This is a genomic window from Ruegeria sp. BE10 (assembly GCF_056538905.1).
In genome coordinates this window covers 1-56,525 of the sequence record NZ_JBQFTX010000011.1, presented here as the reverse complement: position 1 = coordinate 56,525, position 56,525 = coordinate 1, and the positions used below count along the sequence as shown (strand labels likewise).

56 protein-coding genes (1 of these 56 running past the window's edge) are annotated in these 56,525 nt (G+C 57.9%); 28 read left to right on the top strand and 28 right to left on the bottom strand.

Annotation, left to right across the window (positions count from 1 at the left end):
* Positions 1–45, top strand: the 3' end of a protein-coding gene (locus ACR0M2_RS19495; RefSeq protein WP_170351377.1) for a DnaJ family domain-containing protein. It extends 288 nt beyond the left edge of the window; 45 of the gene's 333 nt are visible here — the last part of the coding sequence; its start codon lies off the left edge, out of view; it ends in the stop codon at positions 43–45.
* Here ACR0M2_RS19495 and ACR0M2_RS19490 read toward each other — a convergent pair whose 3' ends face one another.
* Positions 46–828, bottom strand: coding sequence for a crotonase/enoyl-CoA hydratase family protein (locus ACR0M2_RS19490; RefSeq protein ID WP_480706714.1), 783 nt, complete (start codon positions 826–828; stop codon positions 46–48).
* Between the two features lie 130 nt (positions 829–958).
* On the opposite strand from ACR0M2_RS19490, the gene ACR0M2_RS19485 reads away from it, so the two are divergent.
* On the top strand, positions 959–2,065 hold the full coding sequence (locus ACR0M2_RS19485) for a pyridoxal phosphate-dependent aminotransferase (protein ID WP_480706713.1): 1,107 nt from the start codon (positions 959–961) through the stop codon (positions 2,063–2,065).
* On the opposite strand, the gene ACR0M2_RS19480 is transcribed toward ACR0M2_RS19485, so the two are convergent.
* The 6 genes from ACR0M2_RS19480 to ACR0M2_RS19455 all read right to left on the bottom strand — a co-directional run bounded on the left by ACR0M2_RS19480 (position 1,998) and on the right by ACR0M2_RS19455 (position 10,882).
* Positions 1,998–3,272: a pyridoxal-phosphate-dependent aminotransferase family protein gene (locus ACR0M2_RS19480; RefSeq protein ID WP_480706711.1), complete on the bottom strand. Its 1,275-nt coding sequence runs from the start codon at positions 3,270–3,272 to the stop codon at positions 1,998–2,000. The genes ACR0M2_RS19485 and ACR0M2_RS19480 overlap by 68 nt on opposite strands.
* 51 nt (positions 3,273–3,323) lie before the next feature.
* Positions 3,324–3,956, bottom strand: a complete 633-nt coding sequence (gene eda, locus ACR0M2_RS19475) for a bifunctional 4-hydroxy-2-oxoglutarate aldolase/2-dehydro-3-deoxy-phosphogluconate aldolase (protein WP_480706709.1) — start codon at positions 3,954–3,956, stop codon at positions 3,324–3,326.
* Positions 3,957–3,961: 5 nt separating this feature from the next.
* Entirely contained in the window at positions 3,962–5,767 is a 1,806-nt protein-coding gene (gene edd / locus ACR0M2_RS19470; protein ID WP_480706708.1) for a phosphogluconate dehydratase, read from the bottom strand.
* A 2-nt stretch (positions 5,768–5,769) separates the two neighbouring features.
* Positions 5,770–7,215, bottom strand: a complete 1,446-nt coding sequence (gene zwf / locus ACR0M2_RS19465; RefSeq protein WP_480706707.1) for a glucose-6-phosphate dehydrogenase — start codon at positions 7,213–7,215, stop codon at positions 5,770–5,772.
* A gap of 138 nt (positions 7,216–7,353) precedes the next feature.
* Positions 7,354–9,597, bottom strand: a complete 2,244-nt coding sequence (gene ptsP / locus ACR0M2_RS19460) for a phosphoenolpyruvate--protein phosphotransferase (protein ID WP_480706705.1) — start codon at positions 9,595–9,597, stop codon at positions 7,354–7,356.
* A gap of 46 nt (positions 9,598–9,643) precedes the next feature.
* Positions 9,644–10,882 carry an aspartate kinase gene (locus ACR0M2_RS19455; protein ID WP_170351389.1) on the bottom strand — a complete coding sequence of 413 codons (1,239 nt, stop codon included), beginning with the start codon at positions 10,880–10,882 and terminating at the stop codon, positions 9,644–9,646.
* Between the two features lie 163 nt (positions 10,883–11,045).
* On the opposite strand from ACR0M2_RS19455, the gene ACR0M2_RS19450 reads away from it, so the two are divergent.
* Positions 11,046–11,399 (top strand): hypothetical protein, encoded by a 354-nt coding sequence (locus tag ACR0M2_RS19450; protein WP_480664363.1) that lies wholly within the window; start codon positions 11,046–11,048, stop codon positions 11,397–11,399.
* Here the strand turns inward: ACR0M2_RS19450 and ACR0M2_RS19445 are convergent.
* The 5 genes from ACR0M2_RS19445 to ACR0M2_RS19425 all read right to left on the bottom strand — a co-directional run bounded on the left by ACR0M2_RS19445 (position 11,393) and on the right by ACR0M2_RS19425 (position 14,436).
* Positions 11,393–12,031, bottom strand: coding sequence for an SDR family oxidoreductase (locus ACR0M2_RS19445; protein ID WP_480706703.1), 639 nt, complete (start codon positions 12,029–12,031; stop codon positions 11,393–11,395). The genes ACR0M2_RS19450 and ACR0M2_RS19445 overlap by 7 nt on opposite strands.
* A 3-nt stretch (positions 12,032–12,034) precedes the next feature.
* Complete coding sequence (locus tag ACR0M2_RS19440) at positions 12,035–12,490, bottom strand: DUF1178 family protein (protein WP_170351392.1); 456 nt, start codon at positions 12,488–12,490, stop codon at positions 12,035–12,037.
* A gap of 71 nt (positions 12,491–12,561) precedes the next feature.
* On the bottom strand, positions 12,562–13,026 hold the full coding sequence (locus ACR0M2_RS19435) for an NUDIX hydrolase (RefSeq protein ID WP_170351393.1): 465 nt from the start codon (positions 13,024–13,026) through the stop codon (positions 12,562–12,564).
* 119 nt (positions 13,027–13,145) lie between these two features.
* Positions 13,146–13,889: an EcsC family protein gene (locus ACR0M2_RS19430; RefSeq protein WP_480706701.1), complete on the bottom strand. Its 744-nt coding sequence runs from the start codon at positions 13,887–13,889 to the stop codon at positions 13,146–13,148.
* Between the two features lie 52 nt (positions 13,890–13,941).
* Complete coding sequence (locus tag ACR0M2_RS19425) at positions 13,942–14,436, bottom strand: GNAT family N-acetyltransferase (RefSeq protein ID WP_170379119.1); 495 nt, start codon at positions 14,434–14,436, stop codon at positions 13,942–13,944.
* Positions 14,437–14,508: 72 nt separating this feature from the next.
* Between ACR0M2_RS19425 and ACR0M2_RS19420 the strand changes: the two genes are divergently transcribed.
* Complete coding sequence (locus ACR0M2_RS19420; protein WP_480706699.1) at positions 14,509–15,114, top strand: flavin reductase family protein; 606 nt, start codon at positions 14,509–14,511, stop codon at positions 15,112–15,114.
* A gap of 135 nt (positions 15,115–15,249) precedes the next feature.
* Here ACR0M2_RS19420 and ACR0M2_RS19415 read toward each other — a convergent pair whose 3' ends face one another.
* Positions 15,250–16,884, bottom strand: a complete 1,635-nt coding sequence (locus ACR0M2_RS19415; RefSeq protein WP_480706697.1) for a SulP family inorganic anion transporter — start codon at positions 16,882–16,884, stop codon at positions 15,250–15,252.
* Positions 16,885–17,090: 206 nt separating this feature from the next.
* Between ACR0M2_RS19415 and ACR0M2_RS19410 the strand changes: the two genes are divergently transcribed.
* Complete coding sequence (locus ACR0M2_RS19410; protein ID WP_170398917.1) at positions 17,091–17,963, top strand: S-methyl-5'-thioadenosine phosphorylase; 873 nt, start codon at positions 17,091–17,093, stop codon at positions 17,961–17,963.
* 6 nt (positions 17,964–17,969) lie between these two features.
* Here the strand turns inward: ACR0M2_RS19410 and ACR0M2_RS19405 are convergent, their stop codons facing one another.
* Complete coding sequence (locus ACR0M2_RS19405; protein ID WP_480706696.1) at positions 17,970–18,833, bottom strand: alpha/beta hydrolase; 864 nt, start codon at positions 18,831–18,833, stop codon at positions 17,970–17,972.
* A 227-nt stretch (positions 18,834–19,060) separates the two neighbouring features.
* Between ACR0M2_RS19405 and ACR0M2_RS19400 the strand changes: the two genes are divergently transcribed.
* Positions 19,061–20,077, top strand: coding sequence for a DUF418 domain-containing protein (locus ACR0M2_RS19400; RefSeq protein ID WP_480706694.1), 1,017 nt, complete (start codon positions 19,061–19,063; stop codon positions 20,075–20,077).
* A gap of 51 nt (positions 20,078–20,128) precedes the next feature.
* Positions 20,129–20,758 carry a LysE family translocator gene (locus ACR0M2_RS19395; protein ID WP_170351407.1) on the top strand — a complete coding sequence of 210 codons (630 nt, stop codon included), beginning with the start codon at positions 20,129–20,131 and terminating at the stop codon, positions 20,756–20,758.
* Between the two features lie 4 nt (positions 20,759–20,762).
* On the opposite strand, the gene ACR0M2_RS19390 is transcribed toward ACR0M2_RS19395, so the two are convergent.
* Positions 20,763–20,927: a hypothetical protein gene (locus ACR0M2_RS19390; protein WP_170351409.1), complete on the bottom strand. Its 165-nt coding sequence runs from the start codon at positions 20,925–20,927 to the stop codon at positions 20,763–20,765.
* Positions 20,928–21,235: 308 nt separating this feature from the next.
* Between ACR0M2_RS19390 and ACR0M2_RS19385 the strand changes: the two genes are divergently transcribed.
* Positions 21,236–21,775 (top strand): adenine phosphoribosyltransferase, encoded by a 540-nt coding sequence (locus ACR0M2_RS19385; RefSeq protein WP_170351410.1) that lies wholly within the window; start codon positions 21,236–21,238, stop codon positions 21,773–21,775.
* A gap of 48 nt (positions 21,776–21,823) precedes the next feature.
* On the opposite strand, the gene ACR0M2_RS19380 is transcribed toward ACR0M2_RS19385, so the two are convergent.
* From ACR0M2_RS19380 to coxB, 11 genes are all read right to left on the bottom strand, one after another.
* On the bottom strand, positions 21,824–23,242 hold the full coding sequence (locus tag ACR0M2_RS19380; RefSeq protein WP_480706692.1) for an FAD-binding oxidoreductase: 1,419 nt from the start codon (positions 23,240–23,242) through the stop codon (positions 21,824–21,826).
* Positions 23,243–23,280: 38 nt separating this feature from the next.
* Positions 23,281–24,099 carry an MBL fold metallo-hydrolase gene (locus ACR0M2_RS19375; RefSeq protein WP_480706690.1) on the bottom strand — a complete coding sequence of 273 codons (819 nt, stop codon included), beginning with the start codon at positions 24,097–24,099 and terminating at the stop codon, positions 23,281–23,283.
* A 101-nt stretch (positions 24,100–24,200) separates the two neighbouring features.
* A complete protein-coding gene (locus ACR0M2_RS19370; protein ID WP_170351416.1) occupies positions 24,201–24,785 on the bottom strand; it encodes a GNAT family N-acetyltransferase in 585 nt (194 codons plus the stop codon).
* Positions 24,785–26,047: a M16 family metallopeptidase gene (locus ACR0M2_RS19365; protein WP_170379107.1), complete on the bottom strand. Its 1,263-nt coding sequence runs from the start codon at positions 26,045–26,047 to the stop codon at positions 24,785–24,787. Before ACR0M2_RS19365 ends, ACR0M2_RS19370 begins: the two co-directional genes overlap by 1 nt.
* Entirely contained in the window at positions 26,044–27,432 is a 1,389-nt protein-coding gene (thrC, locus tag ACR0M2_RS19360; RefSeq protein WP_480706689.1) for a threonine synthase, read from the bottom strand. The genes ACR0M2_RS19365 and thrC overlap by 4 nt, the downstream gene beginning before the upstream one ends.
* Positions 27,429–28,106, bottom strand: coding sequence for an SURF1 family protein (locus tag ACR0M2_RS19355; protein WP_170414291.1), 678 nt, complete (start codon positions 28,104–28,106; stop codon positions 27,429–27,431). Before ACR0M2_RS19355 ends, thrC begins: the two co-directional genes overlap by 4 nt.
* Positions 28,107–28,275: 169 nt before the next feature.
* Entirely contained in the window at positions 28,276–29,091 is an 816-nt protein-coding gene (locus tag ACR0M2_RS19350) for a cytochrome c oxidase subunit 3 (RefSeq protein ID WP_480706687.1), read from the bottom strand.
* Between the two features lie 22 nt (positions 29,092–29,113).
* A complete protein-coding gene (locus ACR0M2_RS19345; protein WP_170351425.1) occupies positions 29,114–29,689 on the bottom strand; it encodes a cytochrome c oxidase assembly protein in 576 nt (191 codons plus the stop codon).
* Positions 29,689–29,850 (bottom strand): hypothetical protein, encoded by a 162-nt coding sequence (locus ACR0M2_RS19340; protein WP_170351427.1) that lies wholly within the window; start codon positions 29,848–29,850, stop codon positions 29,689–29,691. Before ACR0M2_RS19340 ends, ACR0M2_RS19345 begins: the two co-directional genes overlap by 1 nt.
* On the bottom strand, positions 29,847–30,803 hold the full coding sequence (gene cyoE, locus ACR0M2_RS19335) for a heme o synthase (RefSeq protein ID WP_170516924.1): 957 nt from the start codon (positions 30,801–30,803) through the stop codon (positions 29,847–29,849). Before cyoE ends, ACR0M2_RS19340 begins: the two co-directional genes overlap by 4 nt.
* A gap of 76 nt (positions 30,804–30,879) precedes the next feature.
* Complete coding sequence (coxB, locus tag ACR0M2_RS19330; protein ID WP_170351431.1) at positions 30,880–31,791, bottom strand: cytochrome c oxidase subunit II; 912 nt, start codon at positions 31,789–31,791, stop codon at positions 30,880–30,882.
* A 176-nt stretch (positions 31,792–31,967) separates the two neighbouring features.
* Between coxB and tldD the strand changes: the two genes are divergently transcribed.
* The 5 genes from tldD to ACR0M2_RS19305 all read left to right on the top strand — a co-directional run bounded on the left by tldD (position 31,968) and on the right by ACR0M2_RS19305 (position 38,957).
* Positions 31,968–33,389 (top strand): metalloprotease TldD, encoded by a 1,422-nt coding sequence (gene tldD, locus ACR0M2_RS19325; RefSeq protein WP_480706685.1) that lies wholly within the window; start codon positions 31,968–31,970, stop codon positions 33,387–33,389.
* A 228-nt stretch (positions 33,390–33,617) separates the two neighbouring features.
* Positions 33,618–34,745, top strand: coding sequence for a DNA-processing protein DprA (gene dprA / locus ACR0M2_RS19320; protein ID WP_480706683.1), 1,128 nt, complete (start codon positions 33,618–33,620; stop codon positions 34,743–34,745).
* A gap of 161 nt (positions 34,746–34,906) precedes the next feature.
* Positions 34,907–37,525, top strand: coding sequence for a type I DNA topoisomerase (gene topA / locus ACR0M2_RS19315; RefSeq protein WP_480706681.1), 2,619 nt, complete (start codon positions 34,907–34,909; stop codon positions 37,523–37,525).
* Between the two features lie 101 nt (positions 37,526–37,626).
* Entirely contained in the window at positions 37,627–38,331 is a 705-nt protein-coding gene (locus tag ACR0M2_RS19310) for a CoA transferase subunit A (protein ID WP_170362511.1), read from the top strand.
* Positions 38,331–38,957: a CoA transferase subunit B gene (locus ACR0M2_RS19305; protein WP_480706679.1), complete on the top strand. Its 627-nt coding sequence runs from the start codon at positions 38,331–38,333 to the stop codon at positions 38,955–38,957. The genes ACR0M2_RS19310 and ACR0M2_RS19305 overlap by 1 nt, the downstream gene beginning before the upstream one ends.
* Before the next feature lie 41 nt (positions 38,958–38,998).
* Here the strand turns inward: ACR0M2_RS19305 and ACR0M2_RS19300 are convergent, their stop codons facing one another.
* Positions 38,999–39,865: a lytic transglycosylase domain-containing protein gene (locus ACR0M2_RS19300; RefSeq protein ID WP_480706677.1), complete on the bottom strand. Its 867-nt coding sequence runs from the start codon at positions 39,863–39,865 to the stop codon at positions 38,999–39,001.
* Positions 39,866–40,217: 352 nt separating this feature from the next.
* Here ACR0M2_RS19300 and ACR0M2_RS19295 point away from each other — a divergent pair, with 352 nt between their 5' ends.
* The 15 genes from ACR0M2_RS19295 (at position 40,218) to pdeM (ending at position 55,471) form a co-directional block, all read left to right on the top strand.
* Positions 40,218–40,436, top strand: coding sequence for a Flp family type IVb pilin (locus ACR0M2_RS19295; RefSeq protein ID WP_170362508.1), 219 nt, complete (start codon positions 40,218–40,220; stop codon positions 40,434–40,436).
* Between the two features lie 90 nt (positions 40,437–40,526).
* Positions 40,527–40,739, top strand: a complete 213-nt coding sequence (locus ACR0M2_RS19290; protein WP_170362507.1) for a hypothetical protein — start codon at positions 40,527–40,529, stop codon at positions 40,737–40,739.
* A 152-nt stretch (positions 40,740–40,891) separates the two neighbouring features.
* The gene (cpaB, locus tag ACR0M2_RS19285; RefSeq protein ID WP_170362506.1) at positions 40,892–41,767 is read left to right on the top strand and encodes a Flp pilus assembly protein CpaB; all 876 of its coding nucleotides are present in this window, start codon (positions 40,892–40,894) and stop codon (positions 41,765–41,767) included.
* A 192-nt stretch (positions 41,768–41,959) separates the two neighbouring features.
* A complete protein-coding gene (locus ACR0M2_RS19280) occupies positions 41,960–43,366 on the top strand; it encodes a type II and III secretion system protein family protein (RefSeq protein ID WP_170351452.1) in 1,407 nt (468 codons plus the stop codon).
* A 16-nt stretch (positions 43,367–43,382) separates the two neighbouring features.
* Positions 43,383–44,012, top strand: a complete 630-nt coding sequence (locus ACR0M2_RS19275) for an OmpA family protein (protein WP_170351453.1) — start codon at positions 43,383–43,385, stop codon at positions 44,010–44,012.
* Between the two features lie 195 nt (positions 44,013–44,207).
* Positions 44,208–45,440 (top strand): CpaE/TadZ family protein, encoded by a 1,233-nt coding sequence (locus ACR0M2_RS19270; RefSeq protein WP_170351455.1) that lies wholly within the window; start codon positions 44,208–44,210, stop codon positions 45,438–45,440.
* 25 nt (positions 45,441–45,465) lie between these two features.
* Entirely contained in the window at positions 45,466–46,899 is a 1,434-nt protein-coding gene (locus ACR0M2_RS19265; RefSeq protein ID WP_170351457.1) for a TadA family conjugal transfer-associated ATPase, read from the top strand.
* Between the two features lie 11 nt (positions 46,900–46,910).
* Positions 46,911–47,879 (top strand): type II secretion system F family protein, encoded by a 969-nt coding sequence (locus ACR0M2_RS19260; protein WP_170362505.1) that lies wholly within the window; start codon positions 46,911–46,913, stop codon positions 47,877–47,879.
* Positions 47,880–47,889: 10 nt separating this feature from the next.
* Positions 47,890–48,870, top strand: a complete 981-nt coding sequence (locus ACR0M2_RS19255; RefSeq protein WP_170351461.1) for a type II secretion system F family protein — start codon at positions 47,890–47,892, stop codon at positions 48,868–48,870.
* 49 nt (positions 48,871–48,919) lie between these two features.
* Positions 48,920–49,459: a tetratricopeptide repeat protein gene (locus tag ACR0M2_RS19250; RefSeq protein ID WP_480706675.1), complete on the top strand. Its 540-nt coding sequence runs from the start codon at positions 48,920–48,922 to the stop codon at positions 49,457–49,459.
* A gap of 30 nt (positions 49,460–49,489) precedes the next feature.
* The gene (locus ACR0M2_RS19245; protein ID WP_170553807.1) at positions 49,490–50,341 is read left to right on the top strand and encodes a tetratricopeptide repeat protein; all 852 of its coding nucleotides are present in this window, start codon (positions 49,490–49,492) and stop codon (positions 50,339–50,341) included.
* Between the two features lie 3 nt (positions 50,342–50,344).
* Positions 50,345–50,890 (top strand): prepilin peptidase, encoded by a 546-nt coding sequence (locus tag ACR0M2_RS19240; protein ID WP_170379086.1) that lies wholly within the window; start codon positions 50,345–50,347, stop codon positions 50,888–50,890.
* A gap of 117 nt (positions 50,891–51,007) precedes the next feature.
* Positions 51,008–52,315 carry a P-loop NTPase family protein gene (locus ACR0M2_RS19235; RefSeq protein ID WP_170351466.1) on the top strand — a complete coding sequence of 436 codons (1,308 nt, stop codon included), beginning with the start codon at positions 51,008–51,010 and terminating at the stop codon, positions 52,313–52,315.
* Positions 52,316–52,355: 40 nt separating this feature from the next.
* The gene (locus ACR0M2_RS19230) at positions 52,356–54,767 is read left to right on the top strand and encodes a ligase-associated DNA damage response DEXH box helicase (protein ID WP_480706673.1); all 2,412 of its coding nucleotides are present in this window, start codon (positions 52,356–52,358) and stop codon (positions 54,765–54,767) included.
* A gap of 41 nt (positions 54,768–54,808) precedes the next feature.
* On the top strand, positions 54,809–55,471 hold the full coding sequence (gene pdeM, locus ACR0M2_RS19225) for a ligase-associated DNA damage response endonuclease PdeM (RefSeq protein WP_480706671.1): 663 nt from the start codon (positions 54,809–54,811) through the stop codon (positions 55,469–55,471).
* Between the two features lie 6 nt (positions 55,472–55,477).
* On the opposite strand, the gene ACR0M2_RS19220 is transcribed toward pdeM, so the two are convergent.
* Positions 55,478–56,227: a LytTR family DNA-binding domain-containing protein gene (locus ACR0M2_RS19220; RefSeq protein WP_480706669.1), complete on the bottom strand. Its 750-nt coding sequence runs from the start codon at positions 56,225–56,227 to the stop codon at positions 55,478–55,480.
* Between the last annotated feature and the right edge of the window lie 298 nt (positions 56,228–56,525).

Sequence of the window (56,525 nt, the reverse complement as noted above, 5' to 3'; positions counted from 1 at the left end):
CGGTACAACATGGCCCGAGATGCGCGACGGGCCTTTATGCGCTAGCTACTTGAATTCAGGTTTTCGCCCCTGCATCTGCGCCATCACAACCTCCATCTGATCAGGTTTTCCGATCAGTTCGACCTGTTCGGCGGATTCTTCCAACAGAACCTCGGCGCGGGTCTTGGTTTCGGCCACTTCGATCAGGCGCTTGGCGGCGCGAATGGCCGAGGGACTTTTGCCCGCGATGTCTTCGGCCAGCGCCAATGCCTCGGTCAGTGGATCGTCTGACAGTTTCGTCACCAACCCCCAGTCCGCCGCCTGCTGCGCGCCGATGGGACGCGCGGTGTAGGTCAGCAGGCGCAGTACGTCCGAGCGCACCAGATGTGGCAGTAAAACCATCCCACCCATGTCGGGAATAATGCCCCACTTCATCTCCATCACCGCCAGCTTGGCGTCGGGGTGTGCGATGCGAATATCCGCGCCCAGCGCGATTTGCAGCCCGCCACCATAAGCAACGCCCTGAATGGCGCAGATCACCGGAACTGGCACACGCCGCCAGATCAGGGCAAGTTCTTGCATTTCATTCGCATCCCTGTGGCTGCGGGACATCAGCCACTCAGTCGGGTCCATATGCGCCATCTTGGCAAAGCTGGCCATATCAAGCCCGGCGCAAAAACTCTTGCCCTCGCCCGACAGGACCACGGCGCGTGCGTCCGAGGCTGCGACCTCTTGCCCTGCAGACAGCAACGCCTTGATCATCGCGTCGTCCAGCGCGTTCATCTTGTCGCCGCGCGTCAGCGTGACATGGGCGATGTGGTCTTTGTACTCGACGGATACGCGGGTCATGCGGGCCTCCTGATCTTGTTGACCCAACCATGCCCGGAAGGTCTGCCAAGTTCCACCTCAACGTTGGGGCACTTCTGGCTGCGCGTCGCAGATGGTTGCCTGACGGGGGGGCATGGGGTTATCTCGCACCATGACTGACCCACGCTATACTCCGCTTGCCCTGTCACTGCCTGCAACCGTGCCCTTTGTCGGGCCGGAAACGCAGGAACGTCAGCGCGGCGCGCCCTTTGTCGCCCGGCTGGGGGCGAATGAAAGCATCTTTGGCCCCTCCCCCCGCGCTATCGAGGCGATGGCAGCAACGAACATCTGGAAATATGGTGACCCCGAAAGTCACGAACTGCGACATGCACTGGCCGATCATCACGGTGTAAAGCCGGAAAACATCGTGGTCGGAGAAGGCATTGATGGCCTGCTGGGTTACCTTGTGCGGTTGCTGGTTGGCCCCGGCGATACAGTTGTGACCTCGGACGGGGCGTATCCGACCTTCAACTACCACGTGGCCGGGTTTGGCGGCGCGTTGCACAAGGTGCCCTATCGTGACGATCACGAGGACCCCGAGGCGCTGTTTGCCAAAGCCATCGAGGTGGACGCAAAACTGGTCTATCTGGCGAACCCCGACAACCCAATGGGCAGTTGGCATAAAGGCGCGGATATCCTGGCCGCGATGGAGGCCCTGCCTGCGGGATGCCTGCTGGTGCTGGACGAAGCCTATGTGGAATGCGCGCCAGAAGGCACCGCAGCCCCGGTTTCAGCCGATGATCCGCGTGTGATCCGAATGCGCACATTTTCCAAGGTGTATGGCATGGCCGGGGCGCGGGTTGGCTATGCGATCGGCGCGCCGGGATTGATCGAAGCTTTCAACAAGGTCCGCAACCATTTCGGAATGAACCGGGCTGCACAAGCGGGGGCCTTGGCGGCCTTGCAGGATGCCAACTGGCTGTCGCAAGTTCAGGCACAGATCGCTACGGCACGCGACCGGATCGGCCAGATCGCACGAGAAAACGGGTCGGTACCCTTGCCCTCGGCCACCAATTTCGTGGCGATTGATTGCGGTGGCGATGGAGCGTTTGCCAAAGCGGTGCTTGAGGGGTTAGTGGCGCAAGGGATATTTGTGCGCATGCCCTTTGCCGCCCCACAGAACCGTTGTATTCGCGTCAGCTGTGGTACGGTTACGGATCTGGATGCCTTTGCTGCAGCTCTGCCAAAGGCGCTGGCCACTGCGAAGGCCACGATTTGACCCGGGCTTTGGAGGGTTCAGCGGCCAACGCGGCAGCTGCGGCCTCAAGCGCACCCGAGCCGCGCGGGATGTTCAGGGCGGCCATGGCGGTTTCCACCCCTCCCAGCATCGCCATGACCATCTGGCCGTTCACGTGGCCCATATGCCCCAGACGGAAACAGCTGTTCTGATCCTCCATGCCCAGCCCAATGCCAAGGGTCAGGCCCAGCTGGCGCTCGGTATACTGGCGCAGTGGTGTTCCCCGCCCATCGGTCAGACGCAAGGCGGTAACCGCGTGGCTGCGATGGCCGGGGTTGGATACGTTTATCTCAAGTGCGCCACCTTCTGCCCAGACCTCGCATGCCGCCCAGATGGCCTTGGCGAGGTGATCATGGCGAGCCCAGACATTCTCGGTCCCTTCAGCATGGATCATGTCGAGCGCTGCCCGCAGACCATACAGATGATGCGTCGGCGCGGTGCCGTTGAAGTATTGGTAAAACACCTGCGGGTTCACACGCGGCTGCCAGTCCCAGTATTGCGAGACGCGCGGCATCGTTGCCCGTTTGGCTTGTGCCTTGTCATTGAAGAACACAAAACCCACGCCCGCCGGGGTCATCAACCCCTTTTGGCAGGCCGACACCATGACATCGACGCCCCAGGCATCCATCTCGAACCGATCACAGCCCAGCGAGGCGATACAGTCCGCCATCAACAACGCCGGGTGGTTCAGATCGTCCAGCAACGCCCGCAACGCCGGGATATCGTTGCGGATCGAACTGGACGTGTCCACATGCACCGCCAGCACGGCCTTGATTTGATGAGCCGTGTCAGCACGCAGGCTATCGGCGATGCGATCCATATCCCAAGGCGAGGATGCACCGAAATCGATCAGCTCGACCTCGGCGCCAACTCCGCGCGCCATCTCGGCCCATCCGTGGGTGAACAGGCCCGAGGCCGGGGCAAGCACCGTTTCCCCCGCTGCAATGACGTTGGAAAGGGCGGCTTCCCAAGTGCCATGGCCGTTGGCAATATAGATGGCGACGTTGTGATCCGTGCCCGCCACGCGTTTCAGATCGCGTGTCAGGGTCGGCACCATCTCGATCAGCTCGCCGTCATAGATGTTAGGTGACGGGCGGTGCATGGCCTGAAGCACAGCGTCAGGCATGACCGAGGGTCCGGGAATCGCCAGATATTCGCGCCCCTGCGCAAGAGAAAGATGGTTTGTCATGGGATCAACCTGTTTGAATTGACGCCCAACCTAGCGCAGCAAAAAGCCGCGTCAATCCATCAGCTTTAAGGCGTCACGCGCAAGGGCTTCGATCCCGGCCCAATCACCGCCCTGCACCATCTGTTTGGGCGCAACCCAGCTGCCGCCAGCGCAGGCGACATTCGTCAACGACAGGTAATCGCTGGCATTGGCTGGCGAAACACCACCCGTCGGACAGAACGTGATCTGCGGCAGCGGTGCGCCGATGGCTTTCAACGCGGGCGCGCCGCCAGACGCCTCGGCGGGGAAGAACTTCAGCATGTCATAGCCTTTTTCCAGCAGGCGCATCGCCTCGCTGGCCGTGGCCGCGCCGGGCAGCAGAGGCAGGCCTTCGGCCTCACACGCTGCAATCAATACGTCTGTTGCGCCGGGCGAAACACCGAACTGCGCGCCCGCCTCTTTTGCGGCGCGTACGTCTTCGGGGGTGACCAGCGTGCCTGCGCCCACCACCCCACCGGGCACCTGCGCCATAGCCCGGATGGCATCCAGTGCCGCCGGAGTGCGCAAGGTCACCTCCAGGGCGGGCAAGCCACCTGCCACCAACGCCTCGGCCAAAGGCCGGGCTTGCGTGGCATCATCGACGACCAGAACCGGAACGATAGGTGCCAGCCCGCAGATTTCGCGGGTTCGTTGGGTTTTTTTCATGAAGATTACACTCCGAAAATGCTAGCACCCGCGTCGGCAGAACCGACGTTGTTGCGAAATACGGCGAACAGATCCCGTCCGACCCCGTGCTGATTGGCGGACAGATCCACAGTGACCGGGGCGCGGTCCAGCACACCCGGAGTGAGGATTTCCAATTCGCCTTTCACTGCGTCAACGCGCAGCACATCACCATCCTGGAGATAGGCAATTGCACCACCCTCCAGCGCCTCGGGGCAGACATGGATCGCGGCGGGAACCTTGCCCGAGGCACCTGACATACGGCCATCCGTGACCAACGCCACCTTTTGGCCCCTGCCCTGGAGGATCGCCAGGATTGGCGTCAGTGAATGCAATTCGGGCATGCCATTGGCCTTTGGTCCCTGGAAGCGGACCACAACGATCACGTCCCCGGTGAAGTCGCCCGCCTTGAAGGCCGCCTTGACCTCGGCCTGATCATGGAAAACACGCACGGGTGCTTCGACGATCTGATGTTCGGGCGCGACTGCGGAAACCTTCATGACGGCGGTGCCCAGATTGCCAGTCAGGCGTGACAGTCCACCTGTAGGCTGGAACGGGTCCTTGGCGGGGCGGACGATCTTGTCATTCAGACTGTGGCCCGCGCCCTCTTCCCAAACCAGATCGCCGTCTTTCAGCTTGGGTTCCTTAGTGTAATTGTGCAGGCCCTGCCCTGCGACTGTCAGGGTGTCCGGGTGCAAAAGCCCATCGTCGAGCAGCGTGCCGATGCAATACCCCAAACCACCAGCCGCGTGGAAATGGTTCACATCCGCCAAACCGTTGGGATAGACCCGCGCGACCAGTGGGACAACGGCGGAAATATCGGAAAAATCCTGCCAATCCAAAACGATACCACCCGCCCGTGCCATTGCGATTAGGTGGATCAGCAAGTTGGTCGAGCCACCGGTAGCCATCAGCCCGACGATGCCATTCACGAAGGCTCGCTCATCCAACACCTGATAAACCGGCGTGTAGTTATTGCCCAACGCACTGAGTGACAGGGCACGGCGCGCACCCTCTTCGGTCAAGGCATCCCGCAGCGGCGTGTTCGGATTGATGAAGCTAGAGCCCGGCAGATGCAGCCCCATGAACTCCATCAGCATCTGGTTGGTGTTGGCGGTACCGTAGAAGGTACAGGTGCCGGGGCCGTGATAAGCAGCCATTTCGGCGGCCATAAGTTCATCGCGGCCAATTTCTCCGGCAGCGAATTTCTGGCGCACCTTGGCCTTTTCATCATTGGGCAGGCCGCTGGTCATCGGGCCTGCGGGCAGGAACACGGCGGGCAAATGGCCGAAGGCCTGCGCCCCAATTATCAGACCGGGAACAATCTTGTCGCAAACGCCAAGGAAAACAGCTGCGTCGTAGGTATTGTGGCTCAGTGCGACGCCCGTGGCCAACGCAATCACATCGCGCGAAAACAGCGACAGCTCCATCCCGGCCTCGCCTTGGGTGACGCCGTCGCACATGGCAGGTACACCACCTGCAACTTGCGCAGTGCCACCGGCAGTGCGGATCGCATCGCGGATCAGGCCAGGGTAGCGTTCAAACGGCTGGTGAGCTGAAAGCATGTCGTTATAAGCGGTAACAATACCAAGGTTTCCGGCGGCGCCGGTCGCCATCGCCTGTTGATCTGTCCCCGCCCCAGCATAAGCATGGGCCTGACCGCTGCAGGACAGATGCGCGCGAGCCGGGCCTTTGGATTTGGCCTGTTCCATCCGTTCCAGATGCGGGCCACGCAGGTCGGCGCTGCGGTCGATGATCCGCTGGGTGACGTCAGTGATAACAGAATGAACCATGGTTAACCTCCGATCTGACGCCAGCGACGTCCGTCGCGGTGCATCAGCATCAATGCTTCTTCGGGGCCCGAACTGCCCTGATCATAGCGTGCCGGGCGATTGCCGTGATCTTCCCAGCCTTGAATGATGGGATCGACCCAGGCCCAGGCGGCTTCGGCCTCGTCACCGCGCATGAACAGGGTCTGGTCGCCACGTATGACGTCCATAATCAGCCGCTCATAGGCATCCGGCGCGCTGGCCTCGACGCCCAAAGCGTCGGCAAAACTCATGTCCAGCGCCACATCAGACAGGCGGAACCCGCCTGGGCCTGGATCTTTAATGGTGGTGCGCAGGGTGATGCCCTCGTCGGGTTGCAGGCGGATCACCAGCACGTTCCCGTGCAGCGGGCCAACATTCGGAAAGATCGTATGCGGCGGGTCACGAAAGAACACGGCAATCTCGGATTCCCGCGCCCGCAGCCGCTTGCCGGTGCGCAGATAGAACGGAACACCCGCCCACCGCCAGTTGCCCAGATGTACCTTCAGCGCGATGAAGCTTTCCGTACGACTGCCGGGGTTGCCAACGTGATCGACATAACCACCCTGCCCGTGTTCGGCGCGGTATTGGCCGCGCGCGATATCTTTCTGCTCAACAGGCTCCAACGCTTCGATCACTTTGACCTTTTCATCGCGCACAGCGTTGGGCGCAAATTTCGACGGCGGCTCCATCGCCGTCAGACACAAAAGCTGTACCAAGTGGTTCTGAATCATGTCCCGCATGGCACCGGACTGGTCATAATAAGCGCCGCGTCCTTCAACGCCCACAGTTTCAGCAACCGTGATCTGCACGTGGTCAATATGGGTCGAGTTCCATAGCGGTTCGAACAGAGAATTGGCAAAACGCAGGGCCATCAGGTTCTGAACCGTCTCTTTACCCAGATAGTGGTCGATCCGGTAAATCTGGTGTTCTTCGAAGCAGGTACGCAGCCCCTCGTTCAACGCTTTGGCGGATGCCAGATCATGACCAAAGGGTTTTTCCACCACGATGCGGCTGTCTGATGTGGCCAACCCGTGTTGGTTCAGCCGGTGCGCAATGCCCGAAAACAAGCCAGGCCCCACCGACAAATAGAACGCACGCACGACGTCAGGGCGCAATGCTTTGGCCAAATTCGACCAGCCGGCATCGCCGGACGCATCAACAGGGACATACGAGACCCGGCTTAGAAAGCGATCCAGAACGTCCTTTTTGAATTCCGGCGCAAACTCCGCCATCGAGGCGCGTATCTGATCGCGGAATGCATCACTGTCCATGTCCGATCGCGCCGAACCGATGATGCAGGCGTCCTCGGGCATCTGCCCGACCTCAAAGCGGTGATATAGGCCCGGTAGAATCTTGCGTTGAGCCAGATCGCCGGTCGCACCGAACAGCACCAGATCGAACGGGTTAACCGGAATTACGCGTGAAACCATCAAAGGGCTCCTTCAGTTCTACCTCTGCCAACATAGCACCAGAAAGTCGCAGCACTTGTGGTCTGAGTGATGTTATCGCTAACATTTGCAAATTGCATAGGCAATGCAGATGCAGAAAGCAAGCCCGGATTTGGGATGTCAGCCCTGATTGCGCAGCCACTCCATGACAGCGGGGCGCACCGATTGCTCACCCCGGTGCCGAGCATCCGCGATGATCTTGCGCAAAGATTGCAGATCGGCCCGCAGCAACACGCTTTTGACCGGACCGATCGAGGCCGGACGCATGGACAGTGTCCGAATACCCATCGCGGCCAGGCACAGCGCCTCAACCGGGCGACCGGCATCCTCGCCGCAGAACGAAAGCGGCGTATTGGAGGAGTTGCAGCGCTCAACGATCTGCGCGATGAAACTCAGAAAGCTGACATTCAGCGTGTCATAGCGACGACGTACCAGTTCATTTTCACGGTCAGCAGCAAAGAAGAACTGCTTCAGATCATTGCCTCCGACCGAGACAAAATCGACCTCGTCAAAGAACTTTTGCGGCGCAAAGGCCAGCGATGGGGTTTCCAGCATCGCCCCAACCTCAAGCGTTTCGGGCAGGATATGACCCAGACGCTTTTCACGCTCGATGGTTTTATTGACCTCCCAGCGGGCCTCGTAAAACTCGTCGGCTTGCGCCACGAAGGGGAACATGATCGACAAGGGGCGGCCATTGGCGGCACGCAAGAGGGCCTGCAACTGCATCCGCATCACGCCGCGTTTGTCCAGACCGACGCGGATTGCGCGCCAACCCAACGCCGGGTTCGGTTCCGCCACGTGCTTCATGTAAGGCAGAACCTTGTCGGACCCGATATCCAACGTGCGAAAGATCACGCGCTTGCCTTCAGCAGCGTCCAGAACCCGTTGATATTGTGTCACCAATTCTGACCGCTTGGGCATCTGGTTGCGGATCAGGAACTGCAGCTCGGTTCGGAACAGGCCCACGCCCTCGGCCCCGGAATTATTCAATGAGGGTAGATCGGCCATCAGCCCCGCATTCATTACCAGATTGATCCGCTCCCCATCCCGCGTCACTGTCGGGGTTTCACGGATTGAGGCATAGCGTTCCTGCGCCTTGGCCTGCATCGCGATTTTATCTCGCACAGCGTTTGCCACGGTGTCTTCGGGACGCAGATGGACAATGCCCTGATCCCCATCGACCAGAATATGGTCGCCGTTCAGCGCCTCGGTCGTGATCCGGCCCACATGTACCACCAGCGGAATAGCCAACGCACGTGCCACGATAGTGGCATGACTGCCGACCGAGCCTTCCTCAAGCACGATGCCTTTCAGTGATCGACCGTATTCCAACAGGTCTCCGGGACCGATATTGCGGGCGATCAGGATCGGATCAGGTGGCAGGTCAGAGCCATTTGTATTGCCTTGCCCGGTCAGAATGCGCAGCAACCGGTTGGACAGGTCATCCAGATCAGCCAGCCGTTCACGCAAATACGGATCGGTTACCTGCCCCATCCGCGCGCGGGCCTGCGATTGTTCTTTTTCAACCGCTGCCTCGGCGCTTAGGCCCAGGGCGATGTCCTCTTCCATCCGGCGCATCCAACCTTTGGAATTGGCAAACATGCGATAAGCCTCAAGGACTTGCAGCTGTTCCTTGTCGCCGCCCTGCGAGATTTCAAGCATCTTGTCGACGCCAACGCGCAGCTCTTCGACCGCTTCATTCAGGCGTTCACGTTCGCGATGTGGATCATCGGCAATCGGGTTGGTGACCACGACGCGGGGCTCATGCAGCCAGACATGACCTTCGGCGTATCCTTCCTGTGCGGGACCACCGCTCAGCTGTACTGATTGCTGGTGCAGGGGCGACAGGGCCGCACCCTCACCGACAAAGGCGCCCAGTTCGGCCATCTCGGCCAAAACCATTGCAACGACTTCCAGCGCATAAACCTCATCCGCCGAAAACTGGCGCGCCTCGCGGGATTGCACCACCAGAACGCCCAGTTTTTCACCCAGCCGTTGAACTGGCACGCCCAGAAAAGACGAAAACCGTTCTTCGCCGGTTTCCGGCATATAGCGGAAGCCTTTGGCCGACGGCGCGTCAGCGGTATTCACGACCTTGCCAGATTGGGCGACGCGGCCAACCAGACCTTCGCCCATACGCATCCGGGTCTTGTGCACCGCTTCGGGTGCCAAGCCTTCGGTGGCGCACAGCTCCAACGTGTCTTCGTCGCGAAACAGATAGACCGAGCAGACCTCGGCCCGGATGCTGTCGGCGATCAGATGCGTAATCCGGTCAAGACGTTCCTGACCGGCGGCTTCGCTCGCCATTTCTTCGCGCAGCCGCCCAAGCAGCTTGCGGGATTCTGTTTCGGTGCCGTCCGCCATGGCCCAACCAAATTATTGTGTCAGGCGAAATCCTTGGCTGAAATGCTCAGGCCGCCTTGTCCAGTTCAAAGGCATCATGCAGTGCCTGAACCGCAAGTTCCATGTATTTCCGATCCACCAGGACGGAAATTTTTATCTCAGAGGTTGTAATGACCTTAATATTGATCCCCTCATCCGAGAGTATCTTGAACATTTTGGCCGCAACACCCGACTGAGAACGCATTCCGATGCCCACCACCGAGACCTTGCAGACATCTTCGTCCGCAACCAGTTCGGCATAGTTCAGCTCACCCGCGTCCTTGATCGCCAACAACGCTTTCTCGGCACGCGCGACCTGATCGGTCGGGCACGAGAAGGTCATGTCGGTGCGCCCCTCGTCCGAAATATTCTGAACGATCATGTCCACGTTCACGCCCTCATCGCTGAGCGCGGTAAAGATGATCGAGGCGATACCGGGTCGGTCCGCCACCGAAACGACGGTCATCTTAGCCTCGTCACGGGAATAGGCCACACCGGCCACAACATTGGATTCCATGATATCCTCCTCGTCAACGACCAGCGTACCGGCCTCGTCGGATTGTTCCTCGAAACTTGAGAGAACGCGCAGTTTCACCTTATACCGCATCGCCAGCTCGACCGAGCGGGTTTGCAGCACCTTGGCCCCCAACGAGGCCAGTTCGAGCATCTCTTCGAACGAAATACGGTCCAGTTTGCGCGCTTTTTCACAGATGCGCGGGTCGGTGGTATAGACGCCGTCTACATCCGTATAAATATCGCAACGCTCGGCGCCGAACGCGGCGGCAAAGGCCACGGCGGTGGTGTCCGAACCGCCCCGGCCCAGCGTGGTGATGCGCCCTTCGGGGCTGATGCCCTGAAAGCCTGCGACAACGGCCACTTTCATGCCTTCGTCGAATTTTTGGGTCAGGTTTTCGGTCGGAATTTCTTCGATCCGGGCCTGACTGTGGGCACTGGTGGTCATCAGCGGCACCTGCCAGCCCTGCCAGCTGCGCGCGGGAATATCCATTTCCTGCAACGTCAGCGCCATCAGACCGGCGGTCACGTTCTCGCCCGAGGACACCACGGCGTCATATTCACGCGCATCAAACAGGGGCGAGGTTTCATTGACCCATCCCACCAGCTCATTGGTCTTGCCCGACATTGCCGAGACAATGACGATCACGTCATAGCCCTTGGCCACCTCAACACCGATGCGTTTCGCCGCGCGGCGGATACGGTCAAGGTTGGCAACCGACGTGCCACCGAATTTCATAACGAGTACGGGCATGGGGGTGGTCTCTCCGCGCCTTGGAATTCAGGTTCCGTGCGTCTTATGCGAGGGGGGCCGCAAGGGCAAGGGTTCAAAACCGCCCCGAATGCCGCATGGGGCTGCTTTACATCCGGCAGCGAGGCTGTCAGCCTTAGTCATCGAATTTTCCAAGAGGTTTTCCATGCTCCGCCTTGCCCTCGCAGTTGTCCTGCTGTCTTCCCCTGCCCTTGCACAGGTTTCAACTCTGGCCGCAACTGACGGCAAGAATGCTTTGGGCACTGTGCCCTGCGCCTCGGGCGGCGCACCTCTCGATAGCTGCCATGCCGAATTGCGCCACCATGACGACGGCACGACGACGTTGGCTGTTTCATTGGGCGGCGGTGAAGTGCGCAGCATCTATTTCACCGATGGCGTGCCGAATTCCAGCAGTTCACCTGCCAAGATCAGCCATGAAACACGTGGCGACCTGACCGTGATTTTCATCGACCCGGATGAGGTCTATGAAATCCCCACCGCAGCGTTGATACGTCAGTAAGCGTGGGGGCGACCGTCCCAGTTTTCGAAACAACCCGTTGTTTCCAGTGACAACGCATCGAACCTTTCAATAAGGCCCTTTGCGGCCTGATCCAGGGTGATATCGGCTTCGGGCCCGCCCATATCGGTCTGCACCCAGCCCGGGTGATAGATACCTACGGCGATTCCATCATCGCGCAAATCCGTGGCCAGATTGCGTCCCAGACTCAAGGCTGCGGCCTTTGATGCGCGGTAGATATAGCTGCCCCCCGGCGCGCGGGTGTGCGAGGCCATCGTCGATGAAATAATCGCAATCTTTCCTCGTGCGGCCCGCAAGTTCGGCAACAATGCCTGAACGGTTAGAAACACGCCTGTCACGTTGATGGCAAAGCTTTGCGCCCACATGTCGGCGGGATAGCCGTTAATGCTCTGCCCTTTGTCCAGATAGACCCCAGCGTTGCAGATCAGCAAATCGACGGGTTGATCTGCCAGATACGTGGCCACGTCGGAATGTTGCGAAGGGTCGGTGACATCCAGAACCACCTGCGCACTGCCATCCCGCGCGGTGCCGGTCAGCTTGTCCCCGCGGGCCCGGTAATTGTCGGCCAGCGTTCGGCCAATGCCACGATTAACCCCCGTAATAACTACATGCACGGCTTAATTTGTCTTTCTGCTGGGAACAAAAGGCAAAGGTGCCACTGGAACCCCATCGTCGATCAGGGCCTGCGCTTCGTCCGGCTTGGCCTCACCATAGATCGCACGCTCGGGCGCATCACCAAGGTGGATTTTGCGCGCTTCGCTGGCAAAATCCTTACCCACATAGTCCGAGTTCTCTTCGACCTTGCGGCGCAGCTCGGCCAGCACCTTTTCAATGTCTGGCGCAGGGGCGGCCACATCTATCGTTTCAGCCTCGGGCATGGGGGCGATGGTCTTTGCCACGGCCTCACGGGCCGGGCGGACACGTGGGGTCATGATAGCCTTTTCAACATCCGCACATCCACACACAGCGCATGTCACCATGCCCGTGGATGCCAGTTTGTCGTAAGCGGCGGCCGATTGGAACCAACTGTCAAATGTATGGCCGTTGCTGCATTTCAATGCGTATTGAATCATGATCCGTCCAAATGTCGGTTGTCGAATTGATAACCACAGACATGGCAATATCAAGCCCTACCAGAGGCATCTTAGCGCATGATTGGCTCAAGTTTTTGAAACATTTGCCCAAGTTCGGGGAAATTGACGTGAACTGCGGCTTTTTTCGGCACAAACCATTGTCTCTGCCGCTGTTTGAATTCGGGAAAACACGCAGCAACCGATGTCACCAATAACGGAAAGACATCCACGACGCACAATACTGCGCCTTTTTTCTGATGACGTTTTCGATAGCAAAACTGCCCCATTGCCTGCGTGTCGCACTCTCCTCGAATGCCGGCCTCTTCCCACGCCTCCTGGCCTGCGGTCTGAGACGCAGTCAGCCCATCAATCAGCCACCCTTTGGGAATGATCCAACGGCGTGATTTGCGCGTTGTAATCAACAGCACTTCGGGTTGCCCTTGCTCGACACGATAGCACAAAGCCGCCGATTGCTGCAGCACCGGCAGGTGCCGGGCAATGTTGGAAACATGAGGCGAAAGCCTTGCGTCAATCACGCCGAGCCGCCTTTCATATGGATATTTGCCTGTTTGCCCGCGTTGTTTTGGTTTATTTAGCGGACGCTCAAATCATCAATACCATATGGGGTGAATTTCGCCAAGCCTTTGAAGAAAAATCACATTCGGGCGGCAAGTTTGCGCACCAGTTCATCGTGGGGAACATCGGCATCAACAGCCAAACGGCGCAGCCCGAAATGCACGCGGGCAATCTGCTGGTAATACCGCGTGTAGACATAGTTGGTGCCGCCTCCGGCAATGGCCCCCAATACCGGCACGGATTGCGCCGCCAATTTCTGCCCTAACACAACTGACAACCGCGGAGCGACCGCTGCGATCAGTTTTTGCATGGCAGGTCCTGTCAAGGTCAACCTGACCGAGAAAAACCCCAGATCGGCACCGTCGTCATTGGACAAAGGCCCGGCGGCGGACAGGACACGCACGCAATCGAATTTCACACCATCTTCCGACGGATCAAACCCTTCTCGCGCAGCCGCCCCTTGTATGGCACGCAACAGCATCGCGGTCGTCGCAGGTAATTCCATCAATGCAGTGGACATTCCGCCCAACCCTCCGGCTGCACCCATGGCCGTGGCTACCGCGGTGTTGACCCAGGGATGCTGGTCCGGCACAGCCCGTCTTGACCCTTCGGCAGCATGCATTGCCAACCACAGGGCCTGTTCCGTCGCCCCCGTCAGGCCCTGCCTGATCGGTTCGGGCAATTGCTCCAACAAGGATTCTGCCGAACCTCCGAGGCTATTCAACAGCTTGACGCCCGGCCCTCCGGCCGTTCGGTAATACCCGGCCAATCGGTCCAGTTCCGCCTCAGCATCCAGCTTTTCAACAAGAACCACGTCCTGCATAAATACCTCCTGCCCATTAGACATCGGGATTTATGGCCAAAGTTTCAATAGTTCAGCGGGTCCAACGGGTGACAAGCCCGTCCACCCCGTCCCATACACCCGAGGACAATTCCAGCCCCAGAATTCGGTCCGGGTTGGTCGGAGGGGGCATTTCAATCCCATTCAGACGGGAAAACCCGAACCGGGCATAATAAGGTGCATCACCAACCAACATGACCCGATCCCAGCCCATCGCCCGGCCAGCTTCGATACCTTCGTGGATCAGAAAGCCCCCAAGGCCCTCGCCTTGATGGGTCGGGTGTACGGCTACCGGCCCCAGCAGCAAGGCATCGTGATCACCCACGTGCACCGGCCAGAACCGTATGGCCCCGGCCAGAATGCCCTGCCCGTCACGCGCAACCAGAGACAAGCCTGAAACCGGCGGCACATCATCGCGCAGACGATAGGAAGACAGCGCCTCGCGCCCGGGCGCAAAGCACAGGTCATAGAGGGCTTCGACCTCCCACCAATCATCCGGCTCTTCCGGCCTGATCCCGAACTGCTGCACCTCAGCCCTCTTTTCCTCGCTGGCATTCGCCCTAGCACTTCGCTACGCCTTGGGCAAACGCTTGGAGTAGAGATGTTCTATCGACCCGAAGACGGCCACGGTCTGCCGCACAATCCATTCAACGCTGTCATTACCCCCCGTCCGATCGGTTGGATATCCACCCGCAGCCCCGATGGGATCAACAATCTGGCACCTTATTCCTTCTTCAACGGGGTCGCCTACACGCCCCCACAAGTGATGTTCGCTTCAACGGGCGCCAAACACGATCAGGACGGCGGCAAGGACAGTGTTTCGAACATCGAAGCAACCGGAGTGTTCTGCGTGAACGTGGTGGCGCACGCACACCGCGATGCGATGAACGCCAGTTCCGCAGGCCTGCCCAAACATCACGACGAATTCGAACATGCTGGCCTGACGCCGGTTGAATGCGAAACCATCCCCTGCGCTCGAGTCGAGGGCGTTCCGGCTGCTCTGGAATGCAAATTGACCAAGATTGTCGATCTGCCGGGCGAGGCAAATCGGGTTGTTTTCGGAGAAGTAACCGGTGTCCACCTGCGAGACGATTGTTTGAGGGATGGAATATTCGACGTGACGACCTTCAACCCGCTCGCCCGGCTTGGATATCGGGACTATTCAGTCGTAACCGAGTTGTTCTCGCTTAGTCGCCCAGACGATTAGGAATTACAGGGGGGCGCTGCCCCCGCCGCCCTTTGGGTGTCTCCCCCGAGATATTTTCAGCCAGATGAGGCAGGGGATCCTGTATTCATCTGGTCACAAATACCTCGGAGCGCGAGGCAGAGCCTCGCAAAATACTCAGTGGCCGCCCAGAATGCCGGTGCGAACAGAATAATCCACCGCCAGTTGGTAATCGGGGTCATCATCGCTGTCGACCATCAGATGCCCTGCTTTGTTCAGCAGCTTGTGGCAATCGCGGCTGAGGTGGCGCAGCATGACGCGTTTGCCTGCGGCCTCGTATTTCGACGCGACGTTTTCGATGGCCTGCAGTGCGGACTGGTCCACAACCCGGCTTTCGGCAAAATCCACGATCACCGTGTCAGGATCACTTGGCACATCGAACAGCTCGACAAAACCCTCGGAAGAACCAAAGAACAGAGGCCCTTGGATTTCGTAGACTTTTGCGCCTTTTTCGGTTTCCGATTCACGCGTGATGGCATGGATACGCTTGGCGTTGTTCCACGCATAGGCCAGCGCGGAGACAATGACACCAACCACAACCGCGACCGCAAGGTCTTCCATCACCGTCACCACAGTCACCAGAACGATAACGAATGCGTCCGTCAACGGCACCTTGCGCATGATCTTGAACGAGTTCCAGGCGAATGTACCGATCACCACCATAAACATCACCCCGACCAGTGCGGCCAGCGGGATTTGCTCGATCAGCGGTGAGGCAAACAAGATGAACACCAGCAGGAACAGCGCCGCCGCGATACCGGCGATACGGGTCCGGCCACCGGACTTCACGTTGATCATCGACTGACCAATCATTGCGCAGCCGCCCATGCCACCGAAGAAACCGGTGGCGACGTTGGCAACGCCTTGCGCGATGCATTCCTGCGAAGCCCCGCCGCGCTTACCGGTGATCTCTCCAACAAGGTTCAACGTCAGCAGGGATTCGATCAGGCCGATTGCTGCCAGAATGACGGCATAGGGCAGGATAATTTCAAAAGTTTCCCAGGTCAGCGGCACCATCGGGATGTGGAACGGCGGCAAACCTCCCTCGATAGACGCCAGGTCACCGACGCGAGGCACGTCCAAACCAAAGCCAATCACCAGCGCGGCAACGGCAAAAATACCGGCCAGCGGCGCAGGAATGATGCGCGTGATACGCGGCATGACCCAGATCACCGCCATGGTCAGTGCGACCAGGCTCAGCATCGTGTAAAGCTGCAGACCCGAAAGCCATTCGCCGCCACCTACGCCATGGCCGGTGTTTTCCATGGTGCCAGGCACTTTGAACTGACCCAACTGCGCCAGAAAAATCACGATAGCCAGACCATTCACAAAGCCCAGCATCACCGGATGCGGCACCAGCCGGATGAACCGGCCCCAATGCATGGCCCCAGCGATCACTTGCAGAATACCCATCAACACCACGGTCGCGAACAAGTATTCAACCCCGTGTTGGGCCACCAGCGCAACCATTACAACGGCCAGCGCCCCGGTCGCGCCCGAAATCATGCCCGGACGGCCACCAATCAACGCCGTGATCAGACCGACCATAAAGGCCGCGTACAGACCAACCAGCGGATGTACCCCGGCAACAAAGGCAAAGGCCACTGCTTCGGGCACCAACGCCAGCGCCACAGTCAGACCGGACAGCAGTTCGATCCGCAGGCGCGAGGCAGTCAGCCCTTCGTCCGGCACCCAACGAAGATCGGGTTTAGCTATACGATTGGCAAAGCTTGCCAGCATGGCTCGGGGCATGGGACGGTCCTGTTGGTATTTTGGGTTCGCGCAAAAGGGGTCTTTTAGCGGTCAATCCCCGCAGGAGATACCGCGCCAGGTGGGACCCAGATATGCAACAGACGCATACCGGGCCATCAGCCAACACAAACCGTTGAACCCACTTGCCAAATCCTCCGCTGCCCCTCAGACAGTCTGCATCGTATTTTTTCATTCGGAGCGCAGCCATGACCCAGACGAAAATCGCAATCATCGGCGGATCAGGTATCTACGATATCGACGGGCTGGAAAAGGCGGAATGGGTTACGGTTGAAACGCCGTGGGGTGCACCTTCGGACCAGATTCTGACGGGAGCTTTGAATGGGGTCGAAATGGCCTTCCTGCCCCGTCACGGGCGTGGCCACGTTCATTCACCGACCGAGGTGCCCTATCGCGCCAATATCGATGCGCTGAAACGGCTGGGGGTTACGGACGTGATCTCGGTTTCCGCCTGCGGGTCGTTTCGCGAGCATATGGCGCCGGGGGATTTCGTCATTGTCGACCAGTTCATTGACCGGACATTTGCGCGCGAGAAAAGCTTTTTCGGCACTGGTTGCGTCGCCCATGTCAGCGTGGCGCATCCCACCTGCCCGCGCCTGTCGGACGCTTGTGAGAGCGCAGGCAAGGCGGCAGGTATCACCATCCATCGCGGTGGCACCTATCTGGCGATGGAGGGGCCGCAGTTCTCATCTCTGGCCGAATCCAAGATGTATCGCGAGCATTGGGGATGTGACGTGATCGGCATGACTAACATGCCCGAGGCGAAACTCGCCCGCGAGGCCGAACTTTGTTATGCCTCGATCGCCATGGTGACCGACTATGACAGCTGGCACCCGGATCACGGCGAGGTCGACGTAACCGCCATTATCGCCACCCTAACCGGGAATGCGGAAAAAGGCCGGGCGCTGGTCAAGGGCCTGCCCGATCTGTTGGGGGCTGAACGCGCGCCCTGCCCGCATGGCTGCGATCGGGCATTGGAGTTTGCGATCCTCACTGCGCCCGAAAAACGCGATCCGGCGTTACTGGCCAAGCTGGATGCGGTCGCAGGCCGGATTCTTTAAACCACGCTACTGCGCAAGGGTCTGCTGCACCTCGTCCCACAAGCCATACGACCAGAGGTCGTTGTGGGTGCCATCGGGGATGACATGAAGTTTGGCGGTGTCGCCCGACATCGCCGCCAGCGCTTGGCCGTGATGCACCGGAACGGTTTCATCCTCGGTTCCGTGGAAGATCAACGTTGGCACCGTAACATCGCCGACAAAGTCTCGGGTGGCGAACTGATCCTTCATCAAGACCGAAACCGGCAGAAACGGATAGCGCTCGGCCGCGACATCCACAGTCGCGGTGAAGGGGGCCTCTAGCACCAGTAACTGTGCATTCGGACGCTGTTGGGCGACAGCGGCGGCCACGCCGGTGCCAAGGCTTTGACCGTGCAGGACGACGGCTGCACCCTCAGAGTCCAGTTGGTCAAACATGTGAACCCCATCTGAGATCAGCGCCAGCTCCGAGGGCTCGCCGCCACTGCCTGGAAAACCGCGATAACTGGGGGCTAGCAGGCCAAAACCACTGTTCAGGATTTCCCGCAGCCGGTCGGCCCGGTCACCCAGATTGCCGCTTTGACCGTGAAAAAACAGAACGGTCGGCGCTCCTTCGATGGCCGGTGGCGCGGACCACGCCGTCAGCACAACCCCGTCGGACATGGGCAGAGAGATCACGTCGACATCGGCCAGCCCGACCTCATCGGGGGCGGGCAATTCTCCGGATGGTTTGTATAGCAGCTCATCCTGATTGGCGTACATGTACCCCACGATTCCGGCGTAAATCACGACGCTGATCAGGATCAGAAGGATCAGCACACGTTTCAACCGCCCGTCGTTTGAGCGGGACATGTCCTTGAACGCTTTCGAATAGTCGGGATGTGTCTGCGTCACCTTCGCCTCCGATCCTTTGATAGGCCCTAGGTTGTAGGGCCAGACCGGCGTTTCAAGGACGGTACGCACGCTTTAACGCAATCTTTAACTTACTCAACCCGGGTACATTGTGACTGATGAAGGTGGCAAGGTCGCCCTGATCCTCGCAATTTGTTTATCTTAAACACGCCGCTGAACCGCATTTGTGCCACAAAATCACTTCAGTACGCCCCAAACAGAGGAGCACCATGAAACGACTCGAAGCCCTGGACGCCGCCCGCTTTATTGCTTTTTGCGGTATGGTGCTGGTGAACTTCCGCATCGCGGCGCAAGTTGCGCCGGGCCACGACTGGGCGTCGGGTTTTGTCGACGCATTGGAGGGGAGAGCCGCCGCGCTGTTCGTCATTCTGGCCGGTGTGGGATTGGGTCTGTCGAGCATCCCCGCTGGTGTGCTGCTGCGGCGCGCGGCCTTTCTGTTCGTTCTCGGCCTGATCAACATGACCGTGTTCGACGCTGACATTCTGCATTTCTACGCATTGTATTTTGTGGTGGGGGCGGCGTTTCTTTCGGCCTCGGGACGTATGTTGTGGCTGGGGGCGTTGGGAATTGTTGCGCTGGCCGTTTTGGCCAACCTTATCTTTGACTATGAGCGGGGCTGGGATTGGTCCACGCTCAGCTATCCCGACCTCTGGACCCTGCCCGGCTTTTTACGAAATGCAATTTTCAACGGTTGGCACCCGGTTTTACCTTGGGCTGCTTTCCTGCTGATCGGCATGGCCATCGGGCGATCACAGCTTCGCACGATCTGCATTCAACACCGCCTGATCATGTGGGGATTTGGCGCTGCCGTATTGGCCCTGTTTCCACAAAGGTTGGTGTCCGATCCGGAATTGGTTGCCTATCTGGGCACTGCATCGATTCCGCCAGGGCCGTTCTATATCCTGGCCAGCACCGGATCGGCGTGCGTGGTGATCGGACTGTTGCTGAAGCTATGGCCAAAGATCGAAAAACTGCGCTTTGGCTCTGCCCTGACCGCTCCGGGACGGCAGAGCCTGACCCTCTATGTGGCGCATATCCTGATCGGGATGGGATTGCTGGAGGAGCTTGGTTTGCTAAATGGCACACTCAAACCAACACAGATCGTGGTTTACGCGCTTGGGTTCTGCGCTTTGTCCTCGGGTTTTGCCCTGTTGTGGTTCCGCCGGTTCAAGCGCGGCCCACTTGAGGCATTGATGCGTCGCGTCACCGAGCCACGAAAGGCTTGACCTCACCGTCGCGGCGGGGCTTGGTGAGGGCGAAACCAAACGGGTAACCCCATGTCTTTTGAACTTTGGCTGGCTTTCGTGGCCGCATCGACCGCCTTGCTGCTTATCCCCGGCCCGACTGTGTTGCTGGTGCTTAGCTATGCCTTATCAAAAGGGCGCAGCGTCGCCGTGGCCTCGGCCACAGGGGTGGCGGTAGGGGATCTGGTTGCAATGACCGCTTCGCTACTGGGGCTGGGGGCGCTGGTGCTGGCCTCGGCTACTTTGTTTTCTGTGCTGAAATGGGTGGGTGCGGCCTATCTTGTGTGGCTGGGAATCAAGCTGCTGCGCAGCGCGCCCTCGGGCGGGTTAGAGGCGCCAGCGACCGGGCGAAACGTCACCGCACAAAGTGTCTTTGGCCATGCCGCCGCCGTTACGGCGCTGAACCCGAAATCCATTGCCTTTTTCATCGCCTTCGTACCGCAATTCCTGCGTCCGGCGGACCCATTGGGCCCGCAATTCGCTATCCTGATCGCAACTTTCGTGGGTCTGGCCTGGCTGAACGCACTGGCCTATGCGCTGCTGGCTGACCGGCTGCGCCGGATGATCGGACGCGCCGAGGTCATCACTGCGATGACCCGGTTCGGAGGGCTGACTTTGATTGGAATGGGGGTTGCAACCGCCGTGCTGCGCCGCCCGGCCTGAGGGTTCAGCTCGCTTCGTGTTCTTTCATGAACCCACGGATAAAACGTCGTATTTCGCGAGCGGCTGATGTATCCAGTTCCCTGCACAATTCAACAAATGCGTCCCGTTCATCCTTGTCCAGGCGCAGGACCAACTGGCTGTTTTTCTTGGCAGATACCTTGCTGTCCATCTTTCCCGCACACCCTGTTCAATGCCTAAATCCACAAGCGATACACTGCATATACAATGCATAGCAATTTCAGGTACCGGCGACCTACCAACAAAACAGAGTTTTGGCAATCAACCTTCCCGCGACTCAGGCATTCCATTTACCAGTCCAGCGCGTCCATCGTGGTCACCTACCGCACAGCATCGCTATTTCGTATTATCAAAGCTCAATTCCGCTCCCTGTCGGGAAGTCAGCGATAATCTTTCCTTGCAAGGCTGTCCCCAATGGGCCAAATACGCCTGCGTGTTTTGACGTCAGAGGGATTGGCAATGTCCAGAAACAAGTCGGTCAAGGATTACATCCGAACCATCGTCGATTTCCCGCATGAGGGGATCATGTTTCGCGACGTCACCACACTGTTCGCTGATCCGCGCGGTTTTCGTATGGCAATCGACCAGATGTTGCACCCCTACGCGGGTGAGCAGATCGACAAAGTCGTGGGCCTCGAGGCGCGCGGCTTCATACTGGGCGGTGCCATCGCCCATCAGCTGAGTGTTGGCTTCGTGCCGATCCGCAAAAAGGGCAAACTGCCCGGCACCACCATCAGCCAAGATTACAAACTGGAATATGGTGAGGCCATCGTCGAGATTCACGATGACGCCATTCAACCGGGCGAGAAAATCCTTGTTGTCGACGATCTGCTGGCAACGGGCGGCACCGCCGCTGCCGGGATCAAGCTGATTGAACGGCTGGGGGGTGAGATCGTATCATGCTCATTCATTGTCGACCTGCCGGAACTGGGCGGCCGCAAGGCGTTGGAAGACATGGGTATGGATGTGCACGTTCTGTGCGAATTCGAAGGGCTGTAAACGCCCGTCATTCAATTTCCCAAAGGCAAGGCGCGGGAAGCGGCACGATCAATCCGCCTTCAAAACCGCACCCGGATTCATGATCCCCTGCGGGTCCAGCGCAGCTTTGATGGAACGCATTGCAGACAGCTTTGTCGCGCCGCCATAGCGCTCAAGATCATCGGCTTTCAGACGCCCTACCCCATGCTCGGCACTGACCGAGCCACCAAAGGCCTCCACCAGATCATGCACAGCGTGTTTGACGGCCTGTCTCTCGTCATCAAACTCCGAACGGCTGTGGCCCAAGGGCGGGAACACGTTGTAGTGCAGATTGCCATCACCAACGTGACCAAAACAGTTGATGCGGAACAACCCAAGCGCGGCCACGACCTCGGCCCCGCGTTGAATGAATTCGGGAATTCGGGATATCGGGACCGAGATATCGTGACTGGACACCGACCCGATCAGCCGGTTGGCCTCGGGGATACGCTCGCGCACGGCCCATAGGTCCATACGCTGCGCCTCGCTTTGCGCAATAACCGCCTCCCCGACGAGGCCAGCTTTGTCCGCTTCAATATACAGCGTTTCCAGCGCGTCAGCGGGCGAGTGCCCCGCAAACAATCCAAGTTCGATCAGAACGCACCATTCGGGCTGTGTTGCAAATGGCTGGCGCACATCTGGCAAAACCTCGGTCAGGAATTGCAGCCCCTGCTTGTGGATCAGCTCAAAGGTGCTGACCGCTTCACCCAGTTGGTCGTGGGCCAATGATAGTAAATCGATCGCCGCTTGGGGCGAAGCGACCTGAAGCATCGCGGTTCCGACCGCTTCGGGCCGCGGAGAAAGCTTCAACGAGGCGGCGGTGATGATCCCCAATGTACCCTCCGCACCTATCAGCAGGTTACGAAGATCATAGCCGGTGTTGTCCTTGCGCAACCGGCTGAGCCCGTGCCAGATTTCACCGCTGGGCAGAACCGCCTCAAGCCCCAAACAAAGGTCGCGCGCATTGCCATAGCGCAACACGTTGACCCCACCCGCATTGGTGGCAAGGTTGCCCCCGATCCGGCACGATCCCTGCGCTGCAAGAGCTAGAGGGAATAACCGGTTCGCCTCTTCCGCGGCGGTTTGTACATCTGCCAGAATGGCACCTGCCTCGGCAATCAGAATGTTTTCAGTCGGGTAAACCGCCCGGATCGCGGTCATCCTCTCTAACGAGATCAAGAGGGGCGCTGGCCCGTCCGGCATTACCTGTCCGCCTACCAGCCCTGTGCCACCACCGTAAGGCACCACCGGTACCCGCCTATCCAAGGCCAATCGCACCAGCGCTGCTACTTCATCAACCGTTCGCGGTAAGGCCAACAAACCGGCATGTCCGGTAAAACGCCCCCGTGGCTCTTCCAGATAGCGTTCCGTGACCGGGCGCATAATATCTTCACCCAGATCAGCCCGGATCAGACGGGCCAGTTTCTCATCGGCAGGATTCAGTGTCATGCCACCTCATTGCCCAAGCGAACGCGCCCGGACAAGCCCTATTCCAGTTCGATCAGATACTGCGGCTCCAGCACGACCACTGTTGGCTGACTTGGCAGAGTACGCAGCGACACGGTGATTTCGGTTGCTCCCTTGCGTTCAACCGGAAAATCATTGCGGACATCGACCAAAAACCGGTCCAGAGAAAAGCCCGAGAACCAGTGCATCGGGATGATAACGGAACTTTTCAGCCGCTTAAGGACCGAGATCATCTCGGGCAGAGGCATCGTCGTTCCCCCATCCACCGCCGCCATGACAACATCCAGCCGCCCCAACGCCGCAAATTGTTCATCGGATGGTATATGGTGCAAATGGCCCAGATGGCCGATGCACAGTCCTTCCACCTCGAACACAAAGATCGAATTGCCGCGCTCTTCCACGCCGCCATACGCAGTTCGGATATCGGTCGAGACATTACGTACCAGCATCTCGCCCAGATCAAGGTAATGATCGATCCCCTGCCCAAACTCGCCCCACCCCGGTAACACATGCGGGATTGCAGGATCGGGATGAGCGGTCCAATGAGTACTGTGCGCATGGTTCATGGTGACCACATCCGGGATCAAATCGGCACTACCGATAAAGCCGGTGAAATCCGTCACTGCGTTCAACCCGCCCTGCGTCTGGATCAGGAAAGAGGCATGGGCGATATAGCTGATCCGCACGGAAAATTCCGGGATCGGGTCCTGCCACGCCGCCTTGTGAATATACTCAATCCCCGGCGCAGCATCCGCGATGGCGATACAATGGCTCGGCCGCCGCTCCTGCGCCACAGCCCCGCCCGAGATCACCATCAATACCGCAACAATCCAGCGCATGGGGCAAGTGTAGCGCAGAACGCCAACAAGTCATGCCCCTTGTTCATCTGGCCAAAAATATCTCGGGGGAGGCGCGGCTGGCCGCGCCGGGGGCAAAGCCCCTAGCCCGCGTCTGTCTTGCCGCGCCGATCCGACCGCAGGCTGGCATACAGGACATGCGTCCGCCACCGCCCGTTGATCTGCAGATAAGACTGCGCCACGCCTTCGTATTTGAAGCCCGAGCTTTCCAGCAACCCGCGCGAGGGCTTGTTTTCGGGCAGGCACGCGGCCTCGATCCGGCTCAGATCCAAGCGGGTGAAGGCATAGTGGACAATCGCGCCTATCGCCTCGCGCATATACCCGTTGCGGGCAAAGGTTTGACCGGTCCAGTATCCCAGCGTACCGGCCTGCGCCGGGCCGCGGCGCACGTTGTCCAGCGTGATCGCCCCCAGAAGCACATCATCGGATCGACGGAATAGGAACAAAGGAATCGCTGTGCCACTGGCCACAGAACGCTGCGCCCAGTAGACGCGATTGGTGAAAGATTTGCGCGTCAGATGATCCTTAGCCCAGATCGGCTCCCACGGGGTAAGGAATTCTTGGGACGCTCGCCGCAGCGCCGCCCAATCGTTGAAATCAGAGTGAACGGGCGGGCGCAGGCTTAGGCGCTCGGTCTCGAGTTTCAGCTTGCGTCTGCCCAACAGCATCACGCCGCACGCCTCTCCTGCAATTCTGCCAGCGTGGGCGCGGCGGAAACCGGACCGTAGAGCGCCAAGGCCGCCGGCGCCTGAAGCGCCATCTTTTCTGCAAACGCACGAACATCCCCGGTGCTGACTGCATCGATCTTGGCGACCGTATCCTCAAGCGATGGCACCCGGTCCCAAATCTGAACCAGACGCGCCAGACGTTCCGCCCGGTTTGATGGGCTTTCCAGCCCCATCAGCATCCCGGCTTTCATCTGCGCGCGGGCGCGGGCAACCTCTTCGGCGCTCATGTCTTCGGCGGCACGCTTCATCTCATCGATGGTAATCGTGGCCAGCTCTGCGACCTGATCCGCCGAGGTGCCTGCGTAGATCGTTGTTGTTCCGGTATCAGCATAGGCCCCGGTCTGCGCAAAGATCGTGTAGCATAAGCCACGTATCTCGCGCACCTCTTGAAACAGGCGCGAGGACATGCCGCCACCCAAAGCGGTGGAGTAAATCTGTGCCGTATAGATCTCATCGTCGCGGTAGCCGGGGCTTTCCAGCGCGAGTGCGAAATGGGCTTGTTCCAGCTCTTTCTCTTGTCGCGCTTCGCCACCGGTGAAGCGGGCCGTTTCAGGAACCAGCCCTTTGCGCGGTTGCAGATGGCCAAACATCTCTTCGGCCATTTTCATCAGCGCATCGTGATCCACCGCACCCGCGGCAGACAGGATCATCTGCTCGGGGCCATAATGCTCGGCGACAAAACCCGACAGGTCCTCGCGCGAAAACGCGCTGACCCGCTCAGTCGGGCCCAGAATGGTGCGACCCAGCGGTTGATCGTGATAGCTCTGCTCTTGCAGCCAGTCGAAAATCACGTCGTCTGGCGTGTCATAGGCCTGACCGATTTCCTGCAGGATCACGCCGCGCTCAACCTCGATCTCGCGCGGGTCAAAGACAGGGTTCAGAACGATGTCACCAATCACGTCCATCGCCAGCGCCACATCGTCTTTCAGAACGCGTGCGTAATAGGCCGTCACCTCGCGCGAGGTATAGGCGTTGATATACCCGCCCACATCCTCGATCGCTTCGGCGATCTGCAGCGCAGACCTGCGCTCAGTTCCTTTGAACGCCATATGTTCAAGGAAATGGGCAATACCGTTCTGCTCGATCCGTTCATGCCGCCCACCGGCGGTTACCCAAATGCCGATGGCCGCCGATTGCAGCCCCGGCATATGTTCACTGACGATACGAAAGCCGTTCTTCAGTTGGTCTTGTCTGACAGTCACTCAGCAATATGCCTTTTGATATGATCCTCAATGGCACCCAGATCATTGGCGATGCGGGTCACCCGTTCCGGACGTTCATACAGATCAGACATGCGAGAGGGAAGAGGCGGATGTACGTCACTCGCCTTCTCAACCGCCGCCGGGAATTTCGCCGGATGTGCGGTGGCCAAAGTGATCATCGGAACGTTAGCCGCACGGTGATCTTCGGCGACCTTGATACCGACCGCGGTGTGCGGGCAAACCAGCTCGGCGCTGTGGGCCAATGCGGATTTGATGGTGGCCAGTGTTTCATCCTCGGACACGCGGCCCGAGTCGAAATTCTCGCGCAGTGCTTCCATCGCGCCCTGACTGACGTTGAAGCCGCCATTCTTCAGCTCATCCATCAACTGCGATACAGCGCTGCCATCCTCGCCATAGGCATAGTACAGCGCACGTTCAAAGTTCGAGCTGACCTGAATATCCATCGACGGGCTGATCGAAGGAATGGTGTCGCCCTTGAAGTACCCCTGCCCCGAAAGGCAGCGATGCAGAATGTCGTTCTGGTTTGTGGCCACAACCAACCGATCAATGGGCAGCCCCATGCACTTGGCGATATAACCGGCAAAGATGTCACCGAAATTGCCGGTAGGCACAGTGAAGCTGACCTTGCGATGCGGTGCCCCCAGGCTGGCCGCAGCCGAGAAATAGTAGACCACCTGCGCCAACACGCGGGCAAAGTTGATCGAGTTCACGCCCGCCAGTTTCACCCCATCGCGAAATTCGAAATCGTTGAACATGTCCTTCACGGCAGCCTGACAATCGTCAAAGTCGCCATCAACGGACAATGCATGCACATTGCTGTCTGCCGGCGTGGTCATCTGGCGGCGTTGCACCTCGGACACACGACCATGGGGGAACAGAATGAACACGTCCACGGCATCCAGCCCCCGGAACGCCTCAATCGCGGCCGAACCCGTATCGCCGCTGGTTGCGCCCACGATGGTCACACGTTCACCGCGCCGCTTCAGGGCCACCTGGAACAGTTGCCCGATCAGTTGCATGGCAAAGTCTTTGAACGCCAGTGTCGGACCGTGGAACAACTCCAGTAGGAAGTGGTTTTCGTTCAGCTGCTTCAGTGGCGCACGGGCATCATGACCAAAGCCTTCATAGGCGCGGGCGATGATCGCCTTGAACTCATCCTCGGCAAAGGACCCGCTGACATAGGGCCACATCACGCTGAACGCGATTTCCTCATAAGGCAACCCTGCCAATGCTGCGATCTCTTCCTGGCTCATCACCGGAATTTCGGCAGGCAGGTACAGGCCACCATCGCGGGCCAGCCCGGTCAGCATCGCCTCTTCAAAGGTCAGTTCAGGCGCTTGGCCACGGGTCGAGATGTATTTCATTGCTCTTCACTTTCAGAAGGGGCGCGATTGCGCCACAGGAAATAACCGGTCATCGCGGCCCAGACCAGAGCCAGACCAAACCATGTGATTGCATATTGCAGGTGGTCATTGGGAATACCCGCAGTGTCGACAGGCAGGGGCGTCACGCCCGGGTCAGTTTGTGAACGGGCGATAAGAAGCACCGGTTCAGCCCCCAAAGCAGCGGCCAGATTGGGCACGTCGCGGGCAAACCAGATATTGCTTTCCATGTCCGGTTCGGGTGTGTACCCGTCGACCTCATCGGGCCAATGCAGATTACCCGTTACCTCCATCTGACCCACCTGCCGTTCAGCCTGCTTGGCAGTGGTCGGAACAAACCCCCGGTCTACAAGAATTGTTCGGTCTTCAGTGCTGAAACGCTGAATAATGCGGTAACCTGCGCCAACAAGTTTGACCGAAACCAGAACATGGATTTCCCCGGGCTCCATCTCACCAGAAATCGTTACCGGCAAGTACTTGTCATCCTCAGGAGAAACGCTGTCGGGTAAGGCAACCGGTGCTGCCGTGATGCGGGTATCAATCTCGGACAGAACACCCTGTTTCCATGTCAGTCGCTGCATCTGCCAAAAGCCCAGAGACAACAGGATCGCCAAACCGGCAATACCAAATATCAGCAGGAACAGGATGCGGCGCATATCGGGACCAGATTTCGTTACCTAAAGGCTCGGGTTGAACCGGCGCCTTGTTAAGGGTGCCACGTGCAAGATTGCAACCACGCAATTGTATCGGGCGCAATCTTGCGCCCTGGATAGAGAAAAAGCCGCCCCTTGGGGCGGCTTTTGCAATTGGATCGCCTGACCGGCGTTAAATCAGCGGGGCCTGACCCCAGATGTAGACGGCGAAGAACAGGAACAGCCAGACGACATCCACAAAGTGCCAGTACCAGGCTGCCGCTTCAAACCCGACGTGTTTTTCAGGGGTAAAGTCACCGCGTAGCGCCCGGATCAGGCAGACCGACAGGAAGATGGTACCGATGATCACGTGGAACCCGTGGAACCCGGTGGCCATGAAGAAGTTCGAATAGAACTGATCGTCGCCGAATTTCCAGCCTTCGTGCGCCAGCAATTCATAATATTCAAAGCCCTGCAGGGCGGTAAATGCGATACCCAGTACGATACCGATAGCCAGACCGTTGATCAGCGCCTTGCGGTCATTGTCATGCACCAGCGCGTGGTGCGCCCAGGTGATCGCACAGCCCGACAGCAACAGAACCAGCGTGTTGATCAGCGGCAGGTGGAAGGGGTCAACCGCGTGAATATCCGGCTGGATGTACTCGGTGCCAGCATAGTCGTACATCGGATACATGCGGTGTTTGAAGAACGACCAGAACCAGGCAAAGAAGAACATCACCTCGGACATAACGAACAGGATAAAGCCGTAACGCAGACCGATGCGCACAACCGGCGTGTGGTCGCCAGCGCGGCTCTCGGCCACAACCTCGGACCACCAGGCGAACATGGTGTAAAGAACGGCCACCAGACCGGCCCAGAACACAAACGGTGTAACACTGTGCATCCAAAGGACGGCTCCGAACAGCATTACAAAGCCACCGATCGCGCCGATCAGCGGCCAGATCGACGGGGCCAGAATGTGATAATCATGGTTTTTTGCGTGTGCCATCAGCGTCCCTCACCTACAGGCGTTAGTTCGTATTTGTATCTGCCTGCTCATCCAGGGCTGCGTAGCCCTCGGGCAGGTCTATTTCGTAGAATGTATACGACAGAGTAATCGTATGCACATACTTGGCTTCCAGATCCTCGACGATTTCCGGGTCGACGAAGAAGGTTACCGGCATCTGCACCCGCTCACCGGGTTGCAGCACCTGCTCTTCAAAACAGAAACAGGCGATTTTCTGAAAATACCCACCGGCCGAATACGGCGCGACGTTGTAAGACGCCTGCCCGGCAATCGGACGGTCGGTCGGGTTGTGGGCTTCGTAAAAGGCCAATCCGGTCTCACCGATGCGCACTTCCATCTCACGCTCGACCGGTTTGAACTCCCACGCCATGCCTTTGGCTTTCGAGGCGTCAAAGCGGACAGTGACCTTGCGGTCCAGAATATCCTCGGGCGCGGTTTCGGCCACACCAACCGTACCGCCAAAACCAGTGACCCGGCAGAACCAGTCGTAAAACGGCACCGCCGCCCAGGCCAAACCGCCCATCAGCACGACCACACTGACCGTCTGCATCACTGTTTTTTGCGGACCGGACAAGGCCATCAGTTCTGAACCTCTTGTGTCGGCTGACCCAGGCCAGTGCCCGAGACTTTAACGATCGTTAGCCCAAAGATGATCACGATGAAGGCAGCCAGCGTCAGACCCACCCCCAGATTGCGGTTGAACCGGCGCTGGTGCAGTTCATGGCTTTTGCGCAGACTCATGACCAACCTCCCAATCCATAGGGTTTCAACAACGCCTCAGCCAGAATCGCGCCGAAGTGCAGGAACAGGTAGAGCAGTGACAGCTTAAAGAATGAGCGCTCGACCTTGAAGTTATCTGCCTCTGAGTCATCCTCGGTGCGGCGCGAGATCTGCCACGCTCCGCGCAAGAACAGGGCGTTCATCACAACAGCAACGGTCAGATAGATCGGGCCACCGATGCCCGAGAAGGACGTGCCAACCGCCAGCAGCGCCAGCAGTACGGTGTAAACAAGAATGTGCCAGCGCGTCGCGCGGCGGCCGTGTGTCACGGTCAGCATCGGCACACCCGCATCGTCGTAATCCGAGCGCATGAACAGCGCCAGAGCCCAGAAATGCGGTGGAGTCCACATGAAGGTCAAGGCAAACATCAACCACGGCTCAAGCGTCATCGACCCCGTGGCCGCGACCCAACCGATTACCGGAGGGAAAGCCCCTGCCGCACCACCGATCACGATGTTCTGCGGCGTCGAACGCTTTAGCCACATCGTGTAGACCACGACATAGAAAAAGATAGTGAAACCCAGGAAGGCTCCGGCAAACCAGTTCGTTGCCAGACCCAGCATGATCACCGACAGGCCAGACAGCGCCAGCCCAATGGCCATGGCCTCGCCCGCCTCGACCTTGCCGGACGGAATCGGACGGCCTTTGGTGCGCTTCATCACCTTGTCAATGTCAGCGTCCCACCACATGTTCAGCGCACCCGAGGCACCACCACCGATGGCAATGAACAAGATGGCGCAGAAGCCGACAAAGGGATGGACCGGCACAGGCGCCGCCAGCAGACCGACAAGCGCCGTGAACACCACCAACGACATGACCCGCGGCTTCAGCAGGGCGAAATAGTCGCCAAAGCTGGCCTCGTCCGCGCGGGTCTGCGCGGTCACGGTGCTGGCATTGAAGCTTGCGTCGCTCATGTCGGGTCCTTTTGGGGCGAAAGCTGCGCGATCACCGCGCAGCCTGCATCATGTATTCTTCCGGCCAATGCCCGGATCAGTTCGAGGCAACCTGATAGGCCGCAGGTTGACCTGCGTACTCTTCCAAAGCGCCTTGCAGCCATTGCTCATAGGCTTCTTCGCTGACAACCTTGACGGTGATCGGCATGTAAGCGTGGTCCTTTCCGCACAGTTCGGAACACTGACCGAAATAGATGCCTTCCTTGTCAGCCTGGAACCACAGCTCGGCCAGACGACCCGGTACGCCGTCCTGCTTCACGCCAAAGGACGGGATGGTCCAAGAGTGGATCACGTCCGACGCAGTCACCTGCATGACGATGATCTTACCGACCGGCACAACAACGGCCGTATCGGTGGCCAGGAGCCACTCATCATCGCTGTAACCGGAATCGGCCAGCTTAGCGCGCATCGCATCATCCAGAACGAACGGCGTTACGTCGGCATCCGCCGGGCGGGCACCTTCGTCCAGAGTTGCGGGGTGACCCAGCAGATAGCTGTCGAACGCAAAATCGTGATCAACATATTCGTAGGTCCAGTACCACTGGTTGCCCACCACCTTGATTACCACGTCACCTTCGGGGATTTCCTGCTGTTTGAACAGAACCGGAAGTGAGAACGCACCGATAAAGACCAGAACCAGGATCGGCCCCAGGGTCCAAGCAATTTCAACCGGGGTATAGTGCGAGAATCGCGCCGGTGTCGGGTTTGCGCGCTGATTGTAACGCATGATGCAGTAGACCAGTAGGCCCGCGACCAGCAGACAGATGACGGTGATGATCACCAGAATCATCGCGTCCAGTCTGTGAATCCCCACGGCAAGGTCTGTAGCTGCAGGCTGGAAATTTACACCGCCGGCAACCGGCTTGCCAATAATCTCAAGCTCCTGAGCCATGGCGGGAAGGCTGGAGAGGGCTGTTGCAAGCCCGGAAAGCATCAAAGCGTTCTTCATTTTCTGTCCTGATCGTCTGATCTTAGCTTCTCTGGCGAAAAGGTGTGAATCAGTCGCACCTCTCCCGTTGTCTTTGGCCGCGTTAAAAACCATATTCCGGCGGGTAGATAAAGCAAAATGCTTGCGTCAAACAGACGCTATTTTTGATCTGGATCAAACCGGAAAGGTCCCAACCGATGCCCAACGACCCGTTTCGCCCGTTTGAAAGCGTTCTTCCGCAGGACGAAGCGCTTGCAGTTTTGCAGTCGGCCACCGCCGGGGCCGTGGATGGCGAGCTGTTTGTCGAGCGGCGAAAATCCGAGTCTCTGGTCTTTGATGACGGGCGTTTGAAGACAGCGTCCTATGATGCTTCCGAAGGATTCGGCCTGCGTGCTGTGCAAGGTGAGGTAGCGGGCTATGCACATTCTACCGACGTTTCGATCCCGGCATTGAAGCGCGCCGCTGAAACCGCGCGTCTGGCTGTTGGCGACGGCGGCGGCACCTTGGCCGAGGCGCCCCGCGCCACCAACACGCGGCTTTATACGGACGAAGACCCGATCGAATCGGCAAGTTTCCCGGTGAAAATTGAAACCCTGCGCGAAATCGACGCCTTTTCCCGCGACCTCGACCCTCGCGTCGTGCAAGTCAGCGCCACGATCGCCGCCGCTGTGCAAGAGGTCGAGATCCTGCGCCCCGACGGGGTTCTGGTGCGCGATGTGCGTCCGATGACCCGCCTGAACATCTCGGTCATTGTCGAACAGAACGGCCGCCGTGAAAGCGGCTCGGCCGGGGGTGGTGGACGCGTTGGTCTGGATGGCCTCATCGACCCGACAGACTGGCAGAACAAAGCACGCGAGGCGCTGCGGATCGCTTTGGTCAATCTGGACGCCATCCCTGCCCCGGCGGGCGTGATGGAGGTGGCCTTGGGCCCCGGCTGGCCCGGTATCTTGCTGCACGAGGCTATTGGACATGGGCTGGAAGGCGACTTTAATCGCAAGGGCAGCTCGGCCTTCGCGGGCCTGATGGGACAGCAGATCGCGTCAAAAGGCGTCACCGTCGTGGATGACGGCACGATTGCCGACCGACGCGGATCGATCACTGTAGATGACGAAGGCACGCCCAGCTCGCGAACAGTGCTGATCGAGGATGGCGTTCTGACCGGTTATATGCAGGACCGTCAGAATGCGCGTCTGATGAATGTTGCCCCCACCGGTAACGGGCGGCGGCAAAGCTATGCGCACAAGCCCATGCCACGAATGACCAATACAGTGATGTTGGGCGGCAACGCCGATCCTGCTTCGCTTGTGGCCGATATCAAAGACGGTATCTGGGCCGTGGGCTTTGGTGGTGGGCAGGTGGATATCACCAACGGCAAGTTCGTGTTTTCCTGCACCGAGGCGTACCGCGTTGAAAACGGCAAGATTGGCGCCCCGGTCAAGGGCGCAACCCTGATTGGCGACGGACCCTCCGCCCTGAACCGCATCCGGGGGCTGGGCAACGATATGGCACTTGATCCGGGTATGGGCACCTGCGGAAAGGACGGCCAATGGGTGCCGGTAGGTGTCGGCCAGCCAACCGTTCTGATGGACGGCCTGACCATCGGCGGATCGGCGGCCTGACACAGAATCGGTCACCAACAAGGTTAACGCCACGTGTGGACGATCTATCAATATTGATGCCTGCCTGAGAAACTCCATCGGGCAGGCATTTTATTTTCATGTTTGTTATCTGATAGTTACGCCAAACACGTCGTCAATCCAGGGAAATTTTCTGAATAATTTGACAAGATTCACAAGCTGTTAACCCCCTCAGTCGTAAACCAGTTCTGCAATCAGGCGGAGCAACGGATGACCGAAGAGCAGCTTTCTTCCTATCACCCCACACTCCCACCCACCACGGAAGAGGACCGGTTTTCCTGGCTTCGTCTGTTGCGCTCGCGCAAGGTTGGCCCGGCGACGTTTCGTCGGCTGCTGCGCGAACATGGCTCAGCGCAGAATGCGCTGGCCGCGCTGCCTGAAATGGCACGCGCCGCCGGAATCAAAGGGTATGAAATTTGCCCGCCTGGCGTGATTGAGGCGGAACTCAAGGCCGCAAAAGCCGCAAACGCGCAGCTACTGTGCCTTGGGTCCGCTGATTTTCCCCATGCCCTAAACGACCTGACTGATGCCCCGCCGTTGCTGTGGGCCATTGGCGATGTGTCCGTGTTGCGCAAGCCGTCGATTGCGATGGTCGGTGCGCGCAATTGCTCGTCTTTAGGGGCGCGGATGGCGCGGGGTCTGGCAGCCGACCTGGGAAAACAGGGATATGTCGTGGTCTCGGGCCTGGCGCGCGGGATTGACACATCGGCGCATTTGGCGGCGTTAAATACTGGCACGGTGGCGGTCTTGGCGGGTGGCGTGGATGTGATTTATCCTGCGGAAAACACCGATCTGGCAAGGGACATCGCCCAATCTGGCCTGCGCCTGTCGGAACAGCCCATGGGCGTGACACCACAAGCCCGGCATTTCCCCCGTCGTAACCGGATTATCTCGGGCCTGGCACAGGCTGTTGTGGTGGTTGAAGCGGCAGCAAAATCCGGCAGCCTGATCACCGCACGCGACGCACTGGATCAAGGGCGCGAGGTTCTGGCGGTCCCCGGCCACCCTTTCGATGCCCGCGCGGCCGGGTGCAACCTGCTGATCCGCGACGGGGCCACTCTGGTGCGGTCCGCCGAAGACGTTATCGAAGCGTTGCCAAAACAACAGCCCGAAATATTTGAGGTCCCAGTTCCCGAAATGACACCCGAACCCGCCGCGTTGGGTGCCACACTGCATCGCGAAATTCTGGCCCGACTTGGCCCGTCGCCTATCGCCGAGGACCAGTTGATCCGCGACATCGCAGCCACGGCAGGCGAGATTGGTCCGGCGCTGGTTGATCTGGAATTGGACGGGCATATCCAACGTCAGCCCGGTGGGTTGCTGTCGTTGACGGCCTGAGCAAGCGTCTCACGCCCCGCGCTGATTTTTTGAAGGCTATCGCGCTGAAATCGCCGTAAAATTCACGTATTTAAAGGAACGCATTGACAATTCGCTCTTGCCCTACACATCTTGCACGATCATAGAAGGCGCCCAATCCGTCGAGCGAGGTTTCCCCTTAAATGCCTGTTGTTGTTGTAGAATCCCCGGCCAAAGCCAAAACAATCAACAAATACCTTGGCCCTGATTACACTGTCCTGGCATCTTATGGTCATGTTCGCGACCTGCCCCCCAAGGACGGTTCCGTCGACCCCGAGCATGAATTTGAGATGAAATGGGAGGTCGGCAACGACAGCCGTAAACATGTCAAAGCCATCGCCGACGCGCTGAAGGAAGACAATGCCCTGATCCTTGCCACTGACCCCGATCGTGAGGGTGAGGCGATCAGCTGGCACTTGCAAGAGGCGCTGACCAAGCGCCGTTCGATCAAAAAGGATACGCCCGTCAGCCGCGTGACCTTCAACGCCATCACCAAAGACGCGGTGACCGAGGCGATGCAGAACCCGCGTGAGGTCGACATGCCGTTGGTCGAGGCGTATCTGGCCCGCCGCGCGCTGGACTATCTGGTCGGGTTCAATCTGTCTCCGGTTTTGTGGCGTAAACTGCCCGGCGCGAAATCGGCAGGACGTGTGCAATCGGTTTGTCTGCGCCTGATCGTCGAGCGCGAGATGGAGATCGAAGCGTTCAAACCTGTCGAATACTGGTCGGTACGTGCCCTGTTTGAAACGCCACGCGGTCAGACCTATGAGGCACGCTTGGTCACTCTGGCGGGCAAAAAGCTGGACAAGCATGACTTGGCCAATGCCACTCAGGCGGAACTGGCGGTTCAGGCGATCACCAGCCGCGCGCTCAGCGTTACTTCTGTCGAAGCCAAGCCCGCCGCGCGCAACCCCAGCGCACCGTTCATGACCTCGACCCTGCAACAAGAAGCCAGCCGCAAGTTTGGCATGGGTGCCCGCCATGCCATGCAGGTGGCGCAACGGCTGTATGAGGCGGGTTACATCACTTATATGCGGACCGATGGTATCGATATGGCGCCCGAAGCCGTGGCCGCCACCCGCGATACAATTGCCGACCGGTATGGCGCGGAATATGTGCCGGACAGCCCACGCATGTATAAGAACAAGGCCAAGAATGCACAGGAAGCGCACGAGTGTATCCGCCCAACGGACATGGCGCGGGATGCCACGGCACTGAAGGTTACGGATGAGGATCAGCGCAAGCTGTATGACTTGATCTGGAAACGCACCATCGCCTGTCAGATGGCTGCTGCGCGATTGGAGCGAACTACAGTTGAGGTAGGCAGCGCCGATGGCCAGGTTGGCCTGCGTGCCACCGGTCAGGTGGTGCTGTTTGACGGCTTCATGCGCGTGTATGAAGAGGGCCGCGATGATGTGGCCGATGACGACGAGAAGCGCCTGCCGCAGATCATGCAGGGTGATCCAGCACCGTTTGCCAAGACATCGCTGAAGGATCAGTTCACCAAGGCTGAGGACAAGGCCGCCCTCCTGTCCGAAAACGAATCCGTTCTGGCCCTGCAACACCACACCCAGCCGCCGCCGCGCTATACCGAGGCCACCTTGGTCAAGCGGATGGAAGAGCTGGGGATCGGGCGCCCCTCGACCTATGCCTCGATCGTGACCACGATTCAGGACCGAGAGTATGTACGCAAGGACAAGAACCGTTTGATCCCCGAAGAAAAAGGCCGGATCGTTACGATCTTTCTGCTGAACTTCTTTCGACAATATGTGGGCTATGAGTTCACAGCCAATCTGGAGGAACAGCTGGATGATGTCAGCGCCGGTGGCCGCGACTATAAAGAACTGCTGGGCAAGTTCTGGCGTGATTTCTCAGCCGCCATTGGCGAGACATCGGAATTGCGTATTTCCGAGGTGTTGGACAAGTTGGACGAGGCACTGGCGCCGCAACTGTACCCCCCGCGCGAGGATGGGTCTGATCCGCGTATCTGCCCGAAATGCGGCGTGGGACAACTGCACCTGAAGACCTCGCGCACGGGCGGGTTTGTGGGTTGCGGCAACTATCCCGAATGCACCTATACCCGTCCCATCGCGGGCGAAGGGGCCGAAGGCGACGAACGTCTGCTGGGTGAGGATGCAGGTGATGAGATCTGGCTGAAATCCGGCCGGTTCGGTCCTTACGTTCAGCGCGGCGAACCCACGCCCGAGAACAAGAAGCCGCCGCGCGCGTCCCTGCCCCGCGGGTGGAGCAAGGATGACATGGATCTGGACAAGGCGCTGACGTTGCTGTCCCTGCCCCGCCAGATCGGCGAACACCCCGAGGGCGGTATGATCAGCTCGAATTTTGGGCGGTTTGGACCGTATCTGATGCACCAATTGCCCGAGGAAGCAAAACCGGTCTATGCCAACCTCAAAGACCCCAACGATGTGTTCGAGATCGGTATGAACCGCGCAGTTGAAATGCTGGCCGAGAAGCGCGCCAATCCAGGGCGCGGACGCAGGGCCGCTGCCAAACCACTCAAAGAGCTGGGCGAGCACCCCGATGGCGGCGCAATGCAGGTTCTTGATGGGCGGTATGGGCCATACGTGAAGTGGGAAAAGGTCAATGCCACCATTCCCAAGGATATCAAGCCCGAAGACGTGACGCAGGAAATGGCCATTGAGCTGGTCAATGAGCGGGCTGCCAAGAAGGGCACTAAGAAAAAGGCCGCACCCAAGAAAAAAGCGGCAGCCAAGAAAACAACCAAGAAGGCGGCCACCTAAGGGTGGCTAGGTAGAAATACCACCACCCCCTTGGATTCGTTGACTTCCCCGTGACGTGGCGGCACAACCTGCCCATCACCATGTCATTGGGGGAGTTTTCCATGAAGAAAGTCTATGCCAATGCCACCGAAGCGCTTGATGGGGTGTTGTCGGATGGCATGATGATCGCAGCAGGCGGGTTCGGCCTGTGCGGTATTCCTGAATTGCTGTTGGAGGCGATCAAGGAGTCGGGCGCTCAGGACCTGACCTTTGCCTCGAACAATGCGGGCGTCGATGATTTCGGCATCGGCATCTTGCTGCAAACCAAGCAGGTCAAGAAGATGATCAGCTCATATGTCGGCGAGAACGCGGAATTCATGCGTCAGTACCTGGCGGGTGAGTTGGAATTGGAATTCAACCCGCAGGGTACTTTGGCTGAGCGTATGCGTGCCGGTGGTGCCGGTATTCCCGGCTTCTATACCAAGACAGGTGTGGGCACCGTGATCGCTGAGGGTAAGGAGCATAAGGACTTCAACGGCGAAACCTATATCATGGAAGAAGGCATCTTTGCCGATCTGGCCATCGTCAAGGCATGGAAGGCCGACGACACCGGCAACCTGATCTTTCGCAAAACCGCCCGCAACTTTAACGTCCCCGCAGCGACTTGCGGCAAGGTCTGCATAGCCGAAGTTGAAGAGATCGTGCCACGCGGTTCGCTGGATCCCGACCAGATCCACTTGCCCGGCATCTACGTGAACCGGATCATTCAGGGCGATCACGAAAAACGCATCGAACAGCGCACCACCCGCAAGAAGGAGGAAGCATAATGACCTGGGACCGCAATCAAATGGCCGCCCGCGCGGCGCAAGAGCTGGAAGACGGCATGTATGTGAACCTCGGCATCGGGATTCCGACGCTGGTGGCTAACTATGTGGGTGATAAGGACATCACTCTACAATCCGAGAACGGCATGCTGGGCATGGGCCCCTTCCCGTTCGAAGGAGAAGAAGACCCCGACCTGATCAACGCAGGAAAACAGACGATCACTGAATTGTCGCGCACGTCCTATTTCGACAGCGCCACATCCTTTGCCATGATCCGGGGCGGCAAGATTGCTGCAGCGGTTCTGGGCGCTATGGAGGTTGATGAGGAAGGTGATCTGGCCAACTGGATGATTCCGGGCGTTCTGGTCAAAGGCATGGGCGGCGCGATGGATCTTGTGGCCGGTGTTGGCCGCGTGATCGTTGTGATGGATCACACTAACAAGCACGGCAAGTCCAAGCTGCTGAAGAAATGCACCCTGCCCCTGACCGGAAAACAGGTAGTGGATCGCATCATTACCAATCTGGGTGTTCTGGACGTGGTTGAAGGCGGCCTGAAGATCGTCGAAATTGCCGAAGGTGTAACCGAAGACGAGATTCGCGCCGCCACCGAGGCCAAGATCGTCAACTAATCCACTAGATTGAAAAGGCCCGCCAGTTCTGGCGGGCCTTTTCAATTCAATGTCTGGAACACACAGCCATCCGAAATCAGCTCGGGCGGGGTTGAACAAAGGGCCTTGGCGATCTGAAAGGCCGCAAGGACTTTGGGCACGTAGTCCCGCGTCTCGGCATAAGGGGGAACTCCGCTGTGCTTGCGCACAGCACCTTCACCCGCATTATATCCGGCCAGCACCAGGATCGGATCATTTCCAAATTCTTCCATCAACCAGTTCAGGTATTTCACACCGCCCGAGATATTCTGAGACGGCTGCAAGCTGTCCTTAACACCAAATCGTTTGGCGGTGGCTGGCATCAACTGCATCAACCCCTGCGCCCCGGCTGAGCTGACCGCATTCTCACGACCTGCAGATTCAACCGAAATCACGGCCAGCACCAAAGCCGGCGATACATTTGTTCCTACGGTCGAGCGCAGAATCTCGATCCCTTGTTGTTGCGCAATGTTCTGGAGCGTCTGCAAACGCGGTGAGGCCACATTGGTCGCGGCCAGCGCGTTTATGGCTGCATCCAACCGCCAAGCTCCTGCTTCGGCCAAAGCAGGTGAGATTTTATCCCAGAAAGCCTTGTAAGACCCGACCGGCTTGTTTTGCGATCCAGTCCCTGGAACACTTGGGGGTACAACCTTGGCGCGTTTGACGATCTCGGGAATAACGAGCTCTGCCCCGGTGCTGGGCGCGAAGGGCGCCGATGCATGTTCTTCGGGCGAAATCTGAACAGTTATCTTGGGTCGCGTCCCCGGTTTGGGGGGCTTTACTCTTTTATATACGCCCCTGGGTTCAACTTCATTCGCGATAGCGGGCAAGGGCCATGACATCATCAAAGCCAACGTGCCGGCGCAGATCATTGCGTCCCGGAGTTTCATTTTGCCTGCCTCATGTTTTTTCTTTTACGGGATTTGAACCGCGAATCCCGTTGTAAAGCCAGAGAAACACGTCGAAATGGGGCAATTTCGCCTCATTTGGCGCAATTTTGCATCGGCAACACAGAACACCCCAATCGGTAACGAACTTTTATTTGTTTATTTTCAATAGCTTGAAGAAAAAACTACCAAAAAGTTAAGCGGAAAAGAAAAAAAATGGTGTTTAGCCCAATTCCTGCCACGCCTGACAGGCAATCATAGTGCCATACCGAGACGGTCGGGAGCGGACTGAGAGAGAAAGCTCTGATAGACCCCGAGGTTTATTTGACTTTTGATCCTTTAGGAGGGACGTAACATGATCAAGTTCATCAAGAACTTCCGCAAAGACGAAGACGGCGCCGTAACAGTTGACTGGGTCGTTCTGACTGCAGCTATCGTTGGCCTGGCCGCAGTTGCTTACAGCGCGATCGGTGATGGCACCGCAGCTCTGTCGGGCAAAATCGGTACCGAAATCAACGGCACCACGGTTGAAGACATCAAAACCAAGTTCGGCACGACGACCACCGGCGGCTAATAGAAACGCCAGTAGAGATTTATATGGTGGGGCCATGCTTGCTTAGGCTTGGCCCCTCTTTTTATGCAATATCCCTAAAGTGGTGCTCCCATGCTGAAGAGACTTGCAACATTTTCTCGCCAAGAAGACGGGGCCGTAACGGTTGATTGGGTCGTGCTGACAGCCATGCTGGTTGGATTTGGTTCTTTCATCGGTCTTTACATCGCAGATCCTGTGCAAAGCCTGGACGCAAAAAATGGTGCCGCAGTCTCTGCGGTAGAGGTTCAAGACATTCGCACAAAGTTTTCTGCCACCAGCCCCTGATGCGGAAACGCCTCAGAATGAGTGCGGAATTACAATCACGAAATTAATCGAGATTGTCCCCCTTTTCGACACAATTTAACATTACGAAGGACTGGACTTCGTCGTAATGTCACGGCGAACAAACCAAAATAGAACAATACGAGGGGACGTGAATGCGTGCAGTATTTGGACTTGTCCTGATTGTCGGGGTGGCTTTGGCCGGAGGCGCCGTCTATTTGGCGCGCGACTACATCGCACAGCATCAGGACCAACTCGCCCGAGAACGCCTGGCCGCGCAACAAGCGTTGGAAAATGCGGCCCTAGAAGGGACCACTGGCGTTCTTGTATCCAACCGAGCCATGAAATACGGAGAGCGCCTGACCAAGGAAGACGTTCGTGTCGTCAACTGGCCTGACGAAGCAATCCCGGAAGGCAGCTTCGTGGACATGGCCGTTTTGTTTCCTGAAGACGCTAAGGGAGACCGATTCGTCCTGAGAGCGATGGAAAAAGACGAGGCCCTCATGGAGGTCAAAGTCACCAATCCTGGGGAGGCTGCAGGTCTGACCTCACGGATAGAAAAAGGTAAACGCGCTTTTGCGATCAGCGTGGATGTTGCATCTGGTGTTTCTGGCTTTTTGCGCCCTGGTGATAGTGTAGATGTGTATTGGACCGGAACCGTTAACAGCAACCTTCAGGCTGGAGTCGGCGAAATCACCCGCCTGATTCAGACCAACATCGAATTGGTCGCAATTGACCAGTCAGCGGGATCAGATCTGACGGGCACAACAATTGCGCGTACTGTGACAGTAGCCGCCACCCCAGAAGAAATCGCGGCTTTGGCCCAAGCACAAAACACAGGTCGCTTGTCATTGGCCTTAGTTGGGGTGCAGGACGACACAATCGCAAGTGCGGTTGAAGTGGACCAGCGAAAACTGTTGGGAATCAAAGAAGCAGCCCCTGCCCCGGTTCAGGCTGAAGAACGGAAATGCTACACTAGAGTTCGACGTAGCGGAGAAATTGTGCAAACCGAAATTCCTTGCACAAACTGACGTTAAATCAGAGATTTACCAATACAAGCCGCGCCAACTGCGCGGCTTGTTTCGTTATGCATGTTGCGCATTGTCCACATAAGGAAAATTCCAGAAACCCTTGATTATTGCAATAAATTCGTAATTCGCGCAGTGTTACCTAACATAGGGCATAGACCCAAAAAACGAGGCGTGATCGGAGAGGCAGGTCACATGACAATACGTACTTGGATCAGCGCAACCCTTATGGGGTTGGCGCTTATAGTTGGTCCGGTCGGCCATACGGCCTGGGCTGAAACTTTGCGCGTGGTAAAGAATGGTTCAGCGGAAACGCTGGACGTTCCGATGAACCGCGCAATTGTGGTGGAAAGCGAAGAACCTTTCGCCGAACTTAGCATTGCTAATGCCGGCATCGCCGATATCTCGTCGCTTTCGGATCGCACTATTTATGTGCTGGGTAAGGCTCCGGGCCTGACCACGCTGACCCTGTTTGACGGCGCGGGTAACCTGCTGGCAAATGTTCGGGTTCGCGTATCGCCGGATGTATCTGAATTCAAAGAGCGTTTGGTTCAGATTTTGCCAGGTGAACAGATCGAAGTGCGCACAGCCAATGATGGCATCGTACTTTCGGGAACGGTTTCCAGCGGCGCAAAACTGGCGCGGGCACTGGAACTGGCCGAGCGTTACGCGCCCGAGCGTGTCTCGAACCTGATGTCAGTCGGGGGCGTACAGCAAGTCATGCTGAAAGTACGCTTTGCCGAGATGAACCGCTCGGTGGCCAAAAGCCTGACCGCTTCGCTGGGCTTCGGCGGCGGTGACGTGACAGGTGGTTTCAACACCCTCAACAATGCGGGTGCTCTGGCCAACGCACTGAACGACAACATCCCCATACTTCAAACAAATACAGGCGCCATCCTGTTCGGCTTTGGGGCCGGATCGACGCAGGTGCGTTTGCTGCTGGAAGCATTGGAGGCCAAAGGTCTTGCCCGCAGTCTGGCAGAGCCAAACCTGTCTGCCCTGTCGGGTCAGGAAGCAACCTTCCTTGCCGGCGGTGAAGTTCCCATTCCGGTGCCGCAAGAAGATGGTGTTATTGCCATTGAGTACAAGACGTTCGGCGTTGAAATCGACTTTATTCCACGCGTTGTGGATGGCGATCTGATCAATCTTGAGCTTGCCGCCGCCGTGTCCAGCATTGACACCAGTTCAGACTTTACTATCCAAGGCGATACAGTTCCTAGCTTTGTCACTCGTCAGACCAGCACGACGGTTGAATTGCGAGATGGTGAGAGCTTCGCAATCGCGGGGTTGATTCAAGATGACTTTGCAGACCTGAACAGCCAAGTTCCCTGGGTCGGTGATATTCCGGTGCTGGGAGCGTTGTTCCGCTCTGCGGAATACCAGCGCCAACAAAGCGAACTGGTTATCATAATCACTGCGCATCTGGTTTCGCCGACACGTGGTGAAGCGCTGGCATTGCCAACAGATCGGGTCAAGCCGCCCAGCGAATTTGATCTGTTCGTGAATGGCAAAGTCGGTCGTACAACGCGCCCGGGTGCCGGCGCAGCCTCGGAAGTGGCCAAGCAGGACTTTGGCAGCTCCTACGGCTACGTTCTGGATTGATAGGAGGATAGGACCAATGCAGAAGTGGATAATCACACTGGGTCTTTCGGTTGCTGTCGCCGCTTGTACGCGTGAAGCCGGGTATGAAGTTGATCAAGGTGCTTTCGGGAATGCGACCCTGAACAACACCCAGGTCATGAACGGCGAACTGACCTATGCCCAAATCCTGGGTCAGCGGTTCGCGGCCGAGGTTCCGACGCAGATCAACTTTGCCTTTGACAGCGCAAAGCTGGACGAAACGGCTCAGCGGGTTCTGTTGCGGCAGGCTGCGTGGATCAAACAGTTCCCCGAAGCGCGGTTCCGGGTCTATGGCCATACCGACGCCGTCGGTTCGACTGGTTACAACAAGGCACTGGGCCAGCGACGCGCCAATGCGGCGGTTGCCTTCCTGACGCAGCAAGGCATCTCGCGCTCACGTCTTGAGGCCGTTGTTTCCTTCGGCAAGTCACGCCCACTGATCGATACTCCGAATCGCGATCGGCGCAACCGCCGCACCGTGACCGAGGTTTCGGGCTTTGTGGATCGCAACCCGCTGGTTCTGGACGGCAAGTATGCCGCCATCGTCTATCGCGAATATGTACAAAGCGCGACGTACGAGGCGCAACTGCGTAGCCAGACCCGAGTTGGCGATACAACCGAACAATAAGTCGGATTTGGGCGACATCGTCGCCCATTTCCCTACAATTGGTTCTTTTGCGCCTAAATCTTGCCTAAGTTCCAAGCCAAATTTTCAACAATTAGGTGACCTGCGGCCAAATCTGGCCGCGACGGGGCAAGAGCGAACCAGACAGAATCTTCGGGTTCTCTGGGTTGGTCGGCTCTCGCGACAAGGATTGTGTTAATGACGAGCGCATCGCCACAAGATGATAAAAACGCCATTCTGGCCTGCACCATCAGCCGTGACGTCCAGAATTTCGACCTTCTGATCGAGGATATGGAGGTTGCACTGGGAGAACGATGGGGTGATCTCGGTTTTGCCGAAGCCCTGGCATTCTTCAGCCAACCTGATGCTGATTCTTTGGAGTTTGTCGCCTTGGCGATTGACGGCGAAGATGAAGACAACCTGTCCTTGATGGGTGAGATCATCACGCGAGCAAAAGAAAAGAAGATCAAAATCGTCCTGATCGCCGAAGACGTCACTCCGGCGTCTCTGCACCAACTGTTGCGCAAAGGCGCGGACGAGTTCGTCCCCTACCCTCTGCCCGAAGGCGAATTGCAGGAAGCTATCGCCCGGATGAACCAGCCCGATCCAGTTGCAGTACAGCAGGCCGCTGCACCTTTGGCGCAAGGTGAATCGAAAGAAGGGGCCCTCTTTGTGGTCCACGGACTTGCCGGAGGCGTCGGTTCCACCACTATGGCAGTCAATCTGGCCTGGGAATTGGCCACCGTATCGGACAAAGACGCGCCATCAGTCTGTCTGTTGGATCTGGATCTGCAATTCGGCACAGTTTCGACCTATCTGGATTTACCACGGCGCGAAACTGTCTTTGAAATGCTTTCGGACACATCGCTGATGGATGACGACGTATTTTCTCAAGCGTTGCAAACCTATGAAGAGAAACTGCAAGTTCTGACAGCGCCATCGGACATGGTGCCGCTGGATCTGATCACACCCGAAGATATTCAGCGCGTGATCGAAACAGCCCGCCGGAACTTTGATTATGTGATCGTGGACATGCCCTCGACGCTGGTTCACTGGTCTGAAACCGTTCTTCAGGCCGCACATGTGTATTTCGCCATGATTGAACTGGACATGCGCTCGGCTCAGAACGCGCTGCGCCTGAAACGTGCGCTGCAGGCCGAGGAATTGCCTTTCAACAAATTGCGCTTTGCTCTGAATCGGGCGCCGAAATTTACCGATCTGAACGGCAAAAGCCGGGTCAAACGGATGGGTGAAAGCCTGGGTATCTCCATTGACCTGCAATTGCCGGATGGCGGCAAGCCGGTCATGCAGAGTGGCGACCACGGACAACCGCTGGCCAATGCAGCCGCCAAGAATCCGCTGCGCCGCGAAATCGCGAAGCTTGCGAAATCGCTTCATAGTTTGGGCAGCAGCGACGCTGAGGCCGCGTAACCAGTACTAAAGGGAGAGAGCCGCCGTGTTTTCACGTTACAAGAAACAGCCCGAAGCGCAGCCGGTTCAAACTCCGGCCGCGACACCTGAACCTGTTGCGGAAAAAAAGCCCACTGCTAATGCCGTCGCTCGACGGCCCGTGCAGAAAAAGGCGGCCGAACCGGTGGCCGGAGATCGCGATCGCAAGCGCAAGGAACGCCTTGGCGAGATCAAGATCGAACTGCATCGCGAACTGTTGGAAAACCTGAACCTAGCGGCGCTCGAAAATGCAGGCGAATCCGAATTGCGCGCGGAAATCAGCTCGATTGTCAGCGAAATTTTGGAAACCCGGAACATTGTTCTGAACCGCGAGGACCGCTCGCAGTTGAACAAGGAACTGTATGACGAAGTGACGGGTCTTGGCCCGCTTGAAACCTTGCTGCAGGACGATACTGTCAACGATATTCTGGTCAACGGTCCGCAACAGATCTTTGTGGAACGCGACGGTAGGCTGGAAATCAGCGACATCACCTTTAAAGACGAAAAGCACCTGATGCGGATCATCGACAAGATCGTGTCCGCTGTGGGACGTCGTGTCGATGAATCCAACCCTTACGTTGACGCTCGCTTGGCTGATGGTTCACGTTTCAATGCGATGGTGCCGCCGATTGCGGTGGATGGATCGCTGGTCTCAATTCGTAAGTTCAAAAAAGACAAGCTGGGCATCGATGACCTGGTGAATTTCGGTGCCTTTACCGAAGAAATGGCCGCTTATCTTCAGGCCGCCGTGTCAACCCGTCTGAACATCATCGTTTCAGGTGGTACGGGTTCGGGTAAAACCACCACGCTGAACGCCTTGTCCAGTTTCATCGATGACGCAGAACGCATCCTGACAATCGAGGATACGGCGGAACTTCAGCTGCAACAGACCCATGTGGGTCGGATGGAAAGCCGTCCGCCAAACGTCGAAGGCAAAGGTGAGGTCAGCCCGCGCGACTGTTTGAAAAACGCCCTGCGTATGCGTCCTGACCGCATTATCGTGGGTGAGACGCGTGGCGCCGAGGTGATCGACATGTTGCAGGCCATGAACACCGGCCACGACGGTTCGATGACCACGATCCACGCCAACTCGGCGCGCGACGGGATTTCGCGCCTGGAAAACATGATCGCGATGGCCGGTATCGAAATGCCAATCAAAGCGGTAAGAAGCCAGATTTCGTCAGCTGTGAACCTGATCGTGCAGGCCAGCCGTTTGCAGGATGGTTCGCGTCGGATGACCTCAATCACCGAGATTACAGGCATGGAAGGCGATGTGATCTCGATGCAGGAAATCTTTAAATTTCAACGTGTTGGACTAACACCTGACAATAAAATCATCGGTCACTTCACAGCGACCGGCGTGCGCAGTCACTATTCTGAGCGCTTCCGCCTGTGGGGCTTTGACCTGCCCGCTTCGGTCTATGAACCAACGAATATGTAGGAGATCTGGCAATGCAACTGCCTGTTGAGGCGCTCATCTATGTCGTGATCTTCGTCGCGGTGTTCGCCCTAGTCGAAGGCATCTACCTGGTGGCTTTCGGCAAATCCATCAGCCTGAACAGCCGTGTAAATCGGCGTCTGGATATGCTCGACAAAGGTGTCGGGCGGGAACAAGTGCTGGAACAGCTGCGCAAGGAAATGCAGCAGCATATGAAAACGCAGAGCATCCCGCTCTATTCGCTGTTGGCTGACAAAGCGCAGAAGGCAGCTATTGCCTTCACCCCGAAACAACTGATCATGGTCATGATCCTTTTGTCAGGCTTTGCTTTCGTCGGCCTGAGCGTCGGCACCGCAACGGAAATGGTTCTGCGGGTGGCATTGTCGGTCTTTATCGGTGTTGGCGGTGTCTACACCTGGGTGAGCCGGAAGGCCGGTAAACGCATGGGCATGATGGAAGAGCAACTGCCTGACGCGGTTGAATTGATGGTCCGATCCCTGCGCGTGGGCAACCCATTTGTGTCGTCCATTCAGATTGTCGCAAACGAAGTACAGGACCCACTGGGAACCGAGTTCGGTGTCATTGCCGACGAATGCGCCTATGGCCGGGACGTGGGTGAGGCGCTGAGTGATCTGGCTGAACGTCTGGACATGCAGGACCTTCGCTTTCTGGCGGTGGCCGTGGGTATCCAACAACAGTCAGGCGGTAACCTTGCTGAAATTCTGGCTGGTCTGGCCAAGGTGATCCGCGCCCGTTTCCGCCTTTTCCGGCGTGTAAAGGCGATCACCGCCGAGGCAAAATGGTCCGGCAAGTTTCTGTCAGGGTTTCCCCTTTTCTGCCTGCTGTTCATCATGGTGACAGATCCCAATTACTATGACGACGTGGTTGATCATCCCCTGTTCATCCCGGCCTGTTTCTTCGTGGGCATCATGCTGACGGTGAACCTGATCGTGATGCGCGTTCTTACCAACATCAAGGTCTGAGGGAATCGCAATGGAAGTTCTGGCCCCAATCAACGACCTGATCAAACAGTACCTTGGCGAATTCGGTCCACTTATCGTGATCGGCGTTTTGGGTCTGGCGATGATCTTAATCGCTGTCACTCTGATGCTGAATCAACCAGAGGACCCTCTGAAAAAGCTGCAAAAATCCACTGCCGCACCAAAACACGATAAGAAATCCAAAAAGGACAAGCTTCGCAACACCAGCCGCAACGAGCAGCTTGAAAAGTTCGCAACATTCCTTGAGCCGCAAAACGAAGCCGAACTGTCGGCAATGCAGCTAAAGCTGCGGCAAGCCGGATATCATTCAAAGGATGCTGTGCGGTTCTTCCACTTTGCACAATTTGCGCTGGGTATTATCGGCATTCTGGTCGGCGTCATGTTGGTTACCGTACTGTCGGGTGGCCAGGAATTCACCGGTCAACAGATGGCTCTTAGGGTTCTGATTCCGGCAGGTGCAGGATATTTTCTGCCGCGCTACTGGATCACCCGGCGTGTTGCCGAACGTAATGAAGCAATTGTCGCCGGTTTTCCCGATACGCTGGACCTTATGCTGGTCTGCGTCGAGGCCGGACAATCTCTGGATCAAGCCATTGTACGGGTTGCGCGTGAGATGAAGGCCTCCTACCCCGATATCGCGCAAGAGTTCGAAATTGTCGCTTATGAATTGAAGGCTGGTAAGGACAAGGACACGGTTTTGCGTGACTTCGGAACTCGCTGCGGCGTGCAAGATGTCAGCTCATTCGTGACCGTCATGATCCAGTCCGCGACGTTCGGCACCTCGATCGCCGAAGCGCTTCGGGTCTACGCTGGCGAAATGCGCGACAAACGGGTCATGCGCGCCGAAGAAGCCGCGAACAAGTTGCCAACCAAGATGACTCTTGCCACAATGATCCTGACGGTGCCGCCTTTGCTGGTTATTCTGGTCGGACCTTCGGCAAAAGGAATCGCTGATTTTGCGGCGGGTAATTAATAACCCAAATTTAGTAGGCTTCAGGCGCATCCACGACGGTATACGCCACATGCTAAAGGCCGCCATGGTGATCGCCATGGTGGCCTCTTGCACTGAGACAGGGTCGTCAGATGATCTGGACGTCCCCGGAAATGACCCTAAAGGTCAAAGGGCGGACGAAATTACGGTGGGAAACCGGTTGATGGCCGCCGGGGAATACGAGCTGGCGCTGGATTCTTTTGCCCGCGCCGCATTGGATCAGGGGATGACAACACAAATCCTGACGGCGATGGGCACGGCCAATCTGGGACTCAGACGTCTAGGACAGGCCGAAACCCTACTGCGACGGGCCGTCAAGGACAATCCTGACTGGCCAGTTGCTTGGAACAATCTAGGCGTGGTGCTGGTCGAAAAGGGCGAATATCCCGAGGCCGCGCAGGTTTTCAAGCGGGCCTTTGCGCTGGACAATGGCGAAAGTGACGCAATCCGGGACAATCTGCGCTTAGCGCTCGCAAAAATGGAAAATCCTGTTAATACTACGGCAGAAGAACAAGAATATACGTTGGAGCAGCAAGGCGACGGGCAATTCAAGCTGCGCAAGCTCCCGTAAAACAGGCAAGAGCAGTAAGGGACGCAAAAAATGCGCCAACAATTCTTGATTGCGCCAATTGTGATGTGCGGGCTGATCCTTTCTGCCTGCGAAAAAGAAACCGAGGAAGAAAAGGTCGAGCGCACCTATCAGGAGGTCAACGTCATTGACGAGACCAACCTGAACGAGGTCTTGCTGACCGCCGCCGATCCAAATGAGGCGGTCACCTACTTTCAAGGCGCCGCCGCCAAAAATCCGGGTCGGATTGACCTGCAGCGGGGACTGGCGATTTCCTTGTCTCGTGCGAAACGGTCGACCGAAGCCGTCGCCGCCTGGAAAAAGGTGACGACGATGAAAGGCGCCGGAAACGTCGACAAGCTCGAATATGCTGACGCGCTTGTCCGTGCCGGCAATTGGGGGCAGGCCAAATCGGTTCTGGATACCATTCCACCCACTTATGAAACCTTCAAACGGTATCGGCTTGAAGCGGTGGTCGCCGACTCCAAACAGGATTGGAAACGCGCAGACCACTTTTATGAAACCGCGGTCGGCCTGACCACGCGCCCCGGTGGTGTCATGAACAATTGGGGTTATTCCAAGCTGACACGCGGCCAGTTTGCCGAAGCCGAACGCCTGTTTACCGAGGCGATCCGTCAGGACAAATCCCTGTTCACCGCCAAGAACAATCTGGTTCTGGCCCGAGCTGCGCAAGGAAATTACAGCCTGCCGGTTGTTCCCATGACACAGGTGGAACGCGCCAGGCTGCTGAACACGATGGGTATCTCTGCGGTCAAGCAAGGGGATGTGGCGACAGCCAAAAACCTGTTCCGCGAAGCCATCGCCACCCATCCACAGCATTTTGACGAGGCTGTCCGCTCGCTGCGCGCGCTTGAGGATGCCTGATTGATGAGTATTCCCGCGTTTGCTGCGCTGTGGTTTCTTCCGTTTGTTCTGCCGATCTGCTTTTACGTGGCGTTCACAGACTTGCGGGACATGCTGATCAAGAACCACGCCGTTGTTGCGCTGGCCGTCATTTTCGCCATTGTCGGGTTGTTTGTGCTGCCCCCGTGGTCCACCCAGTGGACCTCACTAACGATCTGGTCGTTCTCGGTGACACTTCCCCCTTATGTCTGGCACTTGCTGCATATTGTGACCGTGCTGATCTTGGGTATTCTGTTTAATGCCGCTGGCGTTTTGGGTGCCGGGGATGCCAAGTTCATGGCCGCCGCCTCACCTTTTGTCTGGTCTGGGGATTGGGTTCTGGTGATGTTTATTCTGGCAGCCACCACGCTTGCTGCCTTTGTCACGCATCGACTGGCCATGCATACCGCGTTGCGCAACGTTGCGCCAAATTGGGAAAGCTGGAACAGGAAGAAGCACTTTCCAATGGGCCTGCCTCTTGGTGGCAGCCTGGCTATTTACCTGATCTTAGGCACTGTTTACGGCTCGTAAACTATCATTAACGCGCCTTGTCGCCGCCTTGGTACTGCCACAAAGCCGGGCCAGATTTCCCCTAAGCGGCCCTTTTTGGGGCCATTGGCGTGAATACTGGATAGACGGGCGACGCTCATGAATATGCAGACAACTTCGGTAATGGCCCCCCCTGCCCCAAAGGGTTTGGGCGAAATGAGACTGCCCATCGTCATGATGCGCGATATCATGTTGAAAACGATCTTTCGCAAGAATGTAGACACCGTGTCCGAGATCGCGGTGGCGATTTGTCTGCCGGGCTCCGTCACGCAGGAACTGATCGACATGGCCCGCGAGCAAAAGCTGATCGAGGCCACCGGCACCCTGAATGCCAACAGCGGCAATGAGATGGGTTATCAGCTGACTGATGCCGGCAAGGCCCGCGCACTGGACGCGTTGAGCCAGTCAGAATATTTCGGCGCCATGCCCGTACCGCTGGACGTCTACCGCGAACAGGTGAAACGCCAGTCGATCCGCAACATTCAGGTGACCCGCGACCAGCTGATTGGCGCAATGGGCCACTTGGTTCTGCCCGACAGCTTGCTGGATCAATTGGGCCCGGCGGTCAGCGCCGGTCGCTCGGTCCTGATGTATGGCCCTCCGGGCAACGGTAAATCCTCGATTTCAAACGGGATTCGCGATGCACTGGGCGATAATGTCTATGTGCCTTTCGCCATCGAATATGCCGGTCAGGTGATTACGGTTTATGACCCGATCGTTCATACTGCGATTGAACAGGAGCCAGACGATCCCAACAGCCTGCGCCGCCGCAAACGGTTCGACACACGCTATGTTCAGTGCGAACGTCCAACCGTGGTTACAGGTGGTGAATTGACGCTGGGTATGCTGGATCTGGTTTATAACCCCACAGCGCGAACCTATCAGGCCCCTTTGCAGTTGAAATCGACCGGCGGTATCTTCATCGTGGACGACCTTGGCCGTCAGCAGGAACCACCGCAGGCCCTGATTAACCGTTGGATTGTTCCGCTGGAAGAGAACAAGGACATCCTTGGCCTGCAGTCGGGTGAAAAGTTCGAAGTCCCCTTCGACACGCTGGTCATCTTCTCGACCAACTTCCACCCGAATGAAATCTTCGACCAAGCGGCCCTGCGCCGGATCTTCTTCAAGATCAAGATTGACGGCCCGAACCAGGAGAACTTCCTGAAAATCTTTGCCATGGTGGCGCGCAAACGCGGCATGCCGCTTGACGAGGCTGCTCTGGTCCATCTGTTGAAGGTTAAATACCCGACCATCAACAATATCTATGCGAATTATCAGCCGATCTTCCTGATCGACCAGATGATCTCGATCTGCGAGTTTGAGGGCATCCCTTATCAGATGAGCCCTGACCTGATCGACCGCGCATGGTCCAACATGTTCGTCAAGGACGAGACCATCGTCAAATAACGCCGTGCCATTTCGGTAAAGGGCCGGGTAATCTGCGCGTATGACGCAGATTCCCGCCCGGATCACATCTTGGTTTGCCGCCAAGGGCTGGTCCATTCACCCCCATCAACAAGATATGTTCAACCGGGCCTTGGACCCGGCCACGTTGTTGATCGCGCCGACCGGGGGCGGTAAGACAATGGCCGGGTTTTTGCCGACATTGGCGGAACTTGCAGATGGCACGCATGAGGGGTTGCACACAATTTATGTGTCTCCGCTCAAGGCACTGGCCGCTGATATCCGCCGCAACCTGCGCGGCCCTGCGGATGAGATTGGCCTACCCATTCGGATCGAAGACCGCACCGGCGACACCTCGGCCACGCAGAAAAAGCGGCAGCGTGTAGACCCACCCCATATTTTGCTGACCACCCCTGAAAGCTTGGCCCTGCTGACCTCATACGAGGACGCGCCTCGGATGTTTGCGGGGGTGCAACGAGTGATTGTCGACGAAATCCACGCATTGGCCGAAAGCAAGCGAGGAGATCAGCTGATGCTGGCCTTGGCACGGTTGCAAACCCTGTGCCCTGACCTGCGCCGGGTCGGTCTTTCAGCTACGGTCGAGGATCCACAGGCCATCGCGCGCTTTCTGGCCCGGCACCCGGACCCTTGTCAGATTGTGCAGGCCGACCCCGGACCTGATCCGGATATCCGCATGCTGGAAACGCAGGAAATGCCCCCCTGGTCCGGCGGTGGTGCAGCTTATTCGATCCCGGCGGTACTCGAGCAGATCAAGCAACACAAGACAACGCTGATTTTCCACAACACCCGCGCACAGGCCGAAATTTTCTTTCACAATCTGTGGCTTGCCAACGATGACGGCCTGCCCATCGGCATTCACCACGGCAGTCTGGACCGGCAGCAACGCGAGCGGGTCGAGGCCGCCATGGTGCGGGGCGACCTGCGCGCCATAGTATGTACCGGCAGCCTGGACCTTGGCATCGATTGGGGTGACGTGGACCTTGTGATCCAAATTGGTGCGCCTAAAAATGTCAAACGACTGGTGCAACGGATCGGGCGGGCAAACCACCGCTACAACGCGCCCTCCAAGGCCCTGCTGGTACCTGCCAACCGCTTTGAGGTGGTGGAATGCGTCGCGGCACTTGAGGCCGCCAGAGCGCATGATCTGGACGGTGAACCGCGCAGCTCTGGCCCCCGCGATGTGCTATGCCAGCATATCTTGATAGCGGCTTCGGCAGGCCCGTTCGACGCCAGCGCGCTTTTTACGGAAATGACCGCAGCGGGGCCATACGCGCACCTGTCACGCGATGAATTCGACGCCTGTCTGGAATTCTGCGCGACCGGAGGTTACGCCCTACGCGCCTATGATCGCTGGCAGCGCTTGCAACAGCGCGCAGACGGACAAATGCAGCTGCGCGACCCGCGCGCAGCGCAGCGTATCCGCATGAACTTGGGTACCATTCAGGACACCGACACGCTGAAGGTACGTTTGAAACGCAACCGCGGAGGCAAACCGCTGGGTGAAGTGGAAGAGGCCTTTGCCGCCTCGCTAACGCCCGGAGATACCTTTCTGATCGGGGGGCAGATTGTCCGCTATGAGGGCCTGCGCGAGATGGTGGTTGAGGTCAGCCGCCGTGCGGACAGAAAACCGAAAGTTGCTGTTTTTGCGGGCACAAAATTCGCCACCTCGACGCAGTTAAGCGACCGGATTCTGCGGATGTTTGCCCAGCCGGATTGGCCGCAACTGCCTAAACACACTGCCGACTGGCTGTCTCTGCAGCGCGACATGTCTCGCCTGCCTCAACGCGACCGGCTGCTGATCGAAAGCTTTCCGAATGACGGGCGCGAGAATCTGTGCGTCTACGGTTTCGCTGGCCGCAACGCACAGCAGACGCTGGGCCTATTGCTGACCAAACGTATGGAGGAAACCGGGCTCGCCCCGCTGGGTTTTGTCGCAACCGATTATGCCACACTAATCTGGGGGCTGGATGCAGTGACCGACCCGCGGCCCCTGTTTCAACTGGATGCCCTGCGTGACGGGCTTGAGACTTGGTTGGCCGGAAATGCCGTGATGAAACGGACCTTTCGCACCTCGGCCACGATTGCTGGGCTGATCGAACGGAACATGGGCGGTCAGCGCAAAAGCGGTCGTCAGGCGACGTTCTCGTCGGATATCCTTTATGACACCTTGTTGAAATACGACCCGGATCATTTGTTGATGCAGATCACCCGCGAAGAGGCCATGCGCGGGCTGGTGGATTTCGGGCGGATCGAAGCGATGATCGCCCGGATCGGAGACCGTATTGATCTGCTGCGGTTGGATCGCGTATCGCCTCTTGCCGCCCCTTTGTTCCTTGAGGTCGGCAAGGTTCCGGTCAAGGGCGCGGCCGAAGAACGGCTATTGGCAGAAGAAAGCGCACGTCTGTTGAAGGCGGCGGGGTTAACACCTGATTGATACGGCTTGCGTCCGGAGGTGAAACACGCAAAGAACGCATCATGAACGAAGTGGCGTTTTCATTTGCGAGACAGACCCTGAAGGCATTGGGATCAGGGGCCTTGTGGTGGCCGGATCAGCAATTGCTGTGCGTATCCGACCTGCATCTGGGCAAGTCTGAGCGCATCGCTCGGCGGGGCGGCCCGAGTCTGCCGCCTTATGACAGTCAAGAAACCCTGACCCGGCTGGCTGTGGATATTGCCAGAACCAATCCTGCCACCGTGATCTGCCTGGGCGACAGCTTCGACGATCTGAAAGCTTCGGCCGCAATGCAAGCGGAAGAACAGCGTGATATCACGGCCCTGCAGGCTGGTCGGCGCTGGATCTGGATCGAGGGTAATCACGACCCCGGTCTGATTGATCTGGGCGGTACGCATCTGTCCGAGTGTAAGATTGCCCCGCTGACTTTTCGCCATATCGCGCAGGCACCAGCGCAAGCCGAGGTGTCAGGCCACTACCACCCCAAAGCACGTCTGAACGCGCGGGGTCGAACCATCACCCGGCCCGCCTTTTTGGTGGACAAGACGCGGCTGATCCTACCGGCCTACGGCACATATACTGGCGGGTTACGCAGTTCGGATCATACATTGGACGCTTTGATGGATGGTCAGGCCATAGCCATACTCACCGGATCGCATCCTCGGGTCATTCCAATGCCCAGATAGAGTGGCTTAGATAAGGCCGTCTAGCTCTAGCCCCGGTTTGTATTTTCGGCTGATCGGAACCAAATCGGTGTTCTTCAGACGCAAGAAGGTTTTTCCGTCCAGCTTTTCAACTCCGACAATGGCATCGTCTGCCACCCAATGGGAACGATGCGTACAGTGGCCAGGTACCGGTTCCATCTCGGCGATCGCATCAGTCAGGCGGGATCGGATGGTGAATGTCCCCGCTGAAGTCACCACATCAACAGCATGGTCGCGGACTGTCAGTCGATAGATCTGACCGGAAAACGACTCTGGCAAACGCTTGGTCAGGCGTGGCGAGGGTGGCTCGATCTGATCCTGCACCGGCTCATCAACGTGACTATACCCGCGCACCAGGACCAGCCCGGTTGCAAACAGGGCACCATAAGGGGCCACCGCCAGAACATCCGGCGCCTGTTGCCCCCCGGCAGAAAACAGCAGATATGACATAAGCCACATAGATGGCACGAACAGAACCAGAATGAAGAAAACCAGCGCAATGTCACGCCAGCTGAAATGGGCTTCCGCGAAAAATTTCCGGCTCACGCGTCTGACGATCCAGGTCACGCACAGTGCCAATCCCAGTACACCGATCCAGAAAACAAGCCGCTGGGGATAGGTCAGGTAGATGGCCGGAAAAGGCTGGAACGCACTGGCCAACAAAGGCGGGAAACCAACGCCTGCAATCACTCGGCGTAACGTGAATTCGACCAGAATTGGTCTGGGCACTTCGATCATACATACTCAACAAACAAGACTACAGGTTCCAGCCCAACACCACACGGCTTTCACCAATCTCTCGTAACCGGCTGGAATAGCTTACTTATCACCAATTTACCGGACATTCAAACCCGGCCCTTGAAACTTAATTCAATCTTCAGAAAGCAAATGGACCAAAAAGCGTTTGCTCTTTGGTCCATTTGTTCAGTTTTATTTTCCCTTAGATCAAGCTGTCAGGCCTTCGGGCTCTGGCAAGGCATTGGCGCGGCAGCAGGCCGTCAGTGTGTTGGCCAGCAGGCAGGCGATGGTCATTGGT

Excerpts from the sequence above, each read along its gene's own strand:
- ACR0M2_RS19490 (WP_480706714.1), bottom strand. The coding sequence starts at position 828 with ATGACCCGCGTATCCGTCGAGTACAAAGACCACATCGCCCATGTCACG.
- ACR0M2_RS19485 (WP_480706713.1), top strand. The coding sequence starts at position 959 with ATGACTGACCCACGCTATACTCCGCTTGCCCTGTCACTGCCTGCAACC.
- ACR0M2_RS19480 (WP_480706711.1), bottom strand. The coding sequence starts at position 3,272 with ATGACAAACCATCTTTCTCTTGCGCAGGGGCGCGAATATCTGGCGATT.
- eda (WP_480706709.1), bottom strand. The coding sequence starts at position 3,956 with ATGAAAAAAACCCAACGAACCCGCGAAATCTGCGGGCTGGCACCTATC.
- edd (WP_480706708.1), bottom strand. The coding sequence starts at position 5,767 with ATGGTTCATTCTGTTATCACTGACGTCACCCAGCGGATCATCGACCGC.
- zwf (WP_480706707.1), bottom strand. The coding sequence starts at position 7,215 with ATGGTTTCACGCGTAATTCCGGTTAACCCGTTCGATCTGGTGCTGTTC.
- ptsP (WP_480706705.1), bottom strand. The coding sequence starts at position 9,597 with ATGGCGGACGGCACCGAAACAGAATCCCGCAAGCTGCTTGGGCGGCTG.
- ACR0M2_RS19455 (WP_170351389.1), bottom strand. The coding sequence starts at position 10,882 with ATGCCCGTACTCGTTATGAAATTCGGTGGCACGTCGGTTGCCAACCTT.
- ACR0M2_RS19450 (WP_480664363.1), top strand. The coding sequence starts at position 11,046 with ATGCTCCGCCTTGCCCTCGCAGTTGTCCTGCTGTCTTCCCCTGCCCTT.
- ACR0M2_RS19440 (WP_170351392.1), bottom strand. The coding sequence starts at position 12,490 with ATGATTCAATACGCATTGAAATGCAGCAACGGCCATACATTTGACAGT.
- ACR0M2_RS19430 (WP_480706701.1), bottom strand. The coding sequence starts at position 13,889 with ATGCAGGACGTGGTTCTTGTTGAAAAGCTGGATGCTGAGGCGGAACTG.
- ACR0M2_RS19420 (WP_480706699.1), top strand. The coding sequence starts at position 14,509 with ATGTTCTATCGACCCGAAGACGGCCACGGTCTGCCGCACAATCCATTC.
- ACR0M2_RS19415 (WP_480706697.1), bottom strand. The coding sequence starts at position 16,884 with ATGCCCCGAGCCATGCTGGCAAGCTTTGCCAATCGTATAGCTAAACCC.
- ACR0M2_RS19410 (WP_170398917.1), top strand. The coding sequence starts at position 17,091 with ATGACCCAGACGAAAATCGCAATCATCGGCGGATCAGGTATCTACGAT.
- ACR0M2_RS19400 (WP_480706694.1), top strand. The coding sequence starts at position 19,061 with ATGAAACGACTCGAAGCCCTGGACGCCGCCCGCTTTATTGCTTTTTGC.
- ACR0M2_RS19395 (WP_170351407.1), top strand. The coding sequence starts at position 20,129 with ATGTCTTTTGAACTTTGGCTGGCTTTCGTGGCCGCATCGACCGCCTTG.
- ACR0M2_RS19390 (WP_170351409.1), bottom strand. The coding sequence starts at position 20,927 with ATGGACAGCAAGGTATCTGCCAAGAAAAACAGCCAGTTGGTCCTGCGC.
- ACR0M2_RS19385 (WP_170351410.1), top strand. The coding sequence starts at position 21,236 with ATGTCCAGAAACAAGTCGGTCAAGGATTACATCCGAACCATCGTCGAT.
- ACR0M2_RS19380 (WP_480706692.1), bottom strand. The coding sequence starts at position 23,242 with ATGACACTGAATCCTGCCGATGAGAAACTGGCCCGTCTGATCCGGGCT.
- ACR0M2_RS19375 (WP_480706690.1), bottom strand. The coding sequence starts at position 24,099 with ATGCGCTGGATTGTTGCGGTATTGATGGTGATCTCGGGCGGGGCTGTG.
- ACR0M2_RS19370 (WP_170351416.1), bottom strand. The coding sequence starts at position 24,785 with ATGCTGTTGGGCAGACGCAAGCTGAAACTCGAGACCGAGCGCCTAAGC.
- thrC (WP_480706689.1), bottom strand. The coding sequence starts at position 27,432 with ATGAAATACATCTCGACCCGTGGCCAAGCGCCTGAACTGACCTTTGAA.
- ACR0M2_RS19355 (WP_170414291.1), bottom strand. The coding sequence starts at position 28,106 with ATGCGCCGCATCCTGTTCCTGCTGATATTTGGTATTGCCGGTTTGGCG.
- ACR0M2_RS19350 (WP_480706687.1), bottom strand. The coding sequence starts at position 29,091 with ATGGCACACGCAAAAAACCATGATTATCACATTCTGGCCCCGTCGATC.
- ACR0M2_RS19345 (WP_170351425.1), bottom strand. The coding sequence starts at position 29,689 with ATGGCCTTGTCCGGTCCGCAAAAAACAGTGATGCAGACGGTCAGTGTG.
- ACR0M2_RS19340 (WP_170351427.1), bottom strand. The coding sequence starts at position 29,850 with ATGAGTCTGCGCAAAAGCCATGAACTGCACCAGCGCCGGTTCAACCGC.
- cyoE (WP_170516924.1), bottom strand. The coding sequence starts at position 30,803 with ATGAGCGACGCAAGCTTCAATGCCAGCACCGTGACCGCGCAGACCCGC.
- coxB (WP_170351431.1), bottom strand. The coding sequence starts at position 31,791 with ATGAAGAACGCTTTGATGCTTTCCGGGCTTGCAACAGCCCTCTCCAGC.
- tldD (WP_480706685.1), top strand. The coding sequence starts at position 31,968 with ATGCCCAACGACCCGTTTCGCCCGTTTGAAAGCGTTCTTCCGCAGGAC.
- dprA (WP_480706683.1), top strand. The coding sequence starts at position 33,618 with ATGACCGAAGAGCAGCTTTCTTCCTATCACCCCACACTCCCACCCACC.
- topA (WP_480706681.1), top strand. The coding sequence starts at position 34,907 with ATGCCTGTTGTTGTTGTAGAATCCCCGGCCAAAGCCAAAACAATCAAC.
- ACR0M2_RS19310 (WP_170362511.1), top strand. The coding sequence starts at position 37,627 with ATGAAGAAAGTCTATGCCAATGCCACCGAAGCGCTTGATGGGGTGTTG.
- ACR0M2_RS19305 (WP_480706679.1), top strand. The coding sequence starts at position 38,331 with ATGACCTGGGACCGCAATCAAATGGCCGCCCGCGCGGCGCAAGAGCTG.
- ACR0M2_RS19300 (WP_480706677.1), bottom strand. The coding sequence starts at position 39,865 with ATGAAACTCCGGGACGCAATGATCTGCGCCGGCACGTTGGCTTTGATG.
- ACR0M2_RS19295 (WP_170362508.1), top strand. The coding sequence starts at position 40,218 with ATGATCAAGTTCATCAAGAACTTCCGCAAAGACGAAGACGGCGCCGTA.
- ACR0M2_RS19290 (WP_170362507.1), top strand. The coding sequence starts at position 40,527 with ATGCTGAAGAGACTTGCAACATTTTCTCGCCAAGAAGACGGGGCCGTA.
- cpaB (WP_170362506.1), top strand. The coding sequence starts at position 40,892 with ATGCGTGCAGTATTTGGACTTGTCCTGATTGTCGGGGTGGCTTTGGCC.
- ACR0M2_RS19280 (WP_170351452.1), top strand. The coding sequence starts at position 41,960 with ATGACAATACGTACTTGGATCAGCGCAACCCTTATGGGGTTGGCGCTT.
- ACR0M2_RS19275 (WP_170351453.1), top strand. The coding sequence starts at position 43,383 with ATGCAGAAGTGGATAATCACACTGGGTCTTTCGGTTGCTGTCGCCGCT.
- ACR0M2_RS19270 (WP_170351455.1), top strand. The coding sequence starts at position 44,208 with ATGACGAGCGCATCGCCACAAGATGATAAAAACGCCATTCTGGCCTGC.
- ACR0M2_RS19260 (WP_170362505.1), top strand. The coding sequence starts at position 46,911 with ATGCAACTGCCTGTTGAGGCGCTCATCTATGTCGTGATCTTCGTCGCG.
- ACR0M2_RS19255 (WP_170351461.1), top strand. The coding sequence starts at position 47,890 with ATGGAAGTTCTGGCCCCAATCAACGACCTGATCAAACAGTACCTTGGC.
- ACR0M2_RS19250 (WP_480706675.1), top strand. The coding sequence starts at position 48,920 with ATGCTAAAGGCCGCCATGGTGATCGCCATGGTGGCCTCTTGCACTGAG.
- ACR0M2_RS19245 (WP_170553807.1), top strand. The coding sequence starts at position 49,490 with ATGCGCCAACAATTCTTGATTGCGCCAATTGTGATGTGCGGGCTGATC.
- ACR0M2_RS19240 (WP_170379086.1), top strand. The coding sequence starts at position 50,345 with ATGAGTATTCCCGCGTTTGCTGCGCTGTGGTTTCTTCCGTTTGTTCTG.
- ACR0M2_RS19235 (WP_170351466.1), top strand. The coding sequence starts at position 51,008 with ATGAATATGCAGACAACTTCGGTAATGGCCCCCCCTGCCCCAAAGGGT.
- ACR0M2_RS19230 (WP_480706673.1), top strand. The coding sequence starts at position 52,356 with ATGACGCAGATTCCCGCCCGGATCACATCTTGGTTTGCCGCCAAGGGC.
- pdeM (WP_480706671.1), top strand. The coding sequence starts at position 54,809 with ATGAACGAAGTGGCGTTTTCATTTGCGAGACAGACCCTGAAGGCATTG.
- ACR0M2_RS19220 (WP_480706669.1), bottom strand. The coding sequence starts at position 56,227 with ATGATCGAAGTGCCCAGACCAATTCTGGTCGAATTCACGTTACGCCGA.